This window comes from Alcanivorax borkumensis SK2, assembly GCF_000009365.1.
Taxonomy (GTDB): domain Bacteria; phylum Pseudomonadota; class Gammaproteobacteria; order Pseudomonadales; family Alcanivoracaceae; genus Alcanivorax; species Alcanivorax borkumensis.
The window spans coordinates 2,191,915-2,248,499 of sequence record NC_008260.1 but is presented as its reverse complement, the minus strand read 5'-3'; the positions used below and the strand labels follow the sequence as shown (position 1 = coordinate 2,248,499).

The 56,585-nt window shown below is 55.4% G+C and carries 55 protein-coding genes (2 of these 55 only partly in view); 10 read left to right on the top strand and 45 right to left on the bottom strand.

Features of this window, described 5'->3' with window-relative positions; all coding sequences use genetic code 11:
- The 23 genes from ABO_RS10125 to leuS all read right to left on the bottom strand — a co-directional run.
- On the bottom strand, nt 1-155 hold the 5' portion of the coding sequence (locus ABO_RS10125) for an ExbD/TolR family protein (RefSeq protein ID WP_011589248.1). The gene continues 280 nt to the left of window position 1, outside the view; only the first 155 of its 435 coding nucleotides appear in the window; it begins with the start codon at nt 153-155; its stop codon lies off the left edge, out of view.
- Complete coding sequence (locus tag ABO_RS10120; RefSeq protein WP_011589247.1) at nt 152-532, bottom strand: ExbD/TolR family protein; 381 nt, start codon at nt 530-532, stop codon at nt 152-154. The genes ABO_RS10125 and ABO_RS10120 overlap by 4 nt, the downstream gene beginning before the upstream one ends.
- Nucleotides 522-1,193: a MotA/TolQ/ExbB proton channel family protein gene (locus ABO_RS10115; RefSeq protein WP_011589246.1), complete on the bottom strand. Its 672-nt coding sequence runs from the start codon at nt 1,191-1,193 to the stop codon at nt 522-524. The genes ABO_RS10120 and ABO_RS10115 overlap by 11 nt, the downstream gene beginning before the upstream one ends.
- 354 nt (nt 1,194-1,547) lie before the next feature.
- Nucleotides 1,548-1,982 carry a copper resistance protein NlpE gene (locus ABO_RS10110; protein ID WP_011589245.1) on the bottom strand — a complete coding sequence of 145 codons (435 nt, stop codon included), beginning with the start codon at nt 1,980-1,982 and terminating at the stop codon, nt 1,548-1,550.
- Nucleotides 1,983-2,183: 201 nt separating this feature from the next.
- On the bottom strand, nt 2,184-3,692 hold the full coding sequence (dacB, locus tag ABO_RS10105) for a D-alanyl-D-alanine carboxypeptidase/D-alanyl-D-alanine endopeptidase (protein ID WP_011589244.1): 1,509 nt from the start codon (nt 3,690-3,692) through the stop codon (nt 2,184-2,186).
- 153 nt (nt 3,693-3,845) lie between these two features.
- Nucleotides 3,846-4,823 (bottom strand): lipoyl synthase, encoded by a 978-nt coding sequence (gene lipA / locus ABO_RS10100; protein WP_011589243.1) that lies wholly within the window; start codon nt 4,821-4,823, stop codon nt 3,846-3,848.
- A gap of 58 nt (nt 4,824-4,881) precedes the next feature.
- Nucleotides 4,882-5,622 carry a lipoyl(octanoyl) transferase LipB gene (gene lipB / locus ABO_RS10095; RefSeq protein ID WP_011589242.1) on the bottom strand — a complete coding sequence of 247 codons (741 nt, stop codon included), beginning with the start codon at nt 5,620-5,622 and terminating at the stop codon, nt 4,882-4,884.
- A 120-nt stretch (nt 5,623-5,742) separates the two neighbouring features.
- Nucleotides 5,743-6,057, bottom strand: a complete 315-nt coding sequence (locus tag ABO_RS10090; RefSeq protein WP_011589241.1) for a hypothetical protein — start codon at nt 6,055-6,057, stop codon at nt 5,743-5,745.
- Between the two features lie 195 nt (nt 6,058-6,252).
- The gene (locus ABO_RS10085; RefSeq protein ID WP_011589240.1) at nt 6,253-6,522 is read right to left on the bottom strand and encodes a YbeD family protein; all 270 of its coding nucleotides are present in this window, start codon (nt 6,520-6,522) and stop codon (nt 6,253-6,255) included.
- A 12-nt stretch (nt 6,523-6,534) separates the two neighbouring features.
- A complete protein-coding gene (locus ABO_RS10080) occupies nt 6,535-7,419 on the bottom strand; it encodes a D-amino acid aminotransferase (RefSeq protein WP_011589239.1) in 885 nt (294 codons plus the stop codon).
- Nucleotides 7,420-7,453: 34 nt separating this feature from the next.
- Nucleotides 7,454-8,614, bottom strand: coding sequence for a D-alanyl-D-alanine carboxypeptidase family protein (locus tag ABO_RS10075; RefSeq protein WP_011589238.1), 1,161 nt, complete (start codon nt 8,612-8,614; stop codon nt 7,454-7,456).
- A gap of 229 nt (nt 8,615-8,843) precedes the next feature.
- Nucleotides 8,844-9,773: a septal ring lytic transglycosylase RlpA family protein gene (locus ABO_RS10070; RefSeq protein WP_011589237.1), complete on the bottom strand. Its 930-nt coding sequence runs from the start codon at nt 9,771-9,773 to the stop codon at nt 8,844-8,846.
- Nucleotides 9,770-10,855: a lytic murein transglycosylase B gene (gene mltB, locus ABO_RS10065; protein WP_231860779.1), complete on the bottom strand. Its 1,086-nt coding sequence runs from the start codon at nt 10,853-10,855 to the stop codon at nt 9,770-9,772. Before mltB ends, ABO_RS10070 begins: the two co-directional genes overlap by 4 nt.
- Nucleotides 10,856-10,933: 78 nt before the next feature.
- A complete protein-coding gene (rodA, locus tag ABO_RS10060; protein WP_011589235.1) occupies nt 10,934-12,079 on the bottom strand; it encodes a rod shape-determining protein RodA in 1,146 nt (381 codons plus the stop codon).
- Nucleotides 12,076-13,992, bottom strand: coding sequence for a penicillin-binding protein 2 (gene mrdA, locus ABO_RS10055; protein WP_011589234.1), 1,917 nt, complete (start codon nt 13,990-13,992; stop codon nt 12,076-12,078). The genes rodA and mrdA overlap by 4 nt, the downstream gene beginning before the upstream one ends.
- Before the next feature lie 244 nt (nt 13,993-14,236).
- On the bottom strand, nt 14,237-14,719 hold the full coding sequence (gene rlmH, locus ABO_RS10050; protein WP_011589233.1) for a 23S rRNA (pseudouridine(1915)-N(3))-methyltransferase RlmH: 483 nt from the start codon (nt 14,717-14,719) through the stop codon (nt 14,237-14,239).
- Nucleotides 14,720-14,722: 3 nt separating this feature from the next.
- Nucleotides 14,723-15,085, bottom strand: a complete 363-nt coding sequence (gene rsfS, locus ABO_RS10045) for a ribosome silencing factor (RefSeq protein WP_011589232.1) — start codon at nt 15,083-15,085, stop codon at nt 14,723-14,725.
- A gap of 6 nt (nt 15,086-15,091) precedes the next feature.
- The gene (gene nadD / locus ABO_RS10040; protein WP_011589231.1) at nt 15,092-15,769 is read right to left on the bottom strand and encodes a nicotinate-nucleotide adenylyltransferase; all 678 of its coding nucleotides are present in this window, start codon (nt 15,767-15,769) and stop codon (nt 15,092-15,094) included.
- A gap of 50 nt (nt 15,770-15,819) precedes the next feature.
- Nucleotides 15,820-17,091 (bottom strand): glutamate-5-semialdehyde dehydrogenase, encoded by a 1,272-nt coding sequence (locus tag ABO_RS10035; protein ID WP_011589230.1) that lies wholly within the window; start codon nt 17,089-17,091, stop codon nt 15,820-15,822.
- 608 nt (nt 17,092-17,699) lie between these two features.
- A complete protein-coding gene (locus ABO_RS10030; protein ID WP_011589229.1) occupies nt 17,700-18,560 on the bottom strand; it encodes a class I SAM-dependent methyltransferase in 861 nt (286 codons plus the stop codon).
- Nucleotides 18,561-18,855: 295 nt separating this feature from the next.
- A complete protein-coding gene (gene holA, locus ABO_RS10025) occupies nt 18,856-19,869 on the bottom strand; it encodes a DNA polymerase III subunit delta (RefSeq protein WP_011589228.1) in 1,014 nt (337 codons plus the stop codon).
- Entirely contained in the window at nt 19,869-20,363 is a 495-nt protein-coding gene (gene lptE / locus ABO_RS10020) for an LPS assembly lipoprotein LptE (RefSeq protein ID WP_011589227.1), read from the bottom strand. The genes holA and lptE overlap by 1 nt, the downstream gene beginning before the upstream one ends.
- A gap of 164 nt (nt 20,364-20,527) precedes the next feature.
- Complete coding sequence (leuS, locus tag ABO_RS10015) at nt 20,528-22,975, bottom strand: leucine--tRNA ligase (RefSeq protein WP_041705012.1); 2,448 nt, start codon at nt 22,973-22,975, stop codon at nt 20,528-20,530.
- A 193-nt stretch (nt 22,976-23,168) separates the two neighbouring features.
- On the opposite strand from leuS, the gene ABO_RS10010 reads away from it, so the two are divergent.
- Entirely contained in the window at nt 23,169-23,780 is a 612-nt protein-coding gene (locus tag ABO_RS10010; protein ID WP_011589225.1) for a YdcF family protein, read from the top strand.
- A gap of 33 nt (nt 23,781-23,813) precedes the next feature.
- On the opposite strand, the gene ABO_RS10005 is transcribed toward ABO_RS10010, so the two are convergent.
- From ABO_RS10005 to lnt, 6 genes are all read right to left on the bottom strand, one after another.
- Complete coding sequence (locus ABO_RS10005; RefSeq protein WP_198407809.1) at nt 23,814-25,541, bottom strand: SulP family inorganic anion transporter; 1,728 nt, start codon at nt 25,539-25,541, stop codon at nt 23,814-23,816.
- 16 nt (nt 25,542-25,557) lie between these two features.
- A complete protein-coding gene (locus ABO_RS10000; protein ID WP_011589223.1) occupies nt 25,558-25,986 on the bottom strand; it encodes a TIGR01244 family sulfur transferase in 429 nt (142 codons plus the stop codon).
- 23 nt (nt 25,987-26,009) lie between these two features.
- Nucleotides 26,010-27,782: a SulP family inorganic anion transporter gene (locus ABO_RS09995; RefSeq protein ID WP_011589222.1), complete on the bottom strand. Its 1,773-nt coding sequence runs from the start codon at nt 27,780-27,782 to the stop codon at nt 26,010-26,012.
- 12 nt (nt 27,783-27,794) lie between these two features.
- Nucleotides 27,795-29,024, bottom strand: a complete 1,230-nt coding sequence (locus ABO_RS09990; RefSeq protein WP_035459551.1) for an NAD(P)/FAD-dependent oxidoreductase — start codon at nt 29,022-29,024, stop codon at nt 27,795-27,797.
- 10 nt (nt 29,025-29,034) lie between these two features.
- Nucleotides 29,035-29,901 carry an MBL fold metallo-hydrolase gene (locus ABO_RS09985; RefSeq protein WP_011589220.1) on the bottom strand — a complete coding sequence of 289 codons (867 nt, stop codon included), beginning with the start codon at nt 29,899-29,901 and terminating at the stop codon, nt 29,035-29,037.
- 81 nt (nt 29,902-29,982) lie between these two features.
- Entirely contained in the window at nt 29,983-31,473 is a 1,491-nt protein-coding gene (gene lnt / locus ABO_RS09980; protein ID WP_011589219.1) for an apolipoprotein N-acyltransferase, read from the bottom strand.
- 303 nt (nt 31,474-31,776) lie between these two features.
- On the opposite strand from lnt, the gene ABO_RS09975 reads away from it, so the two are divergent.
- Nucleotides 31,777-33,153: a B-box zinc finger protein gene (locus ABO_RS09975; protein WP_011589218.1), complete on the top strand. Its 1,377-nt coding sequence runs from the start codon at nt 31,777-31,779 to the stop codon at nt 33,151-33,153.
- A gap of 77 nt (nt 33,154-33,230) precedes the next feature.
- On the opposite strand, the gene ABO_RS09970 is transcribed toward ABO_RS09975, so the two are convergent.
- The 5 genes from ABO_RS09970 to miaB form a co-directional block, all read right to left on the bottom strand.
- The gene (locus ABO_RS09970) at nt 33,231-34,619 is read right to left on the bottom strand and encodes a rhomboid family intramembrane serine protease (RefSeq protein ID WP_011589217.1); all 1,389 of its coding nucleotides are present in this window, start codon (nt 34,617-34,619) and stop codon (nt 33,231-33,233) included.
- A complete protein-coding gene (locus ABO_RS09965) occupies nt 34,585-35,472 on the bottom strand; it encodes an HlyC/CorC family transporter (RefSeq protein WP_011589216.1) in 888 nt (295 codons plus the stop codon). The genes ABO_RS09970 and ABO_RS09965 overlap by 35 nt, the downstream gene beginning before the upstream one ends.
- A complete protein-coding gene (ybeY, locus tag ABO_RS09960; RefSeq protein WP_011589215.1) occupies nt 35,472-35,999 on the bottom strand; it encodes an rRNA maturation RNase YbeY in 528 nt (175 codons plus the stop codon). The genes ABO_RS09965 and ybeY overlap by 1 nt, the downstream gene beginning before the upstream one ends.
- Entirely contained in the window at nt 35,971-36,975 is a 1,005-nt protein-coding gene (locus tag ABO_RS09955) for a PhoH family protein (RefSeq protein ID WP_011589214.1), read from the bottom strand. The genes ybeY and ABO_RS09955 overlap by 29 nt, the downstream gene beginning before the upstream one ends.
- Nucleotides 36,976-37,581: 606 nt before the next feature.
- Nucleotides 37,582-38,919 carry a tRNA (N6-isopentenyl adenosine(37)-C2)-methylthiotransferase MiaB gene (gene miaB / locus ABO_RS09950; protein ID WP_011589213.1) on the bottom strand — a complete coding sequence of 446 codons (1,338 nt, stop codon included), beginning with the start codon at nt 38,917-38,919 and terminating at the stop codon, nt 37,582-37,584.
- Nucleotides 38,920-38,999: 80 nt separating this feature from the next.
- Between miaB and ABO_RS09945 the strand changes: the two genes are divergently transcribed.
- From ABO_RS09945 to ABO_RS09935, 3 genes are all read left to right on the top strand, one after another.
- On the top strand, nt 39,000-39,572 hold the full coding sequence (locus ABO_RS09945) for an SCO family protein (protein WP_158299163.1): 573 nt from the start codon (nt 39,000-39,002) through the stop codon (nt 39,570-39,572).
- Nucleotides 39,553-40,005 carry a copper chaperone PCu(A)C gene (locus tag ABO_RS09940; protein WP_011589211.1) on the top strand — a complete coding sequence of 151 codons (453 nt, stop codon included), beginning with the start codon at nt 39,553-39,555 and terminating at the stop codon, nt 40,003-40,005. The genes ABO_RS09945 and ABO_RS09940 overlap by 20 nt, the downstream gene beginning before the upstream one ends.
- A gap of 66 nt (nt 40,006-40,071) precedes the next feature.
- A complete protein-coding gene (locus ABO_RS09935) occupies nt 40,072-41,019 on the top strand; it encodes an endonuclease/exonuclease/phosphatase family protein (RefSeq protein WP_011589210.1) in 948 nt (315 codons plus the stop codon).
- A gap of 191 nt (nt 41,020-41,210) precedes the next feature.
- On the opposite strand, the gene ABO_RS09930 is transcribed toward ABO_RS09935, so the two are convergent.
- The 3 genes from ABO_RS09930 to ABO_RS09920 all read right to left on the bottom strand — a co-directional run bounded on the left by ABO_RS09930 (nt 41,211) and on the right by ABO_RS09920 (nt 43,773).
- The gene (locus ABO_RS09930) at nt 41,211-41,924 is read right to left on the bottom strand and encodes a TorF family putative porin (protein ID WP_011589209.1); all 714 of its coding nucleotides are present in this window, start codon (nt 41,922-41,924) and stop codon (nt 41,211-41,213) included.
- Between the two features lie 214 nt (nt 41,925-42,138).
- On the bottom strand, nt 42,139-42,621 hold the full coding sequence (locus ABO_RS09925; protein WP_011589208.1) for a hypothetical protein: 483 nt from the start codon (nt 42,619-42,621) through the stop codon (nt 42,139-42,141).
- Between the two features lie 105 nt (nt 42,622-42,726).
- The gene (locus ABO_RS09920; RefSeq protein WP_011589207.1) at nt 42,727-43,773 is read right to left on the bottom strand and encodes a M14 family zinc carboxypeptidase; all 1,047 of its coding nucleotides are present in this window, start codon (nt 43,771-43,773) and stop codon (nt 42,727-42,729) included.
- Nucleotides 43,774-44,052: 279 nt separating this feature from the next.
- On the opposite strand from ABO_RS09920, the gene ABO_RS09915 reads away from it, so the two are divergent.
- Nucleotides 44,053-44,781, top strand: coding sequence for a YiiX/YebB-like N1pC/P60 family cysteine hydrolase (locus ABO_RS09915; protein ID WP_011589206.1), 729 nt, complete (start codon nt 44,053-44,055; stop codon nt 44,779-44,781).
- On the opposite strand, the gene ABO_RS14285 is transcribed toward ABO_RS09915, so the two are convergent.
- A complete protein-coding gene (locus ABO_RS14285; protein WP_232501268.1) occupies nt 44,681-45,142 on the bottom strand; it encodes a methyltransferase family protein in 462 nt (153 codons plus the stop codon). The genes ABO_RS09915 and ABO_RS14285 overlap by 101 nt on opposite strands.
- A gap of 364 nt (nt 45,143-45,506) precedes the next feature.
- Here ABO_RS14285 and ABO_RS09905 point away from each other — a divergent pair, with 364 nt between their 5' ends.
- Nucleotides 45,507-46,973 carry a PhoH family protein gene (locus ABO_RS09905; protein ID WP_011589203.1) on the top strand — a complete coding sequence of 489 codons (1,467 nt, stop codon included), beginning with the start codon at nt 45,507-45,509 and terminating at the stop codon, nt 46,971-46,973.
- Nucleotides 46,974-47,109: 136 nt separating this feature from the next.
- On the opposite strand, the gene ABO_RS09900 is transcribed toward ABO_RS09905, so the two are convergent.
- The gene (locus ABO_RS09900) at nt 47,110-48,111 is read right to left on the bottom strand and encodes a hypothetical protein (protein ID WP_011589202.1); all 1,002 of its coding nucleotides are present in this window, start codon (nt 48,109-48,111) and stop codon (nt 47,110-47,112) included.
- Nucleotides 48,112-48,727: 616 nt separating this feature from the next.
- Between ABO_RS09900 and ABO_RS09895 the strand changes: the two genes are divergently transcribed.
- Nucleotides 48,728-49,411 carry an OmpW/AlkL family protein gene (locus ABO_RS09895; protein ID WP_011589201.1) on the top strand — a complete coding sequence of 228 codons (684 nt, stop codon included), beginning with the start codon at nt 48,728-48,730 and terminating at the stop codon, nt 49,409-49,411.
- 151 nt (nt 49,412-49,562) lie between these two features.
- Here the strand turns inward: ABO_RS09895 and glpE are convergent, their stop codons facing one another.
- The 6 genes from glpE to ABO_RS09865 all read right to left on the bottom strand — a co-directional run bounded on the left by glpE (nt 49,563) and on the right by ABO_RS09865 (nt 54,908).
- A complete protein-coding gene (gene glpE / locus ABO_RS09890; RefSeq protein WP_011589200.1) occupies nt 49,563-49,883 on the bottom strand; it encodes a thiosulfate sulfurtransferase GlpE in 321 nt (106 codons plus the stop codon).
- A gap of 2 nt (nt 49,884-49,885) precedes the next feature.
- On the bottom strand, nt 49,886-51,154 hold the full coding sequence (gene rhlB / locus ABO_RS09885) for an ATP-dependent RNA helicase RhlB (RefSeq protein ID WP_011589199.1): 1,269 nt from the start codon (nt 51,152-51,154) through the stop codon (nt 49,886-49,888).
- A 400-nt stretch (nt 51,155-51,554) separates the two neighbouring features.
- On the bottom strand, nt 51,555-52,145 hold the full coding sequence (locus ABO_RS09880; RefSeq protein WP_011589198.1) for a DUF938 domain-containing protein: 591 nt from the start codon (nt 52,143-52,145) through the stop codon (nt 51,555-51,557).
- Nucleotides 52,146-52,216: 71 nt separating this feature from the next.
- Nucleotides 52,217-53,062 (bottom strand): SDR family NAD(P)-dependent oxidoreductase, encoded by an 846-nt coding sequence (locus ABO_RS09875; protein ID WP_011589197.1) that lies wholly within the window; start codon nt 53,060-53,062, stop codon nt 52,217-52,219.
- 291 nt (nt 53,063-53,353) lie between these two features.
- On the bottom strand, nt 53,354-54,103 hold the full coding sequence (locus ABO_RS09870; protein ID WP_011589196.1) for a lysophospholipid acyltransferase family protein: 750 nt from the start codon (nt 54,101-54,103) through the stop codon (nt 53,354-53,356).
- 112 nt (nt 54,104-54,215) lie between these two features.
- A complete protein-coding gene (locus ABO_RS09865) occupies nt 54,216-54,908 on the bottom strand; it encodes an START domain-containing protein (protein ID WP_035461429.1) in 693 nt (230 codons plus the stop codon).
- A gap of 301 nt (nt 54,909-55,209) precedes the next feature.
- Between ABO_RS09865 and ABO_RS09860 the strand changes: the two genes are divergently transcribed.
- Entirely contained in the window at nt 55,210-56,520 is a 1,311-nt protein-coding gene (locus ABO_RS09860; protein WP_011589194.1) for a sialidase family protein, read from the top strand.
- Nucleotides 56,510-56,585 carry the 5' portion of a hypothetical protein gene (locus ABO_RS09855; RefSeq protein WP_011589193.1) on the top strand. Its footprint extends 587 nt past the window's final position, so 76 of the gene's 663 nt are visible here — the first part of the coding sequence; it begins with the start codon at nt 56,510-56,512; its stop codon lies off the right edge, out of view. The genes ABO_RS09860 and ABO_RS09855 overlap by 11 nt, the downstream gene beginning before the upstream one ends.

The window sequence follows — 56,585 nt, the reverse complement described above, 5'->3', positions numbered from 1 at the left end:
GCGGTCTGGCTCATCGGTGCTTCCACCGTCACGGTGGGGCGTTTGGCCAATTGTCCGGCTAACATGAAGAAGATCAACAGCAGGAAGACCACATTGATCAGCGGCAGCACCGGCTCCAGTGGCGGTCTGCGTGATGAGGTTTCCATGATCATCATGGCAACAGCTCCAGTTGAACATCGCGAACGCCGGCGGCCTTCATGGCGTCTACAGCGGTCAGTGCCTGTTGCAGAGTGGCCTCTGGATTCACTGTGACCCATACCTTGGTCTTGCTGGTATCCAGCCGGTCTGCAACCGCGGCCGGGGTAAAGCTGACATCATTAAGGGTCAGCATACCGTTGGCCTGCACGTTGATGATTAACCATTGTTCGTCCGGTTGCTCGGTGCTGTCTGCGGGTTGCACGTTAACAGGCAGGTCATGGTATTGCCCGAAACGGGTGGCGAGCATGAAGAACACCAGCAGGATAAACACCACATCAATTAGTGGTGTCAGGCTGATAAAGGGCGTGCGATGACGCTCAGGTTCAATATGCATGCGACACCGACGGGTCGCGTTCCTCTTCCAGAGGCTCGGGAGCCGTGTGGTTGTTGCGCAATACTTTCAAACGCGACAGTCGATCCTGCATTTTCTCGCGGCATTGTTCGATGCTGCGGTCGGCCCAGTGGAATGCAGCCAAGGTTGGGATTGCCACGGTGAGGCCGGCGGCGGTGGTCAGCAGGGCTTCCCAGATACCCCCGGACAGAATGGAGGGGTCCACCTGTGAGCCGGCCATCTCCAGGGCTTGGAAGGCGCCAATCATGCCGAATACGGTGCCCAGAAGGCCTAGCAGCGGAGCAATGGCGCTAATCACTTCCAGCACACGCAAGCCGCCGCGTAACTCATCCAGGCCGCTGCGGGCCAAGCGTAGGCTTTCTTCCTGCCAAGCAGCCTCATCCAGGTTACGGTTTTCCCAGCACTGCCAGAGCACTCGGTCGATGGGACTGGTTAATTTGTCGGGTTTGCTGGTCGGTTTGCCTTGGCGTATTGCGCTAAGCAACTGGTCTGCCTGGCGACTATTGCCAGGGCGAATGCGGGCGAACTGCAAGATCTTGGAGATGAACGTTGCCAAGGCAATCACGGAGAGCAGGGCCAGAACCCACATAGTGGCGCCGCCACTAATAAACCATTCCGGTAACTGTAGGGAAATCTGGGGCATGGAAAACTCCAGCTATGGGCAAATAATTAGGTGCCCGGTATCGGGTAAAACAGGCCTTGCATATCGCCACTTAATAATAACCGCTTGATAACGCAGGGCTATGTGGCGGTGTGGCAATGACTCAGCGCCAAGGATTGAATAAGGGTTCGCAATACTATGATGTTCAACCCCTTAATGCAAGTCATTCCTATTTGGGATGCATTCACAGATAGCGGCAAAATGCCGCATCTTCGAAGGTTTATTGCCACTAGTGCTAGGGCGCGTGCTGTGCACGCTGAGCCGGAAGGGGGGTTGGGCGGCCAGAGCAAGCAAATAAAAAGGAACCGAGGCGCCTTTCTTATGCGCCTATGGGAGTTACTTGCTGAGCAGGCGGTAATTCAAATTTGACTGGATACGATTCCCAGATGAATCCAATTGTTCAACGGCATTGATCGCATCCTTGATGTATTGACGTCGTGCATCGTCGTCTTCAGGATTGATGGTGTACACATCTTCCTGGCTAACGCCTTCCTGGTATTTGTGTGAGGTCCATTCCCCGCGTTCCACCACATTTAGTTTCACGGTGGAGCCGCTCATATACTCTTCACTGAGTTCAAAACGGGTGGGGGTATCGTATTGATCCCGGTATAGGATCAGCGTGGTGTGAATTCCGGAACAATCCGCGCAGGGAAGAATCCCGCTATAGACCTTTTTCTGCGCTTTGGGGTCGATCGGCGCTTCCGGTTGGCTCTGGCAGCCAGCAAACGCCAGGGTACAGCCGATTACGGCGGCGACGAAGTAGGTTTTCATGGTGATGCTCCCTAGCAAGTTCCCTTCGGTATTATCATTTTAGAATACTCTTTCGCCAAGCATTTGAACATTTGCTTTGAGTTATCTTCAACGGGTTTGGAGGGGGGCAGATACGGGGCTTCTGAAAGCTCCTTATGTGCTCAGCATAGGGAAAACGCACAGTAGAATAAAGCAGGGCCATCGACCCTGCGGGGGGACGATTTATTGCCGGGCGGTGTTTATGCTTTTAGGGCGCGTGGATAGGTGCACTTGTTCGATGAACGCATCAAGTACCGGCTCGCTTTGCCACGCGCGAGGGTTGTTCACCATGGCCACCACTGCCCAGGTGGTGTTGTCTTCATCGCGGGTGAACCCTGCGATGGAGCGCACATTACGCAAAGAGCCGGTTTTAATGTGGCCCATGCCAGCCATGTTAGCGTTACCCAGCCTGCGACGCATTGTGCCATCCATGGCCACCAGTGGCAGGGAGGCAATTAGTTCTGCGGCAAAGCGGCTTTCCCAGGCCTGTTGCAGTAGTTGGGCCATTTGACGGGCGGTGATGCGCTCAATGCGTGACAAGCCGGCCCCATTTTCAAAGACCATACTCCGGCTGTCGATACCTTTATGGGCTAGCCAGGCGCGAATTTCACGCTCTGCGGCGGCAAGATCGTCTTTATCGCCGGGCTGACGGTGCTTGGCGCCCAACGTCAGGAAGACCTGGCGCACCATCACATTATTACTCCACTTATTAATATCGCGGACCATAGTGACCAAATCACGCGATGAGGTGGTGACGAGTAGTTCTGTGTCTGCTCGAGGGCGCAGGCCTTCGCGGATGGTTCCTGAAAGGGTACCGCCAAGCTGCTGCCACAGGCTAGAGAGTAGGGCACCGGTATAGGCGGGCTGGCTTAGCAGAGACAGATAGCTGCTGGTGCTACACCCTACGGGCAGCACGCCGGTGACCGTGATGCTTATTGAGCCGTCATCACGGGTGGTAGGTTCATAGTCAAATTGATAGCGGCGAGGGCAATGGCCGTACTCGCGCAGTACCAGTTGGTTGTTGATGTGGATGCCATTGAGGGCCGGTTCGGTCCAAGTATGAATGCCGCGGTTGTCTGCTCGGGCCCGGATGCGCAACACATTCAAGTTGGTGAGCAAGCCGTTGGGTTCCACCAGGAAGGGTGCGTTGGGGTTGTCACCGTCATCATTAAAGGCGGTAATGCCATTGGGCAGGTTGAACACGCTGCCATCCAAAATCAGGTCACCGGTGATGTGGGTGATACCCATGGCACGCAACTCCCGCAGCAGTAGCCATAACCGCTCTTCGGTGAGTTTAGGGTCCCCGCTGCCAACAAAATACAGGTTACCGCTGAGGGTTTCCCCCTCAATGGTACCGTCGGTGTACAGGCGAGTGTGCCATTGAAACGTGGGACCCAGTAATTCTAGCGCCGCGTAGGTGGTAATGACCTTCATGATGGAGCCGGGGTTTAGGGGTATGTCCGCATTCATGAAACGGGCTTTTCCGGGTCCATCCAGGGGGATGGAAGCTACTGCCAGGTCGGTTTCGGCAAGCTCCAGGCTTTCCGCGACTTCCAATACTGGGGCCATGACTGGCGCCGGAATATCCGCTTGTGCGGAGCCGGCAAGCAAGGTGCCGAGCAGCAGAAAAATGCCGAGAAGGGTTGAAGTAAGAACGATGTTAGGCTGTTTACGGACTGCGCTTCTCGGCATGACAAGGGGACCTTCAAAATCGTAACGGCAACAACTGCTGGGGTAAGCGTGTTACATAGACCGCTAGCGTAATGCAAAGCCCGAGCCGAGTCAGTGGGCCGCTAGTACGAAACGTACATTTAATCGGTGGTGCCAGTAAGCCCGGCCTTTGAATTAGGGTTTGTATAGGCCAACATCCACCCCTTTATGCTGTAAATCAGCATGGTAGGAACTGCGCACCATGGGCCCGGAGGCAACCGAGGTGAAGCCTAGTTCGTTGGCCACGCGGGCATACTCCCGGAATTCGTCCGGGTGTACGAAGCGATCCACCGGAGCGTGGTGCTTGCTGGGCTGCAGATATTGGCCAATGGTGATCATGTCCACATCATGGGTTCGCAGATCTTTGATGGTATTGATGACCTGCTCGAACGTTTCACCCAACCCCACCATGATGCCGCTTTTGGTGCTCACATCCGGGCGCAGAGCCTTGTAGCGTTTAAGCAAATCCAGGGAGTGTTGATAACGGGCGCCGGGGCGGATGTGCTTATATAGCTCCGGAACGGTTTCAATATTGTGGTTAAACACGTCCGGCGCGGTTTCAGCGAGAATCTCCACGGCGGTGTCCAGGCAGGGGCGAAAGTCTGGGGTGAGGATTTCGATGCGGGTCTCTGGGGTAAGCGCTCGCACCTGGCGGATGCACTCGGCAAAGTGTTCCGCGCCGCCGTCGGCTAGATCATCCCGGTCCACGGAGGTAATCACCACATAATTCAGGCCCAAGTTTTCCACAGACTCCGCCAAGTGCAACGGCTCTTGCGCATCCAACGCATTGGGCCGGCCGAAACCCACATCGCAGAAAGCGCAACGACGGGTACAGATGTCGCCCATGATCATGAAGGTGGCGGTGCCGCCGCCAAAACATTCCGGCAAGTTGGGGCAGGCCGCCTCTTCGCAAACGGTGTGCAGTTTCTGTTTGCGTAGCAGGGACTTGATACGCTGAATTTCGCCATTGGCAGGAACACGCACACGAATCCAGTCCGGCTTACGTTGGTAACCGGTTTCTTCATTAACCATGGGGATGGTGCGGACCTTGTCGGCGCCACGTAGTTTGTCACCGATTTGCACTTTGCGTTTGGCTTGGGCCTGTTCGCTCATGGGGTTTCCATTGCCGTCGAGTGCTGCCGGAAGGGGGGGCAGGCAGCGGTGTCTGTGGTTACAGCCGCTCTGGCTGTTGAGTCAGAGCACTGCCAGGATCGCCGCCAGTGGTGACATTCTCTTGGCGGGTATTGTACCAGTCCGGAAGGGCCGCTGTCCGGGGCGTTAGCCCAAGACGTTTGGCTAAAAAGGATACCAGCTGTTGTTCCATGCTGTGGCGGTCCAGATCCACCCCTTGAGCTTTCAGTGTGGTCATGGGTTGATCCACGTGTCCGCAGGGGTTAATACGATGCCAGGGGGAAAGGTCCATATCCCGGTTGATGGCTAGCCCGTGGTAGGTGGCGCCACGGCGGATACGCAGGCCCAGAGACGCAATTTTGGCGCCTTGAACATAGACTCCGGGTGCGTCATCTCGATTAACGGCGGTAATGCCCAGACTTGCAAGAAAGTCGATGATGCCTTGTTCAATGGCGGAGACCAGCCCGCGGCTACCCAGCCCTAGCCGTTTGATGTCCAGCATCAGGTAGACCACTGTCTGGCCGGGGCCGTGATAAGTCACTTGCCCACCACGGTCGCTGTTCACTACTGGAATCTCACCGGCATTGAGCACATGTTCGGGCTTGCCGGCTTGGCCCAGCGTGAAGATGGGAGGGTGTTCGAGTACCCAAAACTCGTCGCTCTGCTGCGCGTCACGGTGATCGGTGAGATCGCGCATGGCGTGCCAGCAAGAGGAATAATCGACTTGTGGGAAATAGCGAATCAGTGCGTCCATGGGGGAAGTATACGGCCAGCTATGCATGACAGGCTAGCCGCTTTGCGCGATGCACATTGGATAGAGAAGAATCAAAATCCGCGGATGTACGCATTTTCTACAGGGTCGCGGTTGACGTTCCCTAAAATGAGGCAAAGTTACTATTGTTTAAATCAGACGATCACTTGTCCGCGGGTTAACAAGATGGAGATTTAATTCTTGAACACTGATGCCGAATTCAATGCGGCTATCATCGGTGAGATTAATCGTCTGGAAGGCGTCGAAATGCACTGGGGTGCGGTAAAGGCTCTGTTCCATGTTCGGGTTGTTGCGTGGCAGGGCAGAAATGAGGTTTGTCGGTTTGGCGACGGTGTGCGGCCCTGCGCGACTGGCACCGAGCACATCGTGAGAAAAGGGGCGTAGGTCAATAACCGTGAGTATAGGCAGGTAGCTGCACAGACACAGCAGCGAGACTATTTTCATGATGGATATTCCGTATTGTTATTATGTGCCAAACACTACGGAGGCGATGGGTTCTTACCAATGGTGGCTCGGTGGGGGTTCGGTATCGAGCTGTGAGAACAGGTAACGGCGTGTAACGTGTCATGAGGCTCGGCCAGTGCACTTACTGTGAGGTGCACTGGCATTTGAAGCGAGAGCGCTTGCAGGGGCCGTGTATTAAAGCGTCACTTTCACATGGGGAGAATCACTGAGCGCCTTGTAAATGGCCTCTACCTGTTCCCGGTTGCGCATGGTGACCTTCGCAGTGAAAGAAATGAAGGTGCCTTTGCTGCTGGGTTTACTGTTCAGGTGTTTGTCTGCGTCAAAATCCTCAAGGTGGGTGTTGAGAATCTCGATAAGCGCGGCTTCAAGGGGGGAGTCGATGGCCCCCATGACTTTTAACTGCATGTCATGGGGGAATTCCCACAAATGTTCCTGAATGGCCATGGGCGGCTCCTGTCAGTCGTGCGCGTTTGGGGCATCAAGCCCGCAAAGTCGGCGTTTATGCTGGACGTAGTGATGCGCAAGGGCTTTCCATAATGGCCCCGGCATTCCATTCCCTATTATAGCGTTGTTGAGCTGAATTACGGGCACCACTTCCTTGGTCGAACTGGTGATCCAGATTTCATCTGCTTGGCGTAACTGCATTTCAGTGATTTCACGCTCTTCTAGTGCGAGGCCGTGCTGGTGGCACAGCTCTACCACCAGATCCCGGGTAATGCCGCCAAGAATGGCATGGCTTTTTGGGGGGGTCGCAATGGTGCCGGCCTTGGCGATGAAGACATTGCTGGCCGAGCCTTCGGTAACAAAGCCGTCGCGCAGCAAAATGGCTTCGCTGGCCCCGGCGGCCACGGCTTGTTGGCGGAGTAGGCTGTTGGGCAGCAAGGAGACGGACTTAATATCGCAACGGGCCCAGCGAATATCATCCAGGGTGATTGCGCGAGCGCCAACGGCGGTTTCTGGGCTGTCGGCGGCAGGAATCGCTATCGGGTTGGTCATCATGAATACAGTGGGGGTGACGGCGGGCGACGGGAACGCATGATCGCGCTTTTCAGCAGCGCCACGGGTGACTTGCAGGTAAACCGAGAGATTGCCGCCGCCATTGGCGCGCAGTAGTTGTTCACATCGTTCTCGCCACTGTGCCCGGCTGTGGGGATTGCGAATGTCGACTTCTGCCAGCGAGCGTTCCAGGCGGATCAGGTGTTCTTCGAAGCGGAATAATACGCCGTTATAGGCTGGTATCACTTCGTAAATCCCGTCGGCAAACAGAAAGCCCCGATCCATGGGGGATATCGTTGCATCTGCTGGCGCCATGAAGGCGCCGTTGAGATAAACCTGAGTCATGGTAAGTGTGCCTGCGTGTCGCGTGCTGAGGTTCCTAGAACAGCCCTTTGAAGAACAGCATAAGGTGATGCCAAAGCTTGGTGAAGAGGCCAGCTTCTTCAACGGCTTCCAATGCCACCAATGGTTTTTTAACCAGCACATCATTGTTCATGCGGACGGTGAGGGAGCCGTATTGTTGGCCTTCCACGATAGGCGCTTCCAGCTGTGGAGTAACACTGATTTCCGCTTTCAGGCTTTCATGGCTTTCACGGGGGATGGTCAGTACCAAGTCTTCAGCTAGGCCTAGACGAAGTTGGTTCTGTTCGCCCATCCATACATCGACGGTATCAAGGACATCGCCAGCGCTATACGCTTTGTAGGTTTCGAAGAAGCGGAAACCGTAGGTCAGTAGCTTTTGTGATTCACGGGCGCGTGCGCCTTCAGAATCGGTACCCATGACCACGGCGATTAGACGCATACCGTCTTTTTTAGCGGAAGAGACCAGGCAATAGCCGGCTTCATCGGTATGTCCGGTTTTAAGGCCGTCCACAGAGGGGTCACGCCACAGTAGCAGGTTGCGGTTTTGTTGAGTGATGCCGTTGTAGGTAAATTCCTTTTTGGCGTATAGGTCGTAGTGATCGGGAAAATCTCGCACGATGGCGCGGGCTAGAATGGCCATGTCCTTGGCGGTGGTGAAATGGTTTTCCGCCGGCCAGCCAGTGGCGTTCATGAAATGGCTGTTGTCCATGCCCAGACGGTTAGCGTGTTGGTTCATCAAATCGGCAAAGGCATCTTCGGAACCGGCAATGTATTCGGCCATGGCCACGCTGGCGTCGTTACCGGACTGGATGATGATGCCTCGCAGCAAGTCCCCCACCGGAACTCGGGTCCCTTCGCGTACGAACATGCGTGAACCGCCCATTTGCCAAGCCTGAACGCTGATTGGCGCCATGTCTTTCTCGGAAATATTGCCTTTCTGCAGCTCCGCTTCAGCAATGTAGGCTGTCATCATCTTTGTTAGGCTGGCCGGAGGTAGGCGTTGATCTGCGTTACGCTCGACGATGATTTGGCCGCTGGTTGCATCCATCAGCAAGTAGCCTTTGGCATCGATTTGTGGCGCACGGGGCACCATTTGCGCTTGAGCCAGGAGGGAAAAAGCGGTGCCAAATAAAGCAAAGAGAGCTAAAACGGTAAATCGAAAAGACTGGGGACGCATGGATATCCTGCCTGTTGGTTGTTCTAGGATGATTCGCTCTTTGAAGGGTTTAGGGAATCAATGATATGCCTGCCGTCGTTGTTCGGTGCAAACCCGAAGGAGTGTTTGTACACGGACGGCAAAAAATTCCATAAAGGCCATCAAGTTGCGTTGTGCCATCACTTGATGGCTGCATTCTAGAGGACTGACGAGGGCCTGTTAACCGGAGAAATAGCTGATATGGGCGTTTTCAGGGGCTGACAGGCATGGGCCGGTCGAAACCGGCGTCGGCAATCGTCTGGCGTACTTGTTGACGTTGTTGCTGGTTTTCATAGGGGCCAATCCAGACCCGGAATAGATTACCCTCCGAGTGCTGGATTTGGGTATCGACGCCCAATTGGTTGACCAGCTTTTGTTGTAGCCGTTGAGCGCTGACGCGGTCAGAGAAGGCGCCTGCCTGCAGAAACAGACTGGCGCTTTTCTCATTTTCTTTTACCGTGCCCGTTTGGGTGCCGGAGGTGCTCTGTGCTTGTGAAGGCGGAGGGCTATCCAGGGCGGCGCGTACGGCTGTGGGGACGGTGCTGTTGGCCTCTTGGGATTGTGACTGTTGGCCCGTGATGGCCTCAACTCGAACACGTCCGGTGCCGGCTTGTTCTATGCCTAGGCGTACTGCGGCAGCCCAAGAGAGATCAATGATGCGATCTTCGTGGAAAGGGCCTCTGTCGTTCACCCGTACCACCAGGCTCTTACCATTATCCAGATTGGTAACCCGGGCGTAAGTGGGCAGTGGCAGGCTGCGATGGGCGGCAGTGAACTGATACATATCGAAAGATTCGCCGCTGGAGGTGCGATGACCATGAAATTTCTGGCCATACCAAGACGCGTTTCCTTCTGCTACGTAACCCTCCGCTTGGGGGAGTACTTGATAGGTTTTGCCCCACACGCTGTAGGATTGTGGGTTGCCATAGCGACTGCGTGGTTCATTTGTGGGAACCGGTTCCGGCAGCTGTGAGATATCTCTACGCTCTTCAGGGGCGGTATCCTGATGCAGGCTATAACGGTCGGAGCCGGGAGCTCCGTTGCTGGCACCTGGGCCGTCATTGCCATCATTGGGCCCTGGCGTTGTGGCACAGGCGCCGAGAAAGGCAGAGGTCAGTACGGCGCAAGCCAAACGGTTCATTGATTATCCTCCAGTGCCGCAGCCAATTGTCGTGATAGTTGTAGCACGGCCATGGCGTACAGGCGACTGTGATTGTAGCGGGTGATCACATAAAAGTTGTCGGTGGCCAGCCAAAATTCTGCGCCATCGGTTCCGGTCAGGTCGAGTAGGGCGACGCGGGTGCTGGCGGGCAGATCAAAGCAGTATTCACTAACCAGCCGATCGTCGTTGCAGCTGAGTGCGGTGACGCCGGCACTGTTGGCTTGTGCCAGAGTAAAGGATGGCTTGTAACCTTTCTTGGCCAGCGCGACATAACCGGTACCGTGTAAGCGAGCTCTGGCAGCCACGGGCAAACCGGGTTGCCAGTTATGTTCGCTGAAATAGTTGGCCACGGAGCCAATGGCATCCACCGGATTATTGACCAGATCGGTGATACCGTCGTTGTCAAAATCCACTGCGTAGGCTTGGTAACTGGTGGGGATAAACTGGCCATAGCCCATGGCCCCCGCGTAAGAGCCGGTGATCGTGTTCGCGTCAATATGGGCATGGTGTTCCAATTCAAACAGTGCTTTGAGCTGTTTGCGGAAGAAGCTTCCTCGGGGAGGGTAGTCATAGCCCAGTGTGGCCAGCGCATCGACCACACGGTAGTTGCCCATGTGATCACCGTAGCGGGTTTCCACACCAATGATGGCGAGAATAATTTCTCGCGGTACGCCGTAGGTTTGTTCGGCGCGGGTCAAGGTCTTGGCGTGGGTGTGGGCGAATTCAATACCTTTCTGAACCCGGCTTTCCTGTAGGAAAATTTTCTGATAAGTGGCCCAGGTATGGGTTCTTTCTGCAGGGCGAGCAATGGATTTGAGAATCTGGGGTTGGCATTGCGCGCTGCCCAGAACCTCTCGCAATCGTGCCTCATCTTGTCCTTGCGAGACGAGCTCGGCTATTAGAGCTTGGACTTGTTTGCGCTGCAGATAGTCGTTGTTTTCAGGGCAGGTATGCTCGGCTAAGGCAGGCAGGGAGGTGAAGAACAGGGCTGCGACCGCGATGGCTGAATACGCCGTGCCGGAGCGGAAAATGTTTAGAATGCCTAGATAGAAACGACGCAAAGGGGGTTCTCCTGTTTTCATTATTTCCATGGACTGCGTTTTGTTGGAAACCGGCGCACTAGGGGGCCGGCTTCACGTTTAATAACTCATTAGGCGCCGATGGGTGTGAATTGACATCAACATCCCAAAACTGGCCAATAGCGTGACAACGGAGGTGCCGCCATAGCTGACCAGAGGCAAAGGGACGCCTACGACAGGTAAGAGCCCTGAAACCATCCCAATGTTCACGAAAACATAAATAAAAAATGTCATCACTAGGCTGGCGGCCAGTAGCCGGGCAAACGTGTCTTGGGCGTGCCAGCTAATAAAGAAACCGCGGCCAACGATGACCAGGTACATCATCAGCAATACGATAACGCCTACTAGGCCGAATTCCTCGCTGAGCACTGCGAGAATAAAGTCGGTGGAGGATTCCGGCAGGAAATCGAGGCGTGATTGGGTACCGTCTAGCCATCCTTTGCCGTTAACCCCCCCGGAACCGATAGCGGTTTTTGACTGGATAATGTTCCAGCCGGTACCGCGCGGATCCGCTTCCGGATTAAGGAAAGTGTCTACCCGGTTGCGCTGATAATCATGCATCACGAAGAAATACATCAGCGGTGCGGCGGTGACCACTATGATTATCGCCACGGCAATCAGCCGCCAGGATAGCCCCGCCATGAACAGGACTATCAAGCCACTGGCCGCGATGAGAATGGCTGTGCCCAGGTCCGGTTGCATGCCGATGAGCATGGCGGGAATGCCGAGTAATAGCAGGGCAGCAATCACATCAGTGAGCCGGGGGGGCAGCGTGCGTTCACTGAAGTACCAGGCGACCATGGCGGGTACCGCGAGTTTCATCACCTCCGCCGGTTGGAAGCGGCCGGCGCCGGGAATGGATAACCAGCGTTGAGCCCCTTTGGCTTCGGTGCCGATGAGCAACACCATTATCAATAACATCAGGCCGATGGAATAAATCACTGGCGCCCAGAAGCGGTAGCTTCGCGGCGGGATTTGGGCCAACAGAAACAGCACAATAAGGCCGGCGCCGAAGCGGATGCATTGACGGACCACTAGCGCCATGCTTTCCCCGCCAGCACTATAAAGAACGGTGAGCCCCCCGAACATGAGTAGCAACAGGCCCACCAGTAATGGTGGATCCAGGTGCAGGCGTACCGCCAGCCCGGGTGATAGGCTAGCGCCGGTTTGGCCTGGCATTTGGCGGGTAAATTCGCGCTGGCTCATGGGCGGTTCTCGTTACCGGCATTATTGATGGTGGTATTGGACGGTGGATGGGGCGGGGTTTCGGCAAACACCGGCGGTACTTTCAGCTCCCCCTGTTCATCCAGTAGCCACGCATCCATGACTTCGCGGGCAACCGGCCCCGCGGTAGAGCCGCCGTGGCGGCCATTTTCCACCAGCACCGCCACGGCAATCGCTGGCTTGTCGGCGGGGGCAAAGGATACCAGTAGGGCGTGGTCCAGTAGTCGTTCCGTCAATTCTTCTTCATTATAGGTTTCGTCCTGGCCCACCGAGAAAACCTGAGCAGTGCCGGATTTAGCAGCGATGTCATATTTGGCTTTCACGGCCATGGCCCGCGCCGTGCCGCCGAGCTGGGTTACACCAACCATGGCGTCGGCCATTTTTTCCCAGTTGCTCTGATCATTAAGCACGATATCGGTACGTTCTACTGGTTTAGTGTCTCCGGCGAGAGTGGGGACCACCTGTTTGCCGTGGTTGGCCATGATCGCTGTGGCATTGGCTAGTTGCAGTGGTGTGGCAAGTACAAACCCCTGGCCAATGCTGGCGTTGATGGTGTCACCGTGGAACCAGGGGCGGCCGCGTGCGGCCTTTTTCCACTGTTTGGACGGCATAATGCCGCTGGATTCGTTGTGCAGGTCGATACCGGTAGGCTGACCTAGGGAAAACTGGGTCATGTAGCGGTGTAGGCGTTCAATGCCCAGTTTAAAGCCCATGTCGTAAAAATAGGTGTCGCAGGACTGCACCACTGCATCGCGCAGATTGACGCGACCATGGCCCCAGCGTTTCCAGTCTCGGTAGCGGTGAGGGTCGTTTTCTAGCTGATAGTATCCGGGATCAAAAATGGTCCGCTCCCAGGTGGTTACCCCGGCATCGAGCCCGGCCAGGCCATACATGGGCTTGATGGTGGAACCTGGTGGGTAGCGCCCTTGCAGTGCACGGTTGAACAGGGGGTTGTCGTGGTCGTTGCGATAGGCGGAATAATCTTTATAGGAAATGCCGGTGACGAACAGGTTGGGGTTAAAGCCTGGCCGGCTAACGAATGCCAGCACACTGCCATCGCGAGGATCAATGGCGACCACGGCGCCACGGCGTTCGCCCAAAGCATCATAAGCTGCTTTTTGCACTCGCATGGAAAGGCGAAGTCGCAGGGGCTTACCCGGCACCGGCGCTTGCTCTTCTAGCACCCTTAAGATTCGGCCTCGAGCATTGGTTTCTACTTGGCGGTAGCCAACTTCACCGTGCAGGGTATCTTCATAAAACCGTTCGATGCCACTGCGCCCGTAAAAATGGGTGCCCGCGTAGTTGCGTTGTTGGTCTAGAGTCATCGCGTCCAAATCTTGGACATTGATCCGGTTTACGTAGCCCAAAACATGGGAAAACAGAATGCCGTGAGGGTAGTGGCGAATCGGGTCGGCGGAGATCCTGATACCCGCGAGCCGGTGCTGGTTCACCACCAGCCGGGCAATTTCTTCTTCGGTGAGCCGGCCACGTAGTGGCACAGGTTCCCAGGGGCGGCGAGCGGTATGGCGGCGTTTCTCGAAACGTTCCCGGTCCCCCTCATCGAGCTCGATAAGATTGCCCAGCTCGGTGAGCAGCTGATCCAGATCAGCTGCTTGCTCGATGATGATTTCCAGCGAAAAATCAGGGCGGTTATCGGCAAGAATTTCGCCATTGCGGTCGGTAATTAGCCCGCGCGGTGGGGCCACAGCTTGTGTCTGAACCCGGTTGTTGTCACTGAGGGTGGTGTAACGATTGTGTTCGATGATCTGTAACCAGATCATGCGCCCGATCAACACACAGGTGAGCAGTAACACCAGGAAAACACTCACGACAAGACGAACGCTGAAAATGCGCTGCTCGTGATGATGATCCTTCAGCGTTAATGGTCGGCGCATGTTGGCGTTAGAGTCCGGGGTTACTTAGGGCGAATAAAGGAACGCGTGATAGTAGCAAAATAACGTTGTGTCGGGGGATCACTCAAAGCCACAAGCTATAACGCGGTTAAAGGTTCCTGCTTGGTGGTTCGTTTGATGATCATGTTCTGATCTTTAGTATCGCAAACTGACCATGCAGCGCGTTATTAACGCTTTGCCAGTTAGCATGGCGCCTCTCGTGTTGTAGCGTGGAGTTTGTCGCTATTCAACGGTGATAGGGGTGCCCGGTCAGTAGTGTCCAGCCCCGGTAGAGCTGCTCAGCCAACAATACTCGCACCAGTGGGTGGGGCAATGTCAGGTTGGACAGACTCCAGCGCTCATGGGCGCTGGCTGATAACTCGGGGCACAGGCCATCGGGCCCGCCCACCAGCAGCACTAAATCCTGGCCCACGTCTTTTAGCTCGCCCAGTTTACGGCTAAGGGCGTGAGTGTCCAGCGCCCGGCCGTTGACTTCCAGCGCCACGGTTTTGGCGCCCGGGCTTTTTTTCACAATTGTTTCCAGGCGCTTGCGTAGGGCGTCAGCTTCTGCCCGTATTTGACTGCCGGCGTCTCCCTTGCCACGTTTAGGCATGGGAATCTCTTCCAGTGTTAAGCGCATATCCGGAGGCATACGCTTCTGGTATTCGTTAAAACCTTCGGTGACCCACGCTGGCATGCGGGTGCCGATGGCCAGCAGAACAAGGTGCATGGGCTAGTGGTCTTGCTGCTGTTCGCGGTCTGGGTGGTGCTGGGGGTTCTTCCACAGCCGTTCCAAATCGTAGAATTCACGGGTGGCGGGCAGCATCAGGTGAACAATGACGTCACCCAAATCGACCAAAATCCACTCGCCAGTATTTTCTCCTTCGGTGCCAATCGGCGGGTAGCCGGCGGTTTTGGCCGCATCAGACACGTTGTCGGCCAGCGCTTTCACGTGGCGGTTGGAGGTACCACTGGCGATAACCATGGTATCCGCGACACTGGTGATTTCACGTACATCCAGCGGGGTGATGTTTTGGGCTTTGACTTCTTCCAGGGCGTCGATGACCAGTTGCAGTAGCGGAGTGTCAGCGCTCATGGGGCCTCATGATTGGTTAAAAGGGGTATGTTCGGCCACATTATACAGGTCGTGGCGGTGAATATGCGTAATCACGGCGTCATCTAACGCGGGACAGTGCCCTTTTTTTGCGAGCGCCTGACGAATGGCGGTGGCAGAGACATCCAGAAATGGGCGTTTGAGCATTAGTCGTAAGCCGTAGGGTTGCTGTGCCAGGCCGTGGGCATCGGTTTCTGGAAACGCCTCTAAGACGGCATTATCTGCCAGCGGGCTGTTTGGGCGAGGTACCACTGCCAGGTGACACAGGTTGGTGTAATCTCGCCATTGGTGCCACTGATGCAGGTTGGCAAAGCTGTCGGCGCCGATCATAAACACGAGCGGCCGGTCTGGGTGTTGTTTGCGAAAATGCTGCAGTGTGACCAGGCTGTAGCTGGGGCCGGGCTGTGCCAATTCCCAACCATCCGGGTGCAACTGTGGGTGGTCAGCACAGGCCAGCTCCAGCATACGCAAGCGCTGCTCACCATCGGCCAACGGTTGCGGCCGGTGAGGGGGAACCGCATTAGGGAGCAGGTGCACAGGGGCGTCATTGAGCACCTTAGATACAGCTCGGGCCGCACTGATGTGCGCCCGGTGAACCGGATCAAAGGTGCCGCCAAAGAGAACCAAAGGCCGGCCGCCGGACGCCGCATGTTGGACGTTATGCAAAGCACGCCTCCGTGTTTGGCGTTAGGTATCCGGCATCCTGCATCTGGCGTTTACAGCCGTATATGCCCATCACCCAACACCACCCATTTCTGGCTGGTCAGCCCTTCTAGACCCACTGGGCCGCGGGCATGGATTTTATCGGTGGAAATGCCGATCTCGGCACCCAGCCCGTATTCGAACCCGTCAGCAAAACGGGTGGAGGCATTCACCATCACTGAACTGGAGTCCACTTCGGTGAGAAACCTGCGAGCCAAGGTGTAGTTTTCGGTAATGATGGCTTCGGTATGGCCCGAACTATAGCGGTTGATATGTTCGATGGCGTCATTAATACCGTCAACGATTTTTACCGCGAGCACCGGCGCCAGGAATTCCTCTTCCCAGTCGCTGTTGGAGGCTTCCACCATGCCGGTGATGCCTGCTTCTGTCAGGAGCCGACGGGCCTTATCACAACCGCGTAGCTCCACGCCGGCCTGTTGGTACTTGCCCGCTAGCTCTGGCAGCACCTGTGGCGCAATCGCATTGGCTACCAGTAACGTTTCGGTGGTATTGCAGGTGCCGTAACGCTGGGTCTTGGCGTTGTAGGCCACGCTGATCGCTTTGGCGATATTGGCCTGACCATCAATGTAGGTGTGGCAGTTGCCATCCAGATGCTTAATCACTGGCACGCGAGCGTCATTACTGATGCGCTCGATCAGCCCCTTGCCGCCCCGGGGGACAATCACGTCCACGAATTCCGGGTGGCTAATCAGCTCGCCTACGGCGGCGCGGTCGGTGGTTTCCACCACCTGTACGGCGGTGTCAGGCAGCCCAGCCTCACGAAGGCCCTCGCGTATGCATTCGGCAATGGCTTGGTTAGCGTTGATGGCTTCGGAGCCGCCACGCAAAATCGCCGCGTTGCCGGATTTCAGGCATAAAGCGGCGGCATCAACGGTAACGTTCGGGCGGGACTCGTAAATGATGCCGATAACCCCCAAGGGCACACGCATTTTGCCCACTTGAATGCCTGATGGGCGGTAAGCCAGGTCGGTAATTACACCGATTGGGTCTGCCAGCCCGATAATTTGTTCTAAGCCTTCCACCATGCCGTCAAAGCGGTCGGGAGTCAGTTCCAGCCGGTCTAGCAGGGCAGCGTCCAGACCATTGTTACGTCCGGCGTCCAGATCCTGCTGATTGGCCTGCAGGATCGCGTTACGGTGGCTGCGCAAGGCGCCGGCAATGGCCGCTAGGGCCTTGTCCTTGTCGCTGGAACTGGCACGGGCCATGGCACGGGAGGCTTGGCGGGCCTGTTCTCCCAGGCGTTGCATGTATTGCTGGATATCCATAAATCTCTGCGTTAAATCGGTTGATGGCTTGCGGGCTGTGCCGGGCTGCTACGTTACTGTGGGATCTAAACCCGCCTATAAGGTAGAGGAGCCGGGTGCCGGGGCACCGGAGGCCCGCTACCGCGCTGGCTGGTAGCGTGGACTGCTTTTTTCGCCCGCGAAAAGCAGCATTATAACGATAACCGCTGCTGTACGCTTGCACACAAAGGGTGAGGGAGCGAAAACCTTTGCTACGGAGATACCGATAATCGCCCAATGTCATGAGTGTGATTGTGCCATTGAGAGGGGTGCCGGTGGTAATACACCAATACTCCTGCCCAGCGATCATGAATGAAGTGCTTCTGGGGCGGGCAGTGAAGTGGAAATTAATGACCGGGCATTATTCTCCCGTCTGCCAACCCGCGTAAGCACCCTTGCGGATGCTCGGTGAAGCCTTCCAGATTGCATTTCTTATCGGTATTACTTCAATCGAATCTACGGAAACATTCTTGTCCGTTGTGGGAGAAAGCTGGGCACCGACAAGCTTGAAAATCCCCCAGATCTTTAACCGCGATCAGGACGAAAAGGTGGTGTTTTTCATTGGCCAGAAACCCTCAAAGCGTGAACGATCAACGATTGCCCAGCGCTGTCTTCCCTTCCAATATCCGCACCATGGGGTTGCCTCGAGTCTGGGGGATGGGTAGCTGGCCATAAAAATCAGCTGGGTTATGAATGGTGAGGGACTGGAAGCCCATTTGCTCGAAGTGGTTGGTGGCCTGCTGGTCGGAATGAAAATGAAAACCCACTTGGCTACGGGAAACAGCCCCAAGCAGACGGCCCAGCCCCTTGAGGGTGTGATAGAACGGCATGCCCTGGTATAGCGGGTAGTTGTCGGTTAGGTAGGTACCTTGGGGGAATGCTCCCAGGGCGGTGGCCAGTTTGCGCCAGAACTCGGAGATCACCGCCAGTGGAAAATAATTCACCAGCCCTTCGGTGATGACCACTACCGGTTTGCTGGTGTCCAGTTGGCCAAGAACATGGCCCAGGCTTAGCTCGCCGACGTCAGCAAAAATATTGATGGGCATCACCCGGTGGCGTTCGCTTAGCACTTGATGTTCTGTGAGGAGGTGTTGTTTGCGGCGGGCCATGTCCGGCAAGTCGGTTTCGATGTAGGTGAGCTGCGGATATTGCTGGCAGAAGCGGTGGCCGCGGGGCGACAGGCCGCAGGCGATTTCCACTACCTGGGTTACGCCACTGTTAATTAGCTGGTGCAAGCGGTGGTCGATAACCAGGTGGCGTTGCAGAAGAAAGGTACGAATATTGCCACCGGCAATGCGCCGCCCCATATATTCAAACGGGGCCAGCGCGCCATACAGTAAGGCGCCGCCACGCGTGCGGAAGAAGGGGGCTGCCAATCCATCTTTGGCCCATACATGCCCAGTGTACAAGGCGGTAAAGCTGATGGATGAGGTATCCGGTAGTTCGCTCATTGTTGTTTTGCGCCGGTAAGGAAGAAGTGAGGATAGGCTAGCAGAGTGTTGCCCCTGCTAGGTGGTAATTCGTGCCAATCGATGGGGCAAATAACAAGTCGGTGATGAAACAGCAACATGCTCGGCTTTTGTTCTTCTGAATGGTTCACTTTGAACGGTTAACTGAATTTCGCGGGCAGGGGGGGCGTGTGGCCACGGGCCTTAGTCGTGTTGCAGCCTTTGCTTGCAGGTAGGCTCTCACAGAAAGTCGGTTCTTGATTTTGTTCCTCAAAAGGAACGGCTACGGATCGGAGCTTTACCGTTCCATACTGCGGGGCAGGGGGTGGCCGGCTAGGCGCAGAGCCAGAGAAATGATGTGTTTCCAAGGGTCGCCTTTGGCCATGCCTTTGACGCATTGGTCGGCGCGGATGGCGCAGGCTTGGGCAATGCGTAATTGCTGGGGGTTAAGGCGTTGGGCCTGATTCTGCATGGCGCGTACCCTTTGCGGGGGCAGGCGCGGGGGCGGTCCGCCGCCGAGCATGCCATCGAGCAGGCGGATGTCGCGGCTCAAGGCCCACAGTAATACAGGGGGTTCTACGCCTTCAGCGCGAAGGGTCTGGATGATGTGCATGACCCGTTGGCTATCACCTTGGGCGGTGGCGTCGGTGAGATCGAACGGCGAGTAGCGGCTGGAGTCGCCCACTGCTTGCTGCACGTCTTCCGGCCCGACTTGGCCGTCTTCCACTAGCAGGGCCAGTTTGTCCACTTCTTGAGCGGCGGCCAGCAGATTACCTTCACTGCGTTCGATCAGCAGGGCGAGGGCGTCTTCACTGGCGCGCAGCCCGCGGCTGGTTAGGCGTTCCTGTAGCCAGTTGCGTAGGCCATTTCCTTCTACAGGCCAGACTTCAATCACTGCGCCCATTTCATCTAGGGCTTTTACCCAGGCGCTATTCCAGTCCTTGCGTCGATCCAGTCGCGAGCAACGAATCAATAACAGGGTGTCGCTACTGGCTTCGCCTTTCAGGCTGGCGAGAACATCACGAAGAATTTGGCTGCCGGTTTTATCCGGGCGTTTGTCGTTCAGGACCAGTTCAAGAATCCGGCGGCCACCAAACAGGCTCATGCTCTGTGATTCATTGAGCAGGGCGTTCCAGTCGATGCCGGTATCACTGGAAAAGCGTTGGCGTTCGTCAAAGCCTTGGTCGCGAGCCGCTCGGCGTAAATCGTCGATGAGTTCGCCTTGCTGTAGGGGTTCGTCACCGGCAACTAGATAAACGGGCAACAGCGTCGCGGACAGGTGCTTGCCAAGTTGTTCGGGACGCAGGCGCATTAGTAGGTCTCCCACCCCTTAGAGGCCGCAGCGATCTGGTTGATCAGCCGGAAGGTCATATCTTCGTACAAGTCGTCGCGCACCAGTTGCTCTTCATCTGAGGACGCGGTGGCGTTTTCCGGGTACCAGGGCAGGCTGCGCAGCGCCATCATGCGTTTGGGGGTGGTGAGCAGGGCGCCGGTTTTTACATCGCGCAGGTGCCAGTAAAGGGTGTAACGCAGTTCAATTTCCGCTTGGCGGCCCTGATTATCGACAGCGGAAGTGCGGCGCATCCACTCTTCGTCATCAATGATCAGCTGATAGGGGGACTCGTTGTGCACTAGTACGCCTTGGTTTTCCAGCTCATCTTCCAAGCTGTATTTCAGCTCTGTGCTTGCCCCCATGAGCGATAGGCTTTCCATGGAGGGTACGCTGGTTTCGCCGCGCAGTTGCCAGCCGCAGGCAGAAACCAACAGGGTTAAGAGTACGGTGGTGATGGCGGCGATAACCTTCATGCAAACCTCGTGGGGCAAGTGGCGCTTATGCGTCTTCAAGCTGATGGCTGGAGCCGGCTAGGAGCCGGCTAGGAGCCGTGTTTGCCGGGGCGTCCGCGTCATACAAAAGCATATAAAATATGGTTGTAAGAGGTGGAGTTTGCCCCGGGGGTGCGAATCGCGGATTAGTTGGCGACGATATTCACCAGTTTACCCGGCACTACGATCACTTTACGCACGGTTTTGCCTTCAGTGAATTTCTTCACGTTAGGCTCGTCCATAGCAAGGCTTTCCACCGATGCTTTATCGGCATTGGCGGGCACGTTCAGTTTGGCGCGGACCTTGCCATTTACCTGTACCACAAGCTCGATACTGTCTTTTACCAGTGCGCTCTCATCTACACTCGGCCAACTAGCGTCAATGACCGCCTCGTCATGGCCTAGGGCTTGCCACAGGCTGTGCCCCGCATGGGGAATGATGGGAGCCAGCAGCAGTACGGCGGCTTCCAGCGCTTCTTGTTTCACCGCGAGGGCATTGTCAGTGGCAGCGTCGAACTTGCTCACTTCATTAATCAATTCCATCACCGCAGCGATGGCGGTGTTGAAGGTGTTGCGGCGGCCGTAGTCGTCGCTGACCTTTTGAATGGTTTCGTGGGTTTTGCGGCGAAGTGCCTTGCCGGCGTCGTCCAATGCGTTTACATCCAGAGTGCCGGTATTGCCGGCTTCCACATGTTCGGCAACCAGGCGCCATAGACGCTTGATAAAGCGGAAGGCGCCTTCTACGCCTGCGTCGTTCCATTCCAGAGACTGCTCTGGTGGCGCGGCAAACATCATGAATAGGCGCACAGTGTCGGCGCCGTATTCTTCAATCATTTGCTGCGGGTCCACGGTGTTGCCCTTGGACTTGGACATTTTGGCACCGTCTTTGAGCACCATGCCCTGACAGAGGAGTTGCTTGAACGGTTCGTCGCAGTTCACCAGCCCAGTATCGCGCAGTAACTTGTGGAAGAAGCGAGAATAAAGGAGGTGCAAAATGGCATGTTCTATACCGCCAATGTACTGGTCTACGGGCAGCCAGTAATTGGTGGCTGCCGGGTCCAGCATGGCGGTGTCGCTTTGTGGTGAGCAGTAGCGAGCGTAATACCAGCTGGACTCCATAAAGGTATCGAAGGTATCGGTTTCGCGCAGGGCGGGCTGGCCGTTAAACGTGGTTTTGGCCCACTCCGGGTCGGCTTTGATAGGGCTGGTGACGCCATCCATTTCCACATCGGTGGGCAGCGCCACGGGCAGCTGGTCTTCTGGAGTGGGGTGTAGGGTGCCGTCTTCGGTTTCCACCATGGGAATGGGGGTGCCCCAGTAACGCTGGCGGGAAACACCCCAATCACGTAGCCGGTAGTTCACTTTCTTTTCGCCAAGGGAGCGTTCGCTAAGCCAGTTAGCAATAGCGTTGAAGGCCTCGGCGGAAGACAGCCCATCGAATTCACCAGAATGTATCAGGGTGCCTTTTCCGGTGAAGGCTTCGAGTGCCAGATCGATGGGCTCACCGTTGGCTGGTTCAATCACCTGGTTGATGGGTAGGCCGTATTTTTGCGCAAATTCAAAATCGCGCTGATCATGGGCGGGCACGGCCATTACCGCGCCGGTGCCGTAGCCCATCAGCACGAAATTGGCGATCCATACCGGTACCGCTTCACCGCTGATCGGGTGGGTGGCCGTTAGGCCGGTGTAGATACCTTTCTTCTCCATGGTGGCCATGTCGGCTTCGGCGGTCTTGGTGTTCTGGCATTCTTTTATGAAGTCCGCAACTTCGTGATTGGCGGCGGCGGCTTTTTGTGCCAACGGGTGGCCGGCGGCCACGGCCACGTAACTCACGCCCATGAGGGTGTCCGGGCGCGTAGTGTAAACGCGCAGAGACTCTTCTCCCTCAATGGGGAAGTCTAATTCCACCCCTTCAGAGCGACCGATCCAGTTGCGCTGCATGGTCTTAACTTGTTCTGGCCAACCATCCAGCTGATCCAGATCATTCAGCAGTTCGTCGGCGTAGTCGGTGATTTTGATAAACCACTGGGGAATTTCTTTTTGTTCCACCAGTGCGCCGGAGCGCCAGCCACGGCCATCAATGACCTGTTCGTTGGCCAACACAGTTTGGTCTACCGGGTCCCAGTTCACCGTGGACATTTTCCGATACACTAGGCCTTTCTCGTACAGCTTGGTGAAAAACCATTGTTCCCAGCGATAATATTCTGGCGTACAGGTGGCCAGTTCCCGGCCCCAGTCGTAGCCGAAGCCCAGACGCTGCAGCTGCCCGCGCATGTAGTCGATGTTCTCGAAAGTCCATTTGGCAGGCGCTACCTTGTTTTTGATCGCCGCATTTTCTGCCGGCAGGCCGAATGCATCCCAGCCCATGGGTTGCAGCACGTTTTTGCCTAGCATGCGCTGGTAACGGCTGACCACATCGCCGATGCTGTAATTACGCACATGGCCCATGTGCAGGCGGCCAGATGGGTAGGGGAACATGCTCAGGCAATAGAACTTTTCTTTGCTGGCATCCTCGGTGACCTTGAAGCTTTGATTGTCATCCCAGTATTGCTGGGCTTGGGCTTCGATCTGATCGGGGCGATACTGTACGTCCATCGGCTCTCTTTTCTTGATCATAAAACAAACGGGAACAGGGCGGTTGAAGGAAACATTCCGACCGTGAAGGAGATATAGGATACATGAGCTTAGCTTGGATTTCTCAATACGCGGGTGCCCAGATGTGCAATCTCAATGATAAATACCTCGAGCAGGGGCGGCGGTGGGCCGTGGCAGCCGTGAGGGCCTGCCAATGATGCTGACGTACCTAGCGTTGCTGGTGTTGGTGGGCGCCAGCTTGCCGGCGGTGGTGCGCAGTTTTCTGCCGCCTTTACCGCGCCGGATTACCGGCATTACGCCCCAGGCTGTGGTGGTGTTGGGCGCGGGGCGGCGCCAACGAAAAGGCCGAAGTTCGTTGAATACCCGAGGGCTGCGTCGGTTGAAATTGGCTGCAGAGCTGGCCCATGAGCACGGCTTGCCACTACTGGTCAGTGGCGGCGGTCAGCCCCCTAAGCACGATGATGAGCCCACAGAGGCAGACTTAATGGCGGAGCAAGCGCTGCGGCGCTGGCCGCGGCTGGATGTAATTAAAGAATTCCGTAGCCGAAATACTTGGGAGAACGCTTGTTATAGCTCTGAGCTGTTAGCTGATCGAGGCATAGATGAGGTGTTGTTGGTCAGTGATCGGGCCCACTTGCCCAGGGCCTTGCTGTGTTTCCAGAGCCAGGGTGTGTTGGCTCAGGCGGCGTGGAGCAAACGGTTGCCGAAGCAGGAATGGCTTCCCTCTGCGGGGGCCATATCTATGGTGCCGGAGATTTGGTATGAGTGGTTGGCCCTAGTGTGGTATCACGCTCGATTTTTGTAAACGCTAGGGTAAGAGGCGTGTCGCTTCTTGGTGCTATACGGCGTCAGGTGTCTTGGTGGCTCCGCCGAGCGCTTCAATGGCCTGATATTGGCTGAGAAAAACCTGGCCGCTGAGAGTGCTCAGCAAGTGGGTTTTCGTCAGCCGGTCCATCACTGGGCCTTTTACTTCAGATAGATGTAACTGTACGCCGGCGGCGTCGAGCCGCGCGTTGAGGCTTTCTAGGCTCTGTACAGCACTGGCATCCAAGTGATTGATGGCGGAGCACATCAGCACCACATGAGCAACACCGGGACGGCCCATGGCATGATCGTAGAGCAGATCCTCCAGTGGCCGAGCATTCCCAAAATACAGTGACTCATCCACGCGTATGGACAGAATCTGATCGGAGATAATGGCGTCGTGACGGTCAATGTTACGAAAATGCTGTGTGCCGGGCACCAGGCCGACTTCGGCCACATGGGGTTGGCTGGTGCGCCACAAGAACAGCACCACGGACAATCCTACTCCGATAAGCAAGCCGCTTTGCACATTGATTAATAACACCCCGAATAAGGTGACCACCATAGCGATGCTATCCGGACGGCTGTATCGCCATAGCTGGCGAATTTCCCCTAGTTCGATCAAAGGAATAATGCCCACCACAATGATCGCGGCGAGGGTGGCCAAGGGTAAAGCGTAAAATAGACCGGTGAAAAACAGGGCCACCAGGGCAATGCCCATACCGGTGAGCAGGCTGGTCATGGGGGTCCGGGCTCCGGCCTCGAAACTCACCGTGGTGCGGGAAAAACTGCCGGTGACAGCAAAGGAGCCGGATAGGCCGCTAGCCAGGTTAGCCAAACCCAGCCCCATCAGTTCCCGATTAGGGGAAATTCGCTCCCGGCGGCGGGCAGCCAGCGCCTGTGCCAAAGAAATGGATTCCACGAAACCGATCAGCGCTAATAACAGAGCGGGTGTTGCCACGGCCTTCCAGTGGTTCCAGTCCATTTGTGGGGTGGATAGATGGGGCAGGCCGCTGGGGATTGCGCCCACAATGGCTAAGCCCTGTTGATCCAAGTCGAAGGAAAATGCCAACACAGTGGTGACCAGCACCGCCAGAATCGGGCCGGATTTGCCCATGAAGGCGGCGAGCCAAGCGGGTAAACGGCTACGCTTGAATGCGCCATTGAGTTGTTTAGGGATAAGCAGGGAGGCAATGGCGATGGCACTAATGGCCACGGTGAGCCAGTGACTCTGATTTAAATGTGCGCTCAAACTGCGGCCCAGTTGCACAATGTTATTGCCGCTGGCAGGGATGCCCAGCAGGTGCTTGAGCTGGCTGCTGGCGATCAAAATGGCACAGCCACTTACAAAACCGATGATGACAGGGTGACTAAGCAGGTTAGTCAGCCAGCCCAGGCGTAACACCGCCATTATTATTAGCACCGCTCCAGAGAGCAGCCCCATGCCAATAGCCGCCTGGATAAACAGCTGAGGATCTCCGTGGGCGAGGGCGCCGGCGGCGGAGGCGGTAATCAGTGATGTGAGTGCCGCCGGCCCAACGGACAGGCTGCTGCTGGTGCCGAATAGGCCGTAAACAATCAAAGGCAACATGCTGGCATACAGCCCGGTTTCAGGGGGCATACCCGCCAAGAGTGCGTATGCCAGCCCCTGGGGTACCAACAAAATGGTCACGATAATAGCGGCCAAGCCGTCACCGGCGGCATCGGCGCGGGTATAGCGAGCCAGCCAGTCGCTGGCGGGTAACCAGCGTATTACTCGCAAGGCTCGCTGCACGTTGTTATTGGCCTCGGCGCTGATCGAGCCGCTCTACCAGCCCGCTCAGGTCGTAACCGGCTTGTTCTGCGGTGGCAAGAATGCGGGCGTTGTCTTGTTCGCTGGCCTGGGTCAGGGCCCACAGCATTGTGCTGCGGGTTCCCGTACGGCAAAACGCTAATACTGGTGTTTCTGCCAGCGAGACGATGGCGTCGAAGCCGTCGATATCGGTTTCGCTGATGTTACTGCCCACCACAGGCTGGTGAGCGTATTCCAGGCCCGCTGCCTCGGCGGCGGCGGCCATTTCGGCGCTACTGGGTTGGTTTTCATCTTCACCATCGGGGCGGTTGTTGATGACCATCTTGAAGCCCGCTTTGGCCAGCTCAGCCATATCTTCTGGCTGCAGCTGTTCTGCGACAAAGAGGGTGTCGGTCAATTTCTTGGTAGTCGTCATGGAGACTCCTTGATGATTTGCTGTCAGCTTACCGGGGTATGTGGGGGCTGCAAGTCTTCTTCGTCTTGGCGGTCCTGTTGTTTTATACATTCCGGTGCCAGATCCTGCATGGCCTGATAATGGGTCAGGTAGATCTTGCCGCTAAGCTGTTCGGGTAACGCCGCCCGCTTGAACTGATCCATTACGGGTCCCTTGATCTCCGAGAAGTGAAGCGTGATGCCTGCGTCGGCCAGCCTGCGGTTGAGACTGAGCAGGCCATCGATGGCGCTGGCATCAAGATGGTTGATGGCGGTGCCCATCAGAACCACATGTTCGGTTTGTGGCCGTTGCAGGGCCGCATCGTAGATCTGGTCTTCCAGGCGGCGGATGTTGGCGAAGTACAGGGACTCATCGATGCGCATACTCATAATTCGCGGTGACACCTTAACGGCGTGTCGTTGCACATTGCGGAAATGCTCGGTGCCAGGAACAAGACCAATCTCGGCCACATGGGGTTGGTTGGTGCGCCATAGATACAGCGCTAGGGAACTGATCACCCCGGCCATGACCCCGGCTTCCACACCCCAGCCCAGCACGCCGACAATGGTGATTATCATGGCGGTGAAATCCAGCCGGGAAAAATGCCAAGTGTGCTTCAGGGTGGCCAGGTCAACCAGTGAGAGTACCGCCACCACAATGGTGGCGGCCAAAGTGGCCTTGGGCAGGAAGACGAACAGACCGGTAAGCAATAGCGCGGTTAAGGCGATGCCTACAGCGGTGAAGACCCCGGCCATGGGGGTTTGGGCTCCGGCATCAAAGTTGACCACAGAGCGGGAAAACCCCCCAGTCACCGGGAAGCCGCCGCTGAAGGCGCTGGCCAAGTTGGCCGTTCCTAGCCCCATCAGTTCCTGGTCTGGATTGATACGCTGGCGCCGCTTGGCCGCCAAGGTCTGGGCCACGGAAATGGATTCCACAAACCCGATCAGGCTTATCAGTAGTGCAGGCACTAGAAGTTGCCGCCAGAGTTCTGTGTCCATGGCGGGCATGATGAAACCGGGCAGACCGCTGGGTATGTCACCGACGATGTCGACACCTTGCTGGTCGAGACGCAGGCTGGCAGCAAGCAGGGTGGTGGCCAGTACTGCCAACACGGGCCCGGCCTTGCTGATTAGATCTGCCCAGAAGGGCGTTAGCCCCATTTTCAGCAGCAGCGGCTTGAAAGACCTGCGCACCCAGAACAGGAAGACCGTGGCTGTGCCGCCAAGAATGAGGGTGGGTAGATGAATGTCGGGCAGGTGGTGATAGAGAGACGCACCCAGTTCATAAAGGTTGCGGCCGCTGAGCGGGACACCAAGCAGGTGTTTAAGTTGGCTCGCGGCGATCAGAATTCCGGAGGCGGTGATGAAACCACTCACCACCGGGTGCGACAACAGGTTGGCGATCCAGCCCAGTTTGAACAGGGCCATGAGTATCAGGATAGCACCGGACAGGGCGGCCAGAATGATGGTTGAGGCGATGTATTCAGGGGTGCCGGCGGCGGCAATTTCACTGGCGGCGGCGGCGGTCATCAGCGAAGCCACAGCCACCGGGCCAACGGCTAGGGTGCGGCTGGAGCCAAACAGGGCGTAAGCCACTAGCGGCAGGATGCTGGCGTAGAGTCCCACTTGCGGGGGAAGGCCGGCGAGCATGGCGTAGGCCAAACTCTGCGGAATCAGCATGATGGTGACGACAACTGCGGCAACCCCATCCTGAGCGGCAGTCTGCCGGTTATAGAGTGGGAGCCATTGTGATGCTGCGAGCCAGCCAGGAAGTCTCATCGCCTTAGTGCCTTATGGTTTTCCTGGTTTTGCCAGCCATTCGTGCCCTTTCAGCATCATGGAGAAATAGATGCGCGGCATGGCGTAGCGCTTGAGCCACCACATGCTGGTGCGAGCCACCGCGGGTTTGAGTGGGAAGGTGGGTTGCAGTTTGCCGCCATAGCCGAACTCGGCCATTACCACCTTGCCCTGTTCCACGGTGAGCGGACAGGCGCCGTATCCGGTGTAGCGGGCGGGCATGGGGCGGTCGGCGAGGTGGGCGAGCAGGTTTTCTGCTACCACGGGCGCCTGCTTACGCACCGCGGCAGCGGTTTTGGCATTGCTGGCGCCACACACATCCCCGAGGCTGAATACATTGCCATAGTGGGGGTGTTGCAGGGTGGCTTCATCGACGGCGACCCAGCCGCTTTCATTGGCAAGCTCGCTGTCGCGGATGAATTCCGGGGCGCGTTGTGGCGGCACCACATGAAGCATGTCGAAGCATTCGGTACGCTCAATGGTGCTGCCATCTTCAGCGGTGTCGCGGAAGGTGGCGGTCTTCGTTGGGCCCTCTACGGCAATCAGGGTGCTGGTGAAATTCAGGTTGGCGCCGTAGCGCTTTACGTATTCCATCAGCGGAGGCACAAACTTGGAAACGCCGAACAGTACGCCCCCAGCATTGTGAAACTGCACGTCAATGTCGCCTAGGTAGCCCTGTTTCTCCCAGTGATGGCAGGACAGGTACATGGCCTTCTGTGGGGCGCCGGCGCACTTTATGGGCATGGCCGGCTGAGTAAACAGGGCGCGGCCTTGCTTGAGCAATTGCACGCATTCCCAGGTGTAGGGCGCGAGATCGTAGTGGTAGTTACTGGTCACGCCATTCTTGCCCAAGGTCTCTTCAAGACCGGCAATGGCTCCCCAGTTCAGTTCTAGGCCGGGGGCCACCACTAAGCTGCGATAGCTCAGATGCTGGTGATTTTCCACAATGACTTGGTTCTGCTGCGGCAGGAAGCCCGTCACCTCGCTGCGAATCCATTTGGCATTGGCCGGTATTAGCGAAGCGGTGGAGCGGCAGGTATCTGCGGGGTTGAAGCAGCCGCCGCCCACCAGGGTCCAGGCGGGTTGATAATAGTGGCGATCGCTGGGTTCTACGATCGCTATCGATAGGGAGGGCTTGCGTTTGAGCAGGCTGGCCGCCGCCGCGAGGCCGGCAGCGCCGCCGCCCACAATCACCACATCCCAGACAGAGTCATCAACTGGCATGGGCATTCTCTTAGAGTGCGTTCAGGGGGATTTTCAGGTAGCTGATGCCATTGTCTTCCTCGGGAGGAAGGTGCCCGGCGCGCATGTTGATCTGCACCGATGGCAGGATTAGGCGCGGCATGTCCAGGGAGGCATCGCGGGTTTCTCGCATGGTGACGAACTCTTCTTCGCTGACGCCTTCATGAACATGAATGTTGTGTTTGCGCTGATCACCCACGGTGGTTTCCCAAACGAATTCTTCGCGGTTCTCTGGTAGGTAGTCGTGGCACAGAAACATGCGGGTTTCGTCCGGCAGAGCGAGTAACTTCTGAATGGAATGGTATAGAGTGCGAGCATCTCCACCGGGAAAATCGCAGCGGGCGGTGCCGTAGTCTGGCATGAACAAGGTGTCCCCGACGAAGACCGAATCGCCGATCACGTGGCTCATGCAAGCCGGGGTGTGCCCAGGCGTGTGAATGGCTCGAGCCTGCAGATTCCCTACTTTGTAAGTCTCACCATCCTTGAACAGATGATCGAACTGACTACCGTCGCGGGCAAACTCGGTGCCGGCGTTAAAGATCTTGCTAAAGGTTTCCTGCACGGTGCTGATGTGCTCGCCAATGGCCAGCTGGCCACCTACCTGTTGTTGAATCCAAGGTGCGGCGGAAAGGTGGTCAGCATGGACGTGGGTTTCCAGCAGCCAATCCACGGTGAGACTTTCTTGTTTCACGTAGTTAACGATTTGCTCGGCACTGGTGTGTCGGGTGCGACCCGCGCTGGGGTCGTAATCCAGTACAGAGTCTACGATGGCGCAGTGGCGGCTTTGCGGGTCGGTAACGACATAGCTGATTGTATTAGTGTCGTGGTCAAAGAACGCTTTGACTTCAGGGCGTGACATGGTGCTCTCCCGTTAGGATGCGACAATGCCACTGTTATAGGCTGGCCGGAGAACAAAGTCAAATTAAGGAATAAGCATATATCATAATGGAATATTGGGCGATGTCCTGATTCGGCCCCGCCACCCTGCCCACACTATTAGGCAGGCCAGCAGTAGCCAGGGCCATACCCCCGTGGCCATGAATGGAGTGGTGCCCTGGCGGGGCTGGTACTGGCTGAGCAGCACGTCGCGCTCGAATTGTGGCAGGGCATCCACTACCTTGCCGTGCTCGTTGATCACTGCGGTGACCCCATTATTGGTGCCGCGTAGCAACCATCGGCCGGTTTCCAGGGCACGCATACGGGCCATCTGAAAATGCTGCAAGGGGCCGGCAGAGGTGCCGAACCAGGCATCGTTGCTGATGGTCAGCAGCACATCGGCGTCGTGGCTGCGGTCGGCCACCAGTTCCGGATAGAGAATTTCATAGCAGATAAACGGGGCGATGCTGTGCCCCAGCGCCGTCAGATTGGGTTGGCTGGATTTTCCGGGGGTAAAGCCAGACATGGGTAAATCGAAAAATGGAATTAGCCCGCGTATAAGCGATTGCATGGGCACGTATTCGCCAAACGGGACCAGTTTTTGTTTGTGGTAAACCCGTTGGCGGCCATCGCCGGGATCAAGCGGGATGGAGGCAATGCTGTTGTGGTAGGTCACGCCACTATTGCTGACCGTACGCCAGGGAACCCCGGTGATGAAACCGCCGTTACGTTCGGCGATTTTTTGTCCTTCTTGTTCTACGAATTCGGATACGTTTTGGTAAAAATTAGTGAGCGCTGATTCTGGCCAAACTACCAGGGTGTCGGCGGGAATATCCCGTGTCAGGTCTTGATAGATCTGCTGGGTTCGTTCTCGCATGGATAGCTGCCATTTGAGGTCCTGGGGGATATTGCCCTGTACCAGCGCAACTTTCTGGGCAGACCCGCTGGGTTGGGTGAAGGTGAGAGTGTGAGAGGCCGCAGTGAGAATCAGCAGGGCGCTGGATGCGACCAGCCCGGCGTACCCGCCTCTGCGCCAGTTAGTCAGGCGAATCAAACAGGCGCTGATCAACACCGCGCTAAGGGTCAACAGCCAGACTCCGCCTATGGGGGCCAAAGTGGCGAAAGGGGAGTCGATCAGGGCGTAGCCAGCATATAGCCAGGGGAAACCGGTCAGGAGTACGCCACGCAGCCAGTCCAGCAGTAACCAGATACCGGCAAAGGCCAGAGCCGAACGTCCCAGCCGCCAGCTGGCGTAAAAAGTGAGGCCGTAAAACAAGGCCAGGAAAGCCGCAAATAGCCCGGTGAACGGAATCGCCATCCACAGCGGCATGAAGCCGTAGTCGTGCATGGAAACATGCACCCAGGAAATACCGAAAGCGAACATGCCCAGCCCGTACAGCCAGCCACGTAGTAATGCTTCGCGGGCAGAGCTCGCCTGCTGCTGGCACCAGTAGCCCAGCCCGATGCTGACAAACAACAGAGGCCAGAGATCATAGGGGGCAAAAGCTAGGGGGAAGAGCAGGCCGGCAATCAGAGCCAGCAGACGATCACGCATGGATATCCTCGTTTCGTACTGGCGAGCAGGCCGCCTGGCAGTTTGGACTAGAGTCAATGCAATAATACGAATAAAGTAGCAGAAAAATATGCTTTTAAACCGGCGGGGGCAAAGTTGAAAGCTCAAAGTTAAAACACGACTTCGCGCTTGTTGTCAGCCGAAATCGGTCTGCGCTGCGGATCACCTCGAACGATTAGCGGCTAGGCTACCGGTCATGGGGAGGAATCTCCTGCGCGTTTGCACTTTGAACATTCAACTCGACCCTGCCCCCTAAGCCGGGATGACAAGTCTGGGGGCATCATAGTGAAACACCCATGCAAGTACCATCCGGGAACGGAGGCGCTGTGGTATTGCGCCCATGATGGATTGTATCTGTGTCAGCAATGTGTGGATGGGGATGAGGACCACCGCATGGAGGCTCGTTGCTTACTGTGCAACCATGATCTGTTGCCGGCGGTACAGAGCCAGGTGGGGCCGTTGTGGCAGCGTCTTGGCCGTTATCTGCGCCTGCCGTTCTCGTTACCGCTGCTGCCGCTGTTGGCCATTTGGCCGGTGCTAGCCACGTTGTTGCCCCCGCTATGGGCAATGGTACCGGTGGCATTGGTGGCGGGGTTGCCCACTTTCGTTTTTTCAGCGGCGTTGATGACGTTGCGCGCTGGCCCTCGCAAAAGCCGCAAGGCGGCCTTTCCCGGTTGGGATTGTCTTGCAGAGAGCGCTTCCTGGAAAAGTGCCCTGTGGCAGGCCTTGCCCGCATCGCTGGTGATTGGCCTTGCCGCACTTTTGATGGTGGCGGTATCGGTGCCGGTGGGTTTGTTGGTCGCGGTGATTGGCATGCTGCTGGTGCCTGCCCTGTGGCTGGCGGTGTTGGTGCAAGGTGCAGAGCCCGGCGCCTATGCGGCGGTGGGCAACTATATCGTGTCTGCCCCTCGGGATTACGCCGTGGCAGCGGGGTTTGCTTCGTTGGGCTGTGTGTCGGTAGTGGCGCTGGTGGGGGTGGCCGTGGATGTATTGCCGTTGCCTTTGGTACAGGGGGTAGCCGGTTTGCTGGCGGCTTGGTGGTGGTTGGTTTTGGCGGAAATGTGTGGCGATATTGCGGCCCGGCACGGCCGGCTGTGGGGCCTGAATCAGGGGGGGCGGCGTGTCACTCTGCCATTGGCTGAGCGTCGGCAGCGCGCTCAATTGTGTGCTGGTCGGTTCGATAAGGTGTTGCTGACTACCTCAAAAATCATCAAAACCAAGAAAGCCACGGTGGTGGATTGGCAGCATCATGATCGGTTGTTGGCGGTGCTGGGTAAGGAGGATGAACGAATTGCCCTGGCAGAATCTTATCTAAATTGTTTGGTTGGCGCTCAGGCCTGGAGTGTTGCTCTGGAACTGGTTGCTCGGCAACGCCACCGTGATTCACAGTGGTTGCCCACTGCGCCGGCGCTACGGTTGGCGTTGGCTGAGGGCGTTTATCCCCGTGACCCTAAGCTGGCGGTTGCCTTACTCAAGGAGCTCCACCAGAAATACCCTGAGTTTGCCGACCTTGGTGAAGCTTACCTGTTGCTGGCCAAGGTGCTGGCGGAGGCGTTTGGCCTGAGTGGCAAGGCTGAACAATATCTGCGTTATGTGGAAAGCCACTGCCGTGATGTTCGGTTACGCCAGAAGGTTGCGGACTGTCGGCTAGCCTGGGGGTGACGGGTGTGTTTCCGATTTCCAAAGGTGTCGAGTGTCGAGTGTCGAGTGTTGGGCAAGAGGCGCCAGGTGTTAAGTCGTCACGCCAGCGTTTTTGCCCGGTGTGTTAATCCTTCTTGAATCAGTCTGGCCCGCAGTTGGGCGATGGCGTCTGCCTTGAGCGAATGGTCATCCAGTTGCCGTGCCAATTTCTCTGCTGGTTGAAATTCCTCGGCCCGGGTTAAGGTTTTCAGTAGCGTCCAGCCAACTGCGGCCGACAACGGTGCGCCGCTGCGTTGCTGGTACTGCTGCCAACAACGCGCCACCTGAGTGGCTTGTCCTTTTTCCGTTGCAGGAGAACAGAATAGTTGCTGGGCGGTGCTCTCCCAGGAGGCGTTATCGTTGAGTAATTGCTGCGCGGTGAATTGCCCGGTGAGCGCGTCGAAATGGTCCGGTTCGCGGGTAAGAACCTGTGCGAAGGCCGCATGGGCGGCATCGCCGTCTAATTGCCCCAGTGCATCCCAACCGCGAGTGAGTGAGGACAGTTGCTGCGGGTCCATGGGGCTGTTGTCATGCTGTTCTGGCTCGATGGGCTGTGGCTGCATGATCTGCACTAACAGTAGGCCTGCGATAAAAGCGGCAATGCCGGCACTGAGATTAGCTAAAAGTGGTGTGCTGAACAGCGCTACAGCGGCCATGACGGCTATGGGCAAGGGCAGCAGGGTGTAGGGGGAAACGGGCCGGCGTTGCCATTGTTTATGTTTGGGGTGCCAAATGGGGAGTTGCAGGGGGCTATGCTGCAGGCCAAAGAACGCGCCGAACCAAATCAGCAAAGGCGCTGCGGGGCCGTGGAAAGGAACTTGCCCGGGGCTGGCTAGCAGCAGGTAGCCGACGCCACTGACCAGGCAGCCGAGGATCCATAGTGCGAGCACCCGGCCGTGGCCGAGCCGACGCTCCAGAGTGGAGGCCAGTGGCGCCAGCAGAAGCACCGCGGCCAGGGTTAGCCAGAGTGAGCCTCCGGTGAAAGGGGCGGTAAAGAAACGGGCGGGGCGTGGCGAAGAGTTGGGCAAACCCCAGCGGTACAGGTTGCTGGTGGCAACCTGTGCGGGAATTTGCTCGCGCAGGCGCTTCCATTGCTCCGTTTCAGCGGGCGACCAGAAATCATGGGCGCGGCGCTGGCTGTCTGCGACAAAATCATCGGCGAACAGGGCGGCGCTGTAGGCGTGTGGGTCCATGGCCGCGCGCGCTTCCAATTGTTGCGACAGAGCGCTTTGATTATTGAAGCGGAGCCAGGAAAGGTAGTTGTTCCATTCCAGGTTTTTCAGGCCGCTGCTTGAGTACCAGTTTAAAACCGGTTGGGGGGTGTTCGCGTTGTTGAAGAGTTGGCCGGCGATCAGGGCAATGGCCACTAAGGCCATTACCCAGGGGCCGTTGCGCCAGGCAGGCGCGGTTGGGTCAGCCGTTGTCTGCGCCGTGGTTGGTGTCGTCATTATCGTTATCCCCCGGCGGTGTTACCCGTAGCAGTCTTATTGTGCGGCCGTCGGCACTGAGCACGGTGACGCGGAAGCCATCCAGAGTGATACTTTCATCGCGGCCTGGTAGGCGGCCGAACTTCTGCATTACCAATCCCCCGATGGTGTCGAACTCTTCATTGCTGAACTGGCAATGAAAGTGTTCGTTGAAGTCGTCGATGGGAGTCAGGGCCTTGACGGTATATTCGTTTTTATCCAGATCCTTGATCAGGTAGTCATCTTCTTCGATGTCGTGTTCGTCTTCGATTTCGCCGACGATCTGTTCCAATACGTCTTCAATGGTAACCAGCCCGGCGACGCCACCGTATTCGTTAACGACGATGGCCATGTGATTGCGGCTGATACGGAATTCGCGCAGCAGAGAATCCAGACGCTTTGACTCAGGCACCACCATAGCCGAACGAATGTGATCCTTGATCGCAAAACGTTCCATACGGGCGGGATCAAGGATCAACGGTAAAAGATCCTTGGCAAGGAGGATGCCGATCACTTCGTCCGGGTCGTCACCGAGCACCGGGAAGCGAGAGTGTGCGCAGTCAATAATGGTGGGCAGAAAACCTCGTGGGTCGGAGCTGGCCTTGATGCTGACCATTTGCGAACGGGGGATCATGATTTCGCGAACCTGCATGTCTGCCACGCAGATGGCGCCTTCGATGATCCCTAGGGTGTCGCCGTCGATGATGTGGGTGTCGCGCATGGAGCGCATCAGTTCCAGTAGTTCGTTGCGGTCACCCGGGGTGGGTGAGAAAAACTGGCCGACACGCTCCAACCAACTTCGGCTGGTACCGTTATCCGAAAAATCGTCCGACATCAGGGGTTAAGCTCCGTATTTTCAGGTTGTGCCTGGCTTTCTTGTTGCGCAGGGCTGTAAGGATCAGGAAAACCCAACTCGCCAAGGGCACGGATTTCCAGAGTCTCCATGACGATTGCGTCGTCATCGTCTATATGGTCATAACCCAGCAGGTGTAGAACACCGTGGGTGACCATGTGCGCCCAGTGGGCGACCAGGGGTTTGTGCTGTTCGTTGGCTTCGCGGCGCACTACGGCGGCGCAGATAATAATGTCGCCCACCAGTGGGTCCATGGCGCCTTCCGGCAGCCCTTCGGGCATTTCAAAAGGGAACGACAACACATTGGTGGGAGCATCCTTGTCACGGTAATCGCGGTTCAGAGTACGAATTTCCTCTTCATCCACGATGCGCAGGGTGATGTCGCCCACCACACCACCGGCAGCAATGGCCGCATGGCGTACCCATTCACATAAGTGGGTTTCATCGGGGGCGTCCGGGGCGTCGCTGGCCCACTGGATATCAACGGTGGGTGTCGGTATCCCGTTCATGACGGTCGTAGGCCTCTACAATGCGTTGAACCAGCGGGTGGCGAACCACGTCGCGGCTATCGAAGCGGGTTACCCCAATCCCTTTTACCCCTTCCAACACTTCTAGTGTGTTGACCAGACCAGAACGTTGATGGCGGGGCAAATCCACTTGGGTGACGTCGCCGGTGATCACCGCGCGAGTACCAAAGCCGATTCGGGTGAGGAACATTTTCATCTGTTCTGGAGTGGTGTTCTGAGCTTCATCTAGAATCACAAAACTGTTGTTCAGTGTGCGCCCGCGCATATAGGCAAGTGGCGCTACTTCGATGACCATTCTGTCCATCAGTTTAGCCACCTTTTCGAAGCCGATCATTTCGTAGAGTGCATCGTATAGCGGTCTCAAATAAGGGTCGATTTTTTCCGCTAGGTCGCCGGGTAAGAACCCCAGCTTTTCCCCGGCCTCTACCGCTGGCCGAACCAGCAGAATACGTTGCACCTCGGCTTTTTCAAGGGCATCCACTGCGCACGCCACGGCCAGCCAGGTTTTACCCGTGCCCGCAGGACCCACACCAAAGTTGATGTCGTGCTTGTGTATCTGTTGCACGTACTCTCGCTGGTGCGCGCCTCGGGGCTTGATGCGTACCCGCTTGGTACGGATCAGCATGTCGTCGCTGGGTGAAGGCTCGGGGTTATCGGCAATGTTATTGCCGGCATGATCCGCCACGTTGGATTGCTGAAGATGCAGGTGCACGATTTCTGGGGTCAGCTCGGTGCCGTCGCGGGTCTGATCGTAGAGTTCGTTAAGAATGCTCTTTGCGGCTTCCACGGAGGCGGACTCCCCGGACAGATAAAACTGGTTGCCGCGGTTATGGATCTCTACCTGCAAGCGCTGGGTAATCTGCTTAATGTGCTCATCCAGACGGCCACAGAGACTGGCCAAGCGATGGGCGTCGTTAGGTTCGAGGCTGATATGTTGTGAAACGAGTGGTGTGTCCAAGATGGAAAAGATGGCCTTTGGGGCTGTTATGGGAGAGTTTCAGAATACCCGGAAGCGTTGTTTCGGGAAAGCGAATTTGAAAGGGCAGCGTAGCCGTCGCTATCGTTGGCTGCAAGGAGGATTGGAGCCGTGTCTGACAGTCTACCGTATCAGGCTGGTGTGACCCGCGATCCTAGGTTGCCGCTGAAAGTGACGGCCTATGCTGGTGCGAATGGGATAAACACCATATCCGTCGGTTGTGTAACCAGAGTCTGCTATAGGCTCCGAGCCAATCCTACTTCTATCACGCCTGTTGCCCAGATGAGTGCGTTCAGCGTGAGCAGGCGGCTGATCAACCCTGTCTAGAATGTTAGTAGAGCCTAGATAGCGTTTCGCATTCACGGTAGTAAGCAGCAGCTCACAGGCGATATGGCCGGAGCTGCTCAGCAGGGTTTTGGGCACTAATCAGCCACCAGCAGGATGGAAGCCCTTATATGAATGGTTTGCTCCACAATTTGTAATCGACGCTGGGTTGCACGAACAAGGCTCTAGTCTATATGAGCATCCATTAAAAACTGCTTTGTTGGAATGAAGAGAAATAATGGGATGAGTGCGCAAGGCCGGGGATTAACTCGGGTTGCGCGGATCAGTCCCTAGCAATGAATTGCTGTAAGCCTTTGCAATGGTCACATCTACGAATTTACCAATTAGGTCGGTGTCATCACACTGGAAGTTAACTACTCGGTTGTTCTCGGTGCGCCCTTTTAGCTGGCCGGGGTCCTTCTTGGAGAAGCCGTCTACAAGAATGCGCTGGGTACTGCCCACCATTTTGCGGGAGATATCCTGGACATTCTGGTTGATGCGTTGCTGGAGAATGGCCAAGCGCTGCTTCTTTACTTCCATATCCACATCGTCGGGCAGGTCCGCTGCGGGCGTGCCTGGGCGGGCGCTGTAGATAAAGCTGAATGACATGTCGAAGCCGATGTCATGGATCAGGTTCATAGTGTCTTCGAAATCCCGGTCTGTTTCGCCGGGAAAGCCGATGATGAAATCCGAGCTAAAGGAAATATCCGGACGGATGCGTTTGAGCTTGCGCAGCTTGCTCTTGTATTCCAGCACCATGTGGTTGCGTTTCATCATCGCCAGGATACGGTCGGAGCCAGATTGCACCGGCAGATGCAGGTGGCTGACCAGCTCGGGCACGTCTTCGTACACTTGAATCAGCGCTTCAGAGAATTCCACTGGGTGGCTGGTGGTGTAGCGAATGCGGTCAATACCGTCGATATCCCGGATTAGTCGGATCAGGTCTGCCAGATCCAGTGTATCGCCGTCGGCCCCCACGCCTTGGTAGGCGTTCACGTTTTGGCCTAACAAGTTAACCTCGCGAACGCCCATGTCGGCCAGGTGCTGGATTTCTTTGAGGACGGGTTGCACCGGACGGCTGACTTCTTCACCGCGGGTATAGGGCACTACGCAGAAGGTGCAATATTTGGAGCAGCCCTCCATTATGGATACAAAGGCGGAGGGGCCGTCTACACTGGGTTCTGGAAGGTTGTCGAACTTTTCAATTTCCGGGAAGGTTACATCGATGGCCAGCTCACGGGTGCTGGCGGCCTGAGTAATGAGGCCGGGCAGGCGATGCAGTGTTTGCGGGCCAAAGACTACGTCCACATAGGGGGCGCGGTCGCGGATAGCGTCGCCCTCTTGGCTGGCCACACAGCCGCCCACGCCGATAATCATATCGGGCTTGGCGTCTTTCAGTTTTTTCCAGCGACCGAGTTGGTGGAAGACCTTTTCCTGGGCTTTTTCCCGGATAGAGCAGGTGTTGAGAAGCAGCACATCCGCCTCTTCGGGATTGTCGGTGGGCTCCAGGCCGTGGCTGGATTCGAGCAGGTCCACCATACGAGTGGAGTCATACTCGTTCATCTGGCAGCCGTGGGTCTGGATAAACAGCTTACGTGCCATGGGTTGCCTAACCGTCAAATAGAGTGAAAATGGGCGCGGATTATAGCGCTGACTGCGGCAAACTGCGAACCGGAGGAATCATGGGAAAACTGCTGTATGTGCTGCCATTACTGGTAGCGTTGATGTTGGCTGGCTGTGGCAAGCAGGAAAGCGATCTACCGGTGAATACTCGTTTGGGCGGTGATTTCACCCTGACAGACCAGAATGGTGCGCCTTTTCAGGCAGAAAAGTTGAAGGGTAAAGTGTCGATTCTCTTTTTTGGTTACACCCATTGCCCGGATATTTGCCCGGCGGTGCTTGCCCAAGTGGCCCAAGTTTATCGCCATCTGGAAGAGGACGGGGTAGCTGATCAGGTTCAGCCGGTGTTTATTACTTTTGATCCTGAGCGCGATACAGTGGCTCATCTGAAGGAATATCTACCCTGGTTCAAGGCAGATATGATTGGCCTGACCGGTAGCCTGGAACAGATTCGCGAGGTTGCCAAGCAGTATGGGGTGGTCTTCATCAAGGACCAAGAAGCCGGGGAGCAGGGCTACCTGTTTACCCACAGCGACTACATATACCTGCTGGATGAACAGGCGCGTGTGCGCAAACTGTACCCGGCGGATTTCAAGATTGACGAGGTGGTAACGGATGTTGAATCACTTTTATAAAAAAACGTGCCAGGGGGCTGCCCTAGCAGCATTTCTGTGCTCTGGCATCGTCCATGCCGATGTGAGTATTTCAGAGGGGTGGCTGAGGGCTGTGCCACCGGTATCGCCGACCATGGCCGGCTACCTAACCGTGACGAATAACGGCGCGTTCAGCGTAAAAATCATTGGTGCCAGCAGTGAAGTCGCGGGTCACACCATGCTGCATAGCATGAAAACCCTGAAGGATGGCACTCGTAAAATGGGGCATTTGCACCACATCATGTTGGAACCGGGGGAATCTTTCTCGTTATCACCGGGCGGCGACCATTTGATGCTAATGAAACTTCGGCGAGTGCCCCAGCCTGGGGAATCGGTCACGGTTTGTCTGATGCCGGAGGAAGGGGATGAGATCTGCGCCAACCTGCCGGTGTTGCGTGAGGCTCCCGAGGTTTAAACGAGCCTACACAAACTTGCGTTTGCGCCTCTTCTGCGCAATGGATAGCGCGCATACACTATAAATATGCGTCTGTTAATCCTGATTATACTCATCGTTATTCCGCTGGTGGCTACGGCAGATTGTCCACGGCTTGCTGCTGCCCGAGGTGTGCCTGCTGCGCCAGATCAGGTATGGGCTCTGGCCACCCTAAATCTGTGGCGTTTGCGTGATGAGCACAGGCATAGCAAGCTGGATGACCCTGTATCGGCCATGTTGCTGGAAGCGAGATTGAATGCGCTAGCGGACTTTATTGTGGTGGACTTGAACGCGCCGCACGTTCTTGCGTTCCAGGAAGTGGAGAACCAGATTGTATTGAACCGGCTTGCAGAACGGCTGGCATTACTGGGTTATCGGTATCGTTCAGTGTTACGCGAAGGTAATGATCCTTCCGGTATGGATGTGGCGGTGATGTATCGTTCGCCGGTAAATATTGGCTCGGTTGGCACCCTTTTTTCAGACCAACGCTTGCGTGGCCATGCGCTTTATTCGCGTCCGCCTTTGGTGGTCGATATTGAGGCACCGTTAGCGGCCCGGCTGGTGGTGGTGCATTGGCGCAGTGCGAAGAATTTAAAGAAAGCACAGGTGTATGAAAAACGGCAAACTCAGGCGGCATTATTGGCTAATTGGGTCGCTGCGCAGAGAAGCCCGTTAATTGTTGCTGGTGATTTTAATACCACTTGGGGGCAGGGGCGATTTTCGGCCAGCTACCGGCGTTTTGAGCAGGCGGGGCTGCTGAATACCTGGGCTGAATTGCCTAAAAAATCACGCTACAGTTTTCGTTATCGATGCCAGCCACAGGCTCTGGATCATATTTGGGTGTCTCCTATTTTAAAAGCGTTCGTTAATCAGGTGGCGGTGAGTCGCGGTCATGCGGGTCGCTACGATAGTCTGTACCGCTCGAAGGGAGTGAGCCCTGTATCAGATCACGATGCACTGGTGGTGTATTTCACAAACCCTGTAGCGGGAGGCTAGGCGCTAGAAGAAATAATATGGGGCATTGTTTGAGTCAGTGGGGGCCGCTTTGCTTTTACGCGTCAGGCATTGATCATCAAACGTAAATTAAAAAAACGCCGCAGGGTTGCTTGCGTGTTTGCGAGGACCTAGGGAGGAGCCCCGCGGCGTAAAATCGTGAGCGACCGGAGTCGCTCAAATAGCGTTGTCGTTTATAGCGGGAAGCTGTAGCCGACGACGAACAGAGGGTCTTGATCATCGGAAACGGGGGAGAATTTATCGCTATCTACAACCTTGGAGACGGTAAAGGTCAAGTTTTCGATGGGAGAGTAGCTCAAGTCCACGTGGGTGTAGTCACTGTCGTCAGCTTCATACATCCAGGTGCCCACTAAGATACCAAAATCTTCGTAGTCGTAGCCCAAGGTAACGTAGTTGTCATCACCAAAGCTCATATCGGTAGAGCCATCACCCCCATCAGAAATATTCTTCTCCCAGCCAGCATAGCTGTATAGGGTCGCACTGAAGCCCCCCATACCCAGGCCGAGAATAATTTCGCCCAGCTCCCCGGCGCCCACATCGAATTCCGGGTAAACGTAGGTGATGTAGGACAGGTCATAGCTAAGGCCGCCTGCTTCACCACCGAAACCTACGTAGAAATCGGTTTCAGTAGAAGTGGTGCCCCCTGCTACGGCTGTACCAGCAGAAGAAATCCAAGTGCCTGCATAAAAGCCTGCGTCGGTGGTGAAGTCTAGGCTGCCGGAAACGTTAGCCGTACCGGCAGACACATCCTGACCACGCCACAGGTACATGCTGGCAATCCCCAAACTACCACTGATTTCTGCAGCTGCCATAGACGGAGCCACCACGCTTGCTGCCGCAATAGTGGAAGCAATGAGCGTTTTCTTCAGACCAAGTACGTTTTTCATGTGCAACCCTCTTAACAAGTCTAATTTGTTCAAATGTGCGCGGGTGGCGCACCGCCTATCAGGCTCGAAAGAGAGAATGCAGAGAGCGTGCCAGTTTTGTTTTTTCTTTATATAACAGTGGCTTGAGTATAATTAGGGCGAGGTGAGCGGTGTGGGGTACCAGTAACAAGGAAGAGGGTGCACCGCAATGGTGCGGCGCACCAAGTTGGGGTGTTTATGACGGGCATTCCCAGTCGACGTGTACGGCGTCCGCGGAGCGACCACGACTATCGGTTAGTGATAGGCCGCATTGCCCCTGACTGAAACTAAATTTTGCCTGATAGTGTTCGCCCGCCAGCGCTTCGAATTGCAGAGCGACTCGACAGCGGTCCCGCGTGGTGCTGTTGGTGCTTTTTTTGTTGTAGAGAATGCCAATCCGAGCTTGCTTAGAGGCTTCCAAGCTAGTCGTTACTTCTGGGCTCTTTTTCATGGCCTCCATTAGCTCATTCAGGCTGTCGCCGCCAATGGGCCGTTGAGAAATGGAAAACTCGGTGGATTGGAATCCCTCGCCAGGGACACAGATAACAGGCTGCGCTGCTGTATCGTTGCTGGTAAAGGTGATCTCGGCGGTGTTATCACCGTAGGGTTGTTGGTAGCTACTGAAGTGCTGGCACCCAGTGAAAAGCAGAGCAATAGCCGGAACAAGCAGAGGTTTCATACCTGGTTTCCTGAAAGTCGAGTTAGGGCAAGTGTAAGGCAGAGCGCGTCGTGACCCAACCTTGTGCACAAGGCGATGCAATTGCAGGGCCAGTTCCGGGTGGAATCAGTGGTTTTCCAAAAACCAGTGTTGAATGGCTTTTTGGGTGAGGAGGTTACGTTCACTGGCAGAGGGCAGCCAATTGCCGGCATTACTGGCCATAGCGGTGAGGAACTCGAACAATGGTAGGTGTTGGCGTAGAACCCGGTGGTGGCGATGGCTGATCATTGGATTGAAGTAACCGAAAAAATCCAGCATTTGGCGTGGGTTTTTACGCACCCAGAGCCACGAGCCCATTTCTAGTGTGAATGGCAGGAAGGTGCGGTCCGGCTGCTGTTCCTGAGCGTCGTCGTAAAGGTAATCCCACAGGTCTCCGTGGGTGGTGTAGTTAATTGACTGCGGCTCGATGAGGTAGGGGTGATGGTTCGGGTAAGTTTGTTCAAAGACCTGCTTTAGTTTGTAGACCTCAGCAATGTGTGGAATCGGTCGGTGGCTTCGTGCGTAACAGCACCACACTCGATCTCGGCGGCCAAAGCCGCTGTGACAATCCAGGCTCATGGAGAACGGCGAGGAAAACAGTTTCTCGCGTACCGTGCGGATGACTGCCTGGGCCTCAAGCTCCATGGGAGCGCCGGCTTTTCCCCTATACCAAGGTAAATGGCGGCTGATGCGATGGCCGCCCACTAAAAAAGGGACCCTTCCCATGGCGTCTACTGGAGCGTTGCGCATCAGATCTACCCCGTTGGGGTTGCTGCGGGTGCGTCGCCAGATACCGCCGGGATTAATCATCGGCATGAATACCAAACGTACTTTTTCTAGGCGGCGATGTAGCTGGTCATCCCATTGCAGGCGATGAATCAGGCTGTGCAGCCAGGACAGCAGTACCTGGCTGCCAATTCTTTCTACTCCATGGACGCCACCAAAGAACCCTACTACCGGCGCATTGGGCGAACGGCTGCCTAGTTCAATTACCTGTATCGGCAAGGACAATTCGCCTATGGGTACGTGGTGTACTGTGGTGACGCGAAGGTGCCGCTCTCCGTGGCGTATTAATGCATTGAGTTCCAGCAGCTCTGGTAGGTGGCGTTGCAATAAGTAGAGCTTGTCTTCCATAGGAGGGGTAAGAGAGAGGCACAAGGTGTTGCTGAGAATAGAGGTTGGAGATAACAGATATGTGACGATGCAAGCCCCACCCGTGTGTGCTTGGCGCTGACCCGATAAATCGCGGGGGAATTCCGTTATCTGCCTCCACACAGAAGTGAGCCGTGTTGTAGCTGGAAGCTTGAGGTTCTTTTCTCCCTTTCACCAAACCGTGATGCCACTGTCAGAAGGCTGTCATTTGATCTGTTTAATTTCTCGTTCACGGTAGCCAGAAAACCGGGAGCGTCTGTAATGACACCATCTCTGGATTTTTCTTTTGCCCTCCGTACGGGGGATTTGCTGCTTTTTTCCGGCCGGGGCTTTACCAGTGATGTGATTCGGGTTTTTACGCGCAGTCCCTGGAGCCATATTGGCATGGTGCTTCATCTGCCGGGCCAGCCAGAGCCGTTGGTATTGGAGTCCACTACGCTCAGTGAATGCCCAGACGTTACCCTTGGCTACCCAGTCGCCGGGGTGGCTCTGGTGCCATTGCACAGGAAAATCCAGGATTACTCGGGAGCGGTGGCGGTGCGCCGCCGGCATGGCCCAGACCTGACGGAACGTCAGCAACGAATGGTGGTCCGTATGGCTCGCCGACTTCTACATCGCCCTTACAAAAACTATGTGTTTTGCAATGCGCTGGATGTGCTCACCGGCTATACCCGGCGTTCAGATCAGCGGGGTTGGTTTTGTTCCGAGCTGGTGGCAGAGCTTTACCGTCGCCTTGGTTGGTTGCCTCTGGACACCCGGCCCAGCACTTTGGTGCCCGGCCATTTCGGGTCCCGTCACATGCGTTTACAGCATGGCAAGTTGGGGCCGGTGGAATGGATTAAATCTGAGACTCCAGGAGCCGCCATGCTCGATGGGGGAGATGCGGCATTTACAGCCAGCGCCGCACTTTATGGCGATATGCCTGCCACTGCTCACCAAACTGTTGGGCATGGAACGCTTCTTCCGCCGCAATCACATGCTGCTGGATAACCCAGATGACAGGCGCCCACATTATCAGCATGCCGGTGCTGTGTTGAGCCAGCGCCATGGCCAGGTGAAGACAGGCAAAGCCCAGATAAATCGGATTACGACTGAGTGCGAACACGCCTTGGGTCAGCAGCGTCTTAGCGGCTCGGTGTGGCATCAGGGTGGTATGAGCGTGCCGCAGTTGTATTACGGCAGCGAGAACAAGACTGATACCAATCAGTGCCAGTACCAGGATGACCCACTGCTGGCCAAGAAAATGCACGGCAGGGAGGTTCAGGGCACGGTCCAGCCCGTATCCCATTAGCAGGCCACCGAGAAACAGCGCCGGGGGGGGCATCATTATTTTGGGGTGTTTAAGTGGCATGAAATCTCCCGTCATGTCGTTGGTTGTGCAAGCTTGGATTGTATCCGGCCAGGTGCGTTTAAATCACGGAAAAATACTTGGCTGGGTATGGGGCTGATGACAAATGCCCAAGGGTTGTTATTCGCTACGAAGGCAAGGAGGTGAAAAAGATTGAGCAAAGGACCCTTGATCGTTTGTGAAAAGCTGAGTTATGGTAATTCTATTCCCGCCTTTGTGGGAGTGATCGCGATCAAAAGCTGAAACAGCTTAATGCAACTGAACCGCCAATTGGCTTAAACCACGGCGGCAGGCGCAGGCGTCACTCTCGCTTCTTGAAATTGACGTCCACGCTAAATGTCGCCCCATCGAAGCACAGGGGATACGCATGGAAGAGCGCGCGGCCAGACTCCACACCCTTTCCGTTAACCACGCAAGCGCTAGCCAGAACGACAGTTCTACCTTCGAAGAAGACCAGAAAAAAACCTACGTCATTGATACCAATGTATTGATTCACGACCCTAACTCGTTACTCAATTTCGAGGAACATCGGGTGGTGATTCCTATGACGGTGCTGGAGGAACTGGATAAGCTAAAGAGTGGAAAATCACATACGGCAGCGGATTGTCGTGCCGCCATTCGGCAGATCGACAAGGTGCTGGGCAGCGCTAGCCCCGAGCAAGTGGAAGAAGGGATTCCCATACCCCGTGGTGGCGAGAATGAGCCTCAAGGCACATTGACGGTTTTGATGGCCGAGCGGAACAAAGTCACCGCGCCGCTCACCAATGATCTGAATGACAACCGCATCATCAATGACGTGGTGGCCATGAAGAGTCAGTTTCCAGACCGACGCTATATTCTGGTGACCAAGGACATCAACATGCGCCTCAAAGCGCGTGCCTGCGGTATCGAGTCAGAGGATTATCACAACGATCAACTGGTGTCGGACATTAAGCAACTGACGCGAGGCTATTTCGAAGTGCCCGGTTCATTTTGGGATCAGGTTACCGAGGTGGAAACCGAACAGGTGGGCATTGATACCCTTCATCATTTGTCGCATGGCTTACTGGTTAGTGAAATTCTTGGCGAAGAGGTGTACCCCAATCAGTACATCATCGACGAACAGGGTTTTGTCGGCCGGGTGATGACGGTGGAAAATGGCGTGGTGACGCTTTGTCATTACAAGGCGGATAGCCTGATGGAGCAAGAAGCCTGGGGCCTGAAGCCGATGAACATTCAGCAGGCCATCGCCTTGCAAATGCTGCTGGATCCGGATGTGCATATTGTCACGCTCACCGGGGCGGCAGGCTCCGGTAAAACTATTCTGGCACTGGCGGCAGCCATTGAAATGACCGTGGAGCAAAAAAGCTTCAACAAAATTATTGCAACCCGTTCCACTCCACCGCTAGCGGAAGATCAAGGTTTTCTTCCTGGTACGGAAGAGGAAAAAATGGACCCTTGGCTGGGCGCTATCAATGACAATATTGAGGCACTGCATCTTAACGATGAAAATCCTTCCGGCAGCATTCAGTATGTGAAGGAACGCGCCAATATTCAGTTTAAGGCGATGAATTATATTCGTGGGCGAAGTTTCCAGAAATCGCTGATCTTGATCGATGAAAGCCAGAACCTGACTCCTCATCAGATGAAAGCGATCATTACCCGGGCGGGGGAGGGCTCGAAGGTGGTGTGTTTGGGCAATCTGGCGCAGATCGATACGCCCTACCTGTCGCCCACCAGCTCAGGGCTAACTTACATGACTGAGCGTTTTAAACGTTTCGTGCATGGGGGGTCGGTGCAATTGAACGGGGTGCCGCGGTCGCTGTTGGCAGAATATGCAGAATCGTTTTTGTAATCGTTGGCGGTGGATAGTGAATAGCTAAAAACCTCCGCGGTTGTGTTGTGCCCCTTCAGAAACAAACAGGCCGCGCCTAAGCTTTAGGCGCGGCCTCTTGTGCTGCAGATGAAAACAATCCCGCTTTGCGACGCGTTCAACCGTCAATTATCTTTTTACACGCTTCTGACTGATAAAAGTCGTCCAGAACCCACTCGATAAACGGCTCCAGTGTTCCTTGCTCAATCAGCACTGTGGCGCCACGTGCCAGGGCCGGGGTGGTGAACTCACGGATACGCTCTTCGCTGATCTGCATGTCATCGAGAATACTTTTCAGGGGCTTGTCCATGAGTGATGCTACGGCGGCGCGGATGCCTACACTGACGAGGCGGCGAGTGTAATCCAAGCGGGCGCTTTCATCCGTAATGGCGCAGCTTTGGGCGACTACTTCGTCTACGGTTCCTTTGGGAACCATAGACATGTAATCAGCGGGTTTAAGTGGTGAGACACGGAGGTAGCCGTCGCGGGCCAGTTGTTGAATACGCTCGTTGGTGAGCTGCTTGTTCAACCATTGTTCGCCGGTTTTCAGGGTGACGCGAATATTCTTTTGCAGATACACGCGGATGGATTCTTCCATGCCTCCCATGGCTTTGCCGACCATACTCTTGCGACCGATTTTCATTACGCTGCTAACGCCAGGCAGTTTGGCTAGAGCATTTTCTTCCAGCAAAAAATTCTTGATGCCGGTATAGAGCATTTCGCTAACCATTTCGCTGACTAAAGGGTGGTTCATGGCGGAATGGATGGCTCTCTCTCGTAAGCTTTGCAGTTTCAATATTTGTTCAAGGATAGCTTCGAAATGTTCTTCGCGAAGTAGCTCGCCAAGGGTGGTGTCATCCTGTTCGGCGGCTTCCCAGAGCGCGTGGCTGACATCGCTAATGACATCCTGTAAGCCACGGGCACTGAGAGCTTCCTGCAACCATTGATCGACCACCAGAACCAGGCTGTCTTGATCCACTAGGGTGCCGAGCGGGATATCCGTAAGGAGATTGCTGGTCTGCACCATCAAGGCATGCCAGTGCTCTGTTGCTTGCAATTGTTGAAGCAGGTGAGCCTTGTGAGCATCGCGTAGGGCGCTAATCAGTTCGCTGGAGGACATGGTGATAAACCTCGTTTTTTCGAATGCTGGAGAATGGTGTTATCGGCGAGTCTGGATTCAGGAGATAAACGGTCTGCTATCTATCAATAGAGGTGAAGCAGTAACTATATTGTGCGGTATTCATTCTAGCCTGTATGTAACCGGTGAGACTGCTATCCGAGGCGCTAGTGCTAACCTAATAAAGGTAAGGAGCTGAGCTGAAATGCCGTAAAGTCGCCTCTGAAAACGTATTGTATGCTTGGTTTTTCAGGCTGGCTCGCAATCTATCCCTGATTCTGGGTCAAGAGGGTGCATTTTGGGGGCGCGCCGAGAGTGTCAGCGGCTTATTAATCAAGATATATGCAGTGTTTGTCTGTTGCCCCTAATGTCGAATGTTAAACATCTATCCCCTGCCCGTCGAAAGACGTCTTTACCGGGGCGGTTAGTCTGCCACTACGGCGTAGTGGCGCCGGCAATTTATGGTGAAATAGTTGGTTAAAGCCTGATCAGTAGCCTGGTCGTTTATTGATGCAGCGCAATGTCGTGAGGTCGGAGGTGGCGTTCAATGGGCTCTCCATCGTAAACCATCATTACTGTGGATTTCACAAAGGGCTTGGTTTTAACAAAGGGGATGAATATGAAACTGCGAGGACCGGGAAAAAACGTATTGCTGCTGTCAACAATGTTGGTGACAGCGCCAGCCATGGCACACCAGTCAGGTGACTTCATTGTGCGAATGGGTGGCATTAAGGTTGATCCGGATGTGAGTAGCGATAGCTTCAACCCCGCATTGCCTGCGGTTGGCGGGGTGGGTGTGGATGTGGATGACGATACTCAGCTGGGCCTGACATTCTCTTATATGGTTACAGATAACATCGGTGTTGAGCTGGTCGGGGCGACACCATTTACCCATGACATCATTTTAGACACGGGGGGCTCAGGTGTTTCGATTGGTGAGACTAGCCATTTGCCGCCTACGTTACTGGCACAGTTTTATGCTCCTCAGCTAGGTCCTGTGCGCGGCTATCTTGGGGCTGGCGTGAACTACACGTTATTTTTCGATGACAGCATTGATGACGCGGTGGTGAGTCCATTGGTGGGCGGCGCCGATGTGGATGTTAAGCTGAGTAATTCAATCGGGTTTGCTTGGGAAGTCGGGGCGGATGTCATCATTGATGAAAACTGGCTCTTCAATGTCAGCATCTGGAATATCGATATTGATACCGAAGCACGCCTGTACGTGAACGATGTCCGGGTGGACAAAATCGATGTGGAAATTGACCCTTGGGTTTATATGGTCGGTGTGGGCTATCGTTTCTAAAAGCGGTTGGCGTTGCATGTAATACGTTTAATTGATGCAACCACGCGTTGGAAATTAAGTAGTAAAGGAGGGCGGAGAGTGTAGTGAATAATATCCGCCTTCCTTTTTAGTTTTTTATGGGCATGCAACGCATTGTTTCTAAAGAGCTTAACTACGCTATTTCCTCTATGCACTCCGGAAATTGCTGGCGGAATACGTCGTAGCCCCCATCCAGGCTGACCACGTTGTTGAAACCCTGCTCACTCAACCAGTCCGACGTACTTTGACTACTATTACCATGGTAGCAGTACACCACCAATGCCCGTTCCTGTGCGGTGTTGGCTAGAAACTGATCCACATTGGCCTGACTTAAATGCAGGGCACCTTGCAGGTGCCCTGCAGCAAAACTTGCCGGGTCGCGGATGTCGATGAACAGAGTGTTACCTTGATCAAATAGGGCTTTTCCCTGCGTAGGGCTGATTCGCGTTGCCATGGTCAGTCCTTTTTCTCTGCGTCTGGCGCTTTCGCGGAGGCTGACCTCTCCCTTTCCGCCAGCAGGTCGGCGGGGGGGTATTCGCATTCCAGTTTCATGCCGATGGCGTTTTCCAGCTCTGGTAGCAGGAAGGCGTCATCTTCACAGGCGAAGCTGATCGACATACCGCTGGCACCAGCGCGACCGGTACGACCAATGCGGTGCACATAGTCTTCCGGATCTTCAGGCAGATTGTAATTCACTACGTGAGAGACGCCATCAATGTGGATGCCGCGGCCGGCCACGTCCGTGGCAATAAGCACTTGCAAGTCGCCGGCTCGGAAGCGCTCCAGTGTTTTGCTTCGTTGAGTTTGTGGGACGTCGCCGGAAATCAGGGAGACTTTAAGCCCCCGCTTTTGTAGCCGGTCGCACACCCGGCGAGTAATGTCTCGACGGTTGGCAAATACGATGACCTTGTCCATGTTCATGCCGGTAATGAGGTTATAGAGCAGCTTGAACTTGTCGTCTGTATTAGTGATGTAGACCTTTTGCTCTACGGTATCAGTGGTGACTTGGGTTGGCTCTATCTCCACGATTTCAGCATCTTGCGTCCAGCGGCGGGAGAGGTTCATCACATCGTCATTGAATGTGGCAGAGAACAGTTGAGTTTGGCGATACTGGCTTTTCGGCGTCATGCCGACAATGCGTTTCACGTCGGGAATGAAGCCCATGTCCAGCATGCGATCAGCTTCATCCAACACCAGAAACTCGACCCGGTCCAGCCACAGATCGCGGCGTTTGGCGAAATCGAGAAGACGACCGGGGGTGGCCACTAAGATATCAATCAGTTTGTTTTGCAGCCGTTCCTGTTGCCGATTGAAGTTCATGCCGCCCACCACACTCATTACTTGAAGGTCGGTGTACTTGGTCAGTATGTTGGCGTCCTTCTCAATCTGCATGGCCAGTTCTCGGGTGGGGGCCACGATCAGGGCGCGAGGCTCACCGGCAAAGCGTTGGACATCGATAGGATGTTTGAGCAAATCGTTTATTACAGTGATCAGGAAAGCGGCTGTCTTGCCGGTACCCGTTTGGGCCCGGCCGATGGCATCGGCGCCAGCGAGGGTATGTTCCAGGACTTCAGCCTGAATAGGCGTGCAGTACTGGAAGCCCGAATCGGCGATGCCGTGCATCAGGTCCAGATGCAGATCAAAGTCGTGAAAGCGGCGTTCGCCTTCTTTTTCCGGAACCTGAAATTGCTCCAGGCTCCAGGAGCTTGCTTTGTCTTTTTGCATGTATTCGCTCAGTCTGAATGCGAGAGAGTTTGCGAGTGTAGCCACCTTTATGGCCCTGTTTGGCAAGGTTTCGGAGGTGGCTCCAAATGTCATATTGTAGAAAAAATAGCCAGCGCTGTCAGAGGATGTTTGCTTCCGGCTTGCTTAACTGCGTTATTGTAGTGTTTTGGGTCGGGTTACTGTTAGCCATTTTCATGGATTTAACCGTTCCAGTTGATCGCTTACTCATTATTGTCGGCGCGATGGCGGCAATTCCCTTTGCGTTGGCCTGTCAGGGGTGTGCCTTATAATTGCGTGTTGAGGGTATGTATCATTGGCGTGATGGCCATGAGGCTCGGGGTTATTCACTCGAAACCGAGCATGTGCGGTATTCGCTTTCGTTGACTTTCAGCATGCCGTTTTACCCGAACACCAGCACCCGGTTATTCGCTGGCATGGCATGGTCCGCAAGACATTGCCGACCGTGCTGGGCAAACTCCTGCTCTACCCATTCCTTGTCGCGGATCCCCCGCTGCGTATCAGTGGATTTCAGCCAACGTTCAAACTGTCGATTGGAATCACTGGTGAACTGATCATCGTAGTTGAAGGGGCCGTAGACCATGAACAATCCCTCTGTGTTGAGATGCCGGCACCCTTCAGCGATGCAATGGGCGACCAGTGATTGCGGCATGATGTGAAACGTATTCGCCGTGAACAGATAATCAAAAGGACCAATCGGCCATTGGTCGCTCACATCCAGGGCTAACGGGGCATTTGCCAGGCTGTGTGTCTGGCCTAGCCAGTGGCGAATGGTTGGGAGGTTCTGCGCCACGTCAGAGGGCTGCCATTGCAAATGGGGTAGCTGTGCAGACAGCCAAGCGGCATGCTGTCCGGTGCCGGCCCCAATTTCCAGCAGCGTCCCGGGGGCCTGACAGTGTTGCTGCAAAACTTGGAGAATCGGGCCTTTGTTGTTTTCCGCTGCTTGCGAAAAAGGAACCTTTGATGATGTCATGGCTGCTCCTGTGAGTGAGAGGTCATGGCATCATCAACGGCCTTTTTTGGCAAGGGAAACGCGTTATTTCCTCACCCCTTACTTTTGTTCATGTATTTCTGGCCCATGGCAATCAGCCTCTGGTAGCTGGTCGGCAACAGACGCTGCATGGTGTCGACAGCGATAGCATCTGAACCGATCAAGACCCGACGCTTATTGCCGCGAACTCCCTTGAGGATGGTACTGGCCGCTTCTTCTGGCGTGGTGCGAAACATTTTCTCGAAATCCTGAATGGCTTGTTCCTTGCTGGCACCTGTGATGCGCTCAACGCCATCGCTCATGCGCGCAGCTTTGGCGATATTGGTCTTGATACCACCGGGATGAATGGAGGTGCAGGATACCGGGCTGCCTTCCAGTTCCAGCTCAATGCGCAAGGATTCAGTGAAGCCGCGTACCGCGAATTTGGCTGCGTTGTAAGCAGACTGAGTAGGAATGCCCACGAGACCAAAGATAGAAGAGATGTTAATGATATGTCCCTCACCAGCTTGCTTCAGATAAGGTAGGAACGCTTTGGTGCCGTAAACTACACCCCAGAAGTTGATGTTCATCAACCACTCGAAGTCGTCGTAATCCATCTCTTCTACGGTGGCGCCCAATGCTACCCCCGCGTTATTGAAAATCATGTTGGCATGCCCAAAATGATTGACCACATCGTCGGCGAAGGCGTAGAACGCTTGGCGATCCGCTACGTCCAATATTTTGGTCATTAGGCGATCTTCGCTGAGATTCAGGCTGTTGGCGGTCTCTTTTAGGCCGGCTTCATTAATGTCCGAGAGAGCCAGTTTTGCACCAGAAGCGGCCAGATTCATGGCCAGAGCACGACCAATACCGGAGCCGGCGCCAGTTATGACGGCAACTTTATCTTTGAAATTCTTCATGATCACTCCTGTCGCCACTCTAGTAAAAGCGGCGTTTGCTGTTAGCTTATGAGCGCAAAGTTCAAAGATGGAAAGCGCAAAAGGCTTATCAGGGCCTGGTAACAGGCCAACCCTGCGGTGCTGCGTGGGCAGCATCGTTTCGGTTGGCACTATGCTTGCCTGCGCTTTTCTTTCAACGTGCAACTCGATTTGCGACCGAGTGTAGACACTTTGCCACTGCAGAATGGGCCAATCTTGTCAGACAAGGAGCTGGCCTTGTGACGTTGGCGACACAATGGGCTGTCGCTGTGGTTAGAACGGTAGTTGTGATGAGCTGTCCCTTAACGGGGCGGCAATGGCGCTGCGGCTTTGCTGGACGAGAGCTTGCAGTTCGGCCTCAGTGTTGCCGGTTACTGTGAGTGCGGGGTGCATAACCAGGCGAGCGGTGGCGCCGGGATGCAGTCTTAAGGTTCCGGCGGGCAAAATGTCGAATGTTCCCGACAGGGTGATAGGCAGCACGGGTAGCTGCAGCGCCTGAGCCATCTTGAAGGCGCCTTTTTTGAAGGGTTTCAATTGTCCATCGCGGCTGCGGGTGCCTTCAGGAAAGAATAACACGCTGGCCCCATTGGCCAAGCGTGCGCGGGCGTTATTCAAGGAGGCAACGGCTGCTTCAGTGTCGGACCGATTAATAAAAATATGGCCCAGTTTTTCGCTGCAGATACCGATAATCGGAACCTTGCGTAGTTCGTGTTTCATTACCCAACGAAAATCTATGCCTAGATAACCGTACAATACAAAAATATCGAATTGACTGAGGTGGTTGGCGACGATGACGTAACTTTGGCCGGGCTGGAGGTGATGGCGGCCATCAACCTCTACTCGCACACCACTATAAAGAAGGCAGAGCCTGGCCCAAGGTACGGCGGTGAGTTTTGCGACTTTGTCAGTGGGTAGAAAAGGAATAAGTAGTAAACAGACCAAGCCTGCCACCAGCGTGGTCGCCAGCATGAGCGGCACAAAGATCAGCCAACTATACAGAAAGAAAAACAATCGCATTACCATCTGATGCTCTCCGATTCGTACAGAAACTGAGTGCTATGGTAGCGGAGGTCTGGCCGAAAATGACAGGCCAGCATTTACGTTGGTTACCTTTGGATGATGCCGCTTTGGTCGGTCAGTGGGGCGCTGGTGCGGCCTGAGGCGTCGCGTCTACAAGCCTGCCCGGGCCATTAAGGTCAATGTAATCGTAATAATGATTCTGGTATTCCGGTTTGTTGATGATACGGCGAAGTCGTTCTAGCGTGAAGTAAGGCGCATCGCGTAGCAGAATATTGGCAATCCAGGCGGGGATGTAGCCGCCCGGGTCCAGAATCAGTTCATAGGTCATTTCTATTTGGTGGTTGCTCAGGCGGCTAAAGGCTAGTATCCCGGTCATTTCAGGAAAGCGGATATAGTTCTTGGTGGGGGGCAGGGCATCCGGTTGGTTGATCAGGGTGATTTTCACCGAATTGGGATTAGGATCCAGCACTTGGGTCACTTTTGCGCGTAATACGGCTTCTCGGTCGGCCAGCGGCCAAGGCAGTTGAGTGGTGAAGCGTAACTGACGGTCGAGGGGGTTGGCGCGGCCGAACTCCTCGGCACTATCGACAAAATGCAGCCATTTAGGATACGAGGGGTAATCGTTGAGCAGTGCGACCAGGGAGTACTCGTCTTTCAGGGGGAAGCGGGTGACGCCACGAAACGTCTTCAGGCGTGACTCATCCCGGTGCTTCATATACACCTGAATATCATTGCGGTCACTGACCAGGGTCCAATCCTGATCTTCATTACTGAATGCCGGTGAGCAAAGCGTAGAGAATGCAAGCAAAAGCCAAAGAAGGCCAAAAGGTCGAAGCCTGTCCATAGGAAGCGAGGAATCCTTGTCCGTTATTTTTGGAATGGGGGTGATCATATAACACGAGCTCATTATGACATTATCCTTGTCCCGCTGAATACATTTTGATCACTCTCTAGTGTATCTTCTGCGCGTAATCGGACAGTCGGTGTAGCAAATATGTATCAACGGCAGGCAATTTTGCGGACGGCTGCTAAACTGTGATCTCGCGCGTCATGCGTTGATCGAGTAACCAATAACAAGCATTTGCATACCTAAGTTGCGACAATTTCCTATGCTTAAGCGAGCGTTTCATCTTTTGATCGGTGCTGCCTTAGTGGCAGGTTATTTTGCTGCAACACCGGAGCGGCTTTGGCAACCGCCACCGCAGTTGCTGGCCGTAGAACCTGCACCGGTGCCCTCTGATTCCCAGTGGCAAATCCGCTTTGCGTCGGATGCGGACACCCGCATGGTACACGCAGCCTCTATGGTGGAGTTGCCGGATGGCCGGTTGCGCGCTTTTTGGTTCGCCGGGACCCGTGAAGGGGCGGCAGATGTGTCTATTAATTCCGCTATCTTTGACCCTCAATTAGGAACCTGGTCTGACGAGATCGTATCTGTCACACGTGAACAGATTTCCCAAGGCTGGGGTAGGCACATTCGCAAGCTGGGTAATGCGCTGCCGGTGTTGGATGAGGATGGCCGCATGCGTTTGTTTGTGGTCGCAGTGAGCTTCGGCGGCTGGGCGGCCAGCCGATTGGTGGTGCTGGAATCCTCGGATATGGGCGCCAGTTGGGAATTTGACACCTCATTGGTGGCCACGCCGTTTCTGAATATAAGCACCCTAGTGAAAACCCCGCCTATCCATTACAGCGATGGCACCATCGGTTTACCGGTGTACCACGAAATGATTGGCAAGTTTGGCGAGATTCTGCGTTTGGATAGGGATAATCGTATTCTCGGTAAAGCCCGTATCGGGCATGGGCGCAAGGCGATTCAGCCACTTGTGCTGGTGGATAATAATAACCATGCAGTTTCTTTCTTGCGCAATGAGAACGAGCCCAATAATGGCTATTTATACCAATCCTCCAGTAACGATGGAGGTTGGACATGGACGCCGCTGGAATATTCTCCCTTAGATAATCCCAGTTCCGCCCTTGGTGGCGTGGCTATGGGGCCTGGGCACTGGTTGGTAGCGACCAACTGTAACCGTGAAGAGCGTGATGATCTGTGTATTCGCGAAACTCGTGATTCCGGGCAGCACTGGGAAGATCGGTGGTTTTTCCATAATCGGGAGCAGTGGAGAGGTAATGCGTTAGAGCCAGGAACCTTTGTAGATCTGGTCGATGATGAGTTTGCTGGGGAAACGATTCCCGAAGATCGACGTCTTCTTTTGGAGCGAGTAAAGGCCAACAAATGTCATGGCGACCACGGATGTGCATTCCAGTATGACTATCCTTATATGGTGCGCACAAGGAACGGGGATCTGCACATGCTTTACACCTGGAACAAGACGGCTATCCGCCATGCCTGGTTAAAAGCCGATACGGTGGGCCGTACGCCGCACAACAATAGTCAGCGCAAGGAGATCACTTATGTCGATTGATCTGGTTATTTGCGCATTAGTGTTGGTGGCGATTCAGTTGCGCATTAGTGCCACTCTGTTGTCTT

Bases quoted from the DNA above. Each gene is read 5' to 3' on its own strand.
- ABO_RS09915 (WP_011589206.1), top strand. From the start codon at position 44,053: ATGACACCATCTCTGGATTTTTCTTTTGCCCTCCGTACGGGGGATTTG.
- ABO_RS09920 (WP_011589207.1), bottom strand. From the start codon at position 43,773: ATGGAAGACAAGCTCTACTTATTGCAACGCCACCTACCAGAGCTGCTG.
- holA (WP_011589228.1), bottom strand. From the start codon at position 19,869: ATGCGCCTGCGTCCCGAACAACTTGGCAAGCACCTGTCCGCGACGCTG.
- rodA (WP_011589235.1), bottom strand. From the start codon at position 12,079: ATGAGCCAGCGCGAATTTACCCGCCAAATGCCAGGCCAAACCGGCGCT.
- rhlB (WP_011589199.1), bottom strand. From the start codon at position 51,154: ATGCAAAAAGACAAAGCAAGCTCCTGGAGCCTGGAGCAATTTCAGGTT.
- ABO_RS10000 (WP_011589223.1), bottom strand. From the start codon at position 25,986: ATGACGACTACCAAGAAATTGACCGACACCCTCTTTGTCGCAGAACAG.
- ABO_RS09935 (WP_011589210.1), top strand. From the start codon at position 40,072: ATGCGTCTGTTAATCCTGATTATACTCATCGTTATTCCGCTGGTGGCT.
- ABO_RS09990 (WP_035459551.1), bottom strand. From the start codon at position 29,024: ATGCCAGTTGATGACTCTGTCTGGGATGTGGTGATTGTGGGCGGCGGC.
- ABO_RS09930 (WP_011589209.1), bottom strand. From the start codon at position 41,924: ATGAAAAACGTACTTGGTCTGAAGAAAACGCTCATTGCTTCCACTATT.
- ABO_RS10090 (WP_011589241.1), bottom strand. From the start codon at position 6,057: ATGAAAATAGTCTCGCTGCTGTGTCTGTGCAGCTACCTGCCTATACTC.
- ABO_RS10075 (WP_011589238.1), bottom strand. From the start codon at position 8,614: ATGCGTCCCCAGTCTTTTCGATTTACCGTTTTAGCTCTCTTTGCTTTA.
- ABO_RS10070 (WP_011589237.1), bottom strand. From the start codon at position 9,773: ATGAACCGTTTGGCTTGCGCCGTACTGACCTCTGCCTTTCTCGGCGCC.
- ABO_RS09860 (WP_011589194.1), top strand. From the start codon at position 55,210: ATGCTTAAGCGAGCGTTTCATCTTTTGATCGGTGCTGCCTTAGTGGCA.
- ABO_RS09870 (WP_011589196.1), bottom strand. From the start codon at position 54,103: ATGGTAATGCGATTGTTTTTCTTTCTGTATAGTTGGCTGATCTTTGTG.
- leuS (WP_041705012.1), bottom strand. From the start codon at position 22,975: ATGGACGTACAGTATCGCCCCGATCAGATCGAAGCCCAAGCCCAGCAA.
- lipA (WP_011589243.1), bottom strand. From the start codon at position 4,823: ATGAGCGAACAGGCCCAAGCCAAACGCAAAGTGCAAATCGGTGACAAA.
- ABO_RS09875 (WP_011589197.1), bottom strand. From the start codon at position 53,062: ATGAAGAATTTCAAAGATAAAGTTGCCGTCATAACTGGCGCCGGCTCC.
- ABO_RS09965 (WP_011589216.1), bottom strand. From the start codon at position 35,472: ATGTCGGACGATTTTTCGGATAACGGTACCAGCCGAAGTTGGTTGGAG.
- ABO_RS09900 (WP_011589202.1), bottom strand. From the start codon at position 48,111: ATGTCCTCCAGCGAACTGATTAGCGCCCTACGCGATGCTCACAAGGCT.
- glpE (WP_011589200.1), bottom strand. From the start codon at position 49,883: ATGGCAACGCGAATCAGCCCTACGCAGGGAAAAGCCCTATTTGATCAA.
- ABO_RS10080 (WP_011589239.1), bottom strand. From the start codon at position 7,419: ATGACTCAGGTTTATCTCAACGGCGCCTTCATGGCGCCAGCAGATGCA.
- ABO_RS10120 (WP_011589247.1), bottom strand. From the start codon at position 532: ATGCATATTGAACCTGAGCGTCATCGCACGCCCTTTATCAGCCTGACA.
- ABO_RS09970 (WP_011589217.1), bottom strand. From the start codon at position 34,619: ATGACGACACCAACCACGGCGCAGACAACGGCTGACCCAACCGCGCCT.
- ABO_RS09985 (WP_011589220.1), bottom strand. From the start codon at position 29,901: ATGTCACGCCCTGAAGTCAAAGCGTTCTTTGACCACGACACTAATACA.
- lptE (WP_011589227.1), bottom strand. From the start codon at position 20,363: ATGAAGGTTATCGCCGCCATCACCACCGTACTCTTAACCCTGTTGGTT.
- ABO_RS10035 (WP_011589230.1), bottom strand. From the start codon at position 17,091: ATGGATATCCAGCAATACATGCAACGCCTGGGAGAACAGGCCCGCCAA.
- ybeY (WP_011589215.1), bottom strand. From the start codon at position 35,999: ATGAACGGGATACCGACACCCACCGTTGATATCCAGTGGGCCAGCGAC.
- dacB (WP_011589244.1), bottom strand. From the start codon at position 3,692: ATGCCGAGAAGCGCAGTCCGTAAACAGCCTAACATCGTTCTTACTTCA.
- ABO_RS09895 (WP_011589201.1), top strand. From the start codon at position 48,728: ATGAAACTGCGAGGACCGGGAAAAAACGTATTGCTGCTGTCAACAATG.
- ABO_RS09945 (WP_158299163.1), top strand. From the start codon at position 39,000: ATGGGAAAACTGCTGTATGTGCTGCCATTACTGGTAGCGTTGATGTTG.
- ABO_RS10085 (WP_011589240.1), bottom strand. From the start codon at position 6,522: ATGGCCATTCAGGAACATTTGTGGGAATTCCCCCATGACATGCAGTTA.
- rsfS (WP_011589232.1), bottom strand. From the start codon at position 15,085: ATGAGCGCTGACACTCCGCTACTGCAACTGGTCATCGACGCCCTGGAA.
- ABO_RS10115 (WP_011589246.1), bottom strand. From the start codon at position 1,193: ATGCCCCAGATTTCCCTACAGTTACCGGAATGGTTTATTAGTGGCGGC.
- ABO_RS09925 (WP_011589208.1), bottom strand. From the start codon at position 42,621: ATGAAACCTCTGCTTGTTCCGGCTATTGCTCTGCTTTTCACTGGGTGC.
- ABO_RS10110 (WP_011589245.1), bottom strand. From the start codon at position 1,982: ATGAAAACCTACTTCGTCGCCGCCGTAATCGGCTGTACCCTGGCGTTT.
- ABO_RS09905 (WP_011589203.1), top strand. From the start codon at position 45,507: ATGGAAGAGCGCGCGGCCAGACTCCACACCCTTTCCGTTAACCACGCA.
- ABO_RS09940 (WP_011589211.1), top strand. From the start codon at position 39,553: ATGTTGAATCACTTTTATAAAAAAACGTGCCAGGGGGCTGCCCTAGCA.
- ABO_RS14285 (WP_232501268.1), bottom strand. From the start codon at position 45,142: ATGCCACTTAAACACCCCAAAATAATGATGCCCCCCCCGGCGCTGTTT.
- ABO_RS10030 (WP_011589229.1), bottom strand. From the start codon at position 18,560: ATGAGCGAACTACCGGATACCTCATCCATCAGCTTTACCGCCTTGTAC.
- miaB (WP_011589213.1), bottom strand. From the start codon at position 38,919: ATGGCACGTAAGCTGTTTATCCAGACCCACGGCTGCCAGATGAACGAG.
- rlmH (WP_011589233.1), bottom strand. From the start codon at position 14,719: ATGCACCTTGTTCTGCTGGCCATCGGCACCCGCATGCCAGCGTGGGTC.
- ABO_RS09880 (WP_011589198.1), bottom strand. From the start codon at position 52,145: ATGACATCATCAAAGGTTCCTTTTTCGCAAGCAGCGGAAAACAACAAA.
- ABO_RS09995 (WP_011589222.1), bottom strand. From the start codon at position 27,782: ATGAGACTTCCTGGCTGGCTCGCAGCATCACAATGGCTCCCACTCTAT.
- lnt (WP_011589219.1), bottom strand. From the start codon at position 31,473: ATGCGTGATCGTCTGCTGGCTCTGATTGCCGGCCTGCTCTTCCCCCTA.
- lipB (WP_011589242.1), bottom strand. From the start codon at position 5,622: ATGCATAGCTGGCCGTATACTTCCCCCATGGACGCACTGATTCGCTAT.
- ABO_RS10010 (WP_011589225.1), top strand. From the start codon at position 23,169: ATGATGCTGACGTACCTAGCGTTGCTGGTGTTGGTGGGCGCCAGCTTG.
- mrdA (WP_011589234.1), bottom strand. From the start codon at position 13,992: ATGCGCCGACCATTAACGCTGAAGGATCATCATCACGAGCAGCGCATT.